The 57,671-nt window shown below is 66.2% G+C and carries 41 protein-coding genes and 1 tRNA gene (2 of these 42 running past the window's edge); 29 read left to right on the plus strand and 13 right to left on the minus strand.

The annotated features are described in order from the left end of the window. Both AC1Q7F_RS17305 and AC1Q7F_RS17310 read left to right on the plus strand, forming a co-directional pair. Window positions 1-1,139: the 3' portion of a pentapeptide repeat-containing protein gene (locus AC1Q7F_RS17305; protein ID WP_492509072.1), read on the plus strand. 346 nt of this gene lie to the left of the window's left edge; 1,139 of the gene's 1,485 nt are visible here — the last part of the coding sequence; its start codon lies beyond the left edge, outside the window; the stop codon is at window positions 1,137-1,139. A gap of 10 nt (window positions 1,140-1,149) precedes the next feature. Continuing rightward, a complete protein-coding gene (locus AC1Q7F_RS17310) occupies window positions 1,150-1,890 on the plus strand; it encodes a DUF599 domain-containing protein (protein ID WP_492509074.1) in 741 nt (246 codons plus the stop codon). A gap of 4 nt (window positions 1,891-1,894) precedes the next feature. Here the strand turns inward: AC1Q7F_RS17310 and AC1Q7F_RS17315 are convergent, their stop codons facing one another. After that, window positions 1,895-3,145: an Hsp70 family protein gene (locus tag AC1Q7F_RS17315; protein WP_492509076.1), complete on the minus strand. Its 1,251-nt coding sequence runs from the start codon at window positions 3,143-3,145 to the stop codon at window positions 1,895-1,897. 430 nt (window positions 3,146-3,575) lie between these two features. Between AC1Q7F_RS17315 and AC1Q7F_RS17320 the strand changes: the two genes are divergently transcribed. The 3 genes from AC1Q7F_RS17320 (at window position 3,576) to AC1Q7F_RS17330 (ending at window position 4,758) form a co-directional block, all read left to right on the plus strand. After that, on the plus strand, window positions 3,576-3,950 hold the full coding sequence (locus AC1Q7F_RS17320; protein ID WP_492509078.1) for a helix-turn-helix domain-containing protein: 375 nt from the start codon (window positions 3,576-3,578) through the stop codon (window positions 3,948-3,950). A gap of 101 nt (window positions 3,951-4,051) precedes the next feature. Further along, complete coding sequence (locus AC1Q7F_RS17325; protein ID WP_492509080.1) at window positions 4,052-4,510, plus strand: Fur family transcriptional regulator; 459 nt, start codon at window positions 4,052-4,054, stop codon at window positions 4,508-4,510. A gap of 5 nt (window positions 4,511-4,515) precedes the next feature. Continuing rightward, window positions 4,516-4,758, plus strand: a complete 243-nt coding sequence (locus tag AC1Q7F_RS17330) for a hypothetical protein (protein ID WP_492509082.1) — start codon at window positions 4,516-4,518, stop codon at window positions 4,756-4,758. 61 nt (window positions 4,759-4,819) lie between these two features. On the opposite strand, the gene purB is transcribed toward AC1Q7F_RS17330, so the two are convergent. Further along, complete coding sequence (purB, locus tag AC1Q7F_RS17335) at window positions 4,820-6,115, minus strand: adenylosuccinate lyase (RefSeq protein WP_492509084.1); 1,296 nt, start codon at window positions 6,113-6,115, stop codon at window positions 4,820-4,822. A gap of 439 nt (window positions 6,116-6,554) precedes the next feature. On the opposite strand from purB, the gene AC1Q7F_RS17340 reads away from it, so the two are divergent. The 4 genes from AC1Q7F_RS17340 to AC1Q7F_RS17355 all read left to right on the plus strand — a co-directional run bounded on the left by AC1Q7F_RS17340 (window position 6,555) and on the right by AC1Q7F_RS17355 (window position 9,442). Further along, entirely contained in the window at window positions 6,555-7,835 is a 1,281-nt protein-coding gene (locus AC1Q7F_RS17340) for a porin (protein ID WP_492509086.1), read from the plus strand. A gap of 313 nt (window positions 7,836-8,148) precedes the next feature. Next, the gene (locus AC1Q7F_RS17345; RefSeq protein ID WP_492509088.1) at window positions 8,149-8,415 is read left to right on the plus strand and encodes a hypothetical protein; all 267 of its coding nucleotides are present in this window, start codon (window positions 8,149-8,151) and stop codon (window positions 8,413-8,415) included. A 5-nt stretch (window positions 8,416-8,420) separates the two neighbouring features. Then, complete coding sequence (locus AC1Q7F_RS17350) at window positions 8,421-8,654, plus strand: hypothetical protein (RefSeq protein ID WP_492509090.1); 234 nt, start codon at window positions 8,421-8,423, stop codon at window positions 8,652-8,654. Then, complete coding sequence (locus tag AC1Q7F_RS17355) at window positions 8,651-9,442, plus strand: glycerophosphodiester phosphodiesterase family protein (RefSeq protein WP_492509092.1); 792 nt, start codon at window positions 8,651-8,653, stop codon at window positions 9,440-9,442. The genes AC1Q7F_RS17350 and AC1Q7F_RS17355 overlap by 4 nt, the downstream gene beginning before the upstream one ends. Before the next feature lie 151 nt (window positions 9,443-9,593). Here the strand turns inward: AC1Q7F_RS17355 and AC1Q7F_RS17360 are convergent, their stop codons facing one another. Beyond that, the gene (locus AC1Q7F_RS17360; protein WP_492509094.1) at window positions 9,594-9,845 is read right to left on the minus strand and encodes a hypothetical protein; all 252 of its coding nucleotides are present in this window, start codon (window positions 9,843-9,845) and stop codon (window positions 9,594-9,596) included. A gap of 176 nt (window positions 9,846-10,021) precedes the next feature. Between AC1Q7F_RS17360 and AC1Q7F_RS17365 the strand changes: the two genes are divergently transcribed. After that, window positions 10,022-11,239 (plus strand): argininosuccinate synthase, encoded by a 1,218-nt coding sequence (locus tag AC1Q7F_RS17365; protein ID WP_492509096.1) that lies wholly within the window; start codon window positions 10,022-10,024, stop codon window positions 11,237-11,239. A 68-nt stretch (window positions 11,240-11,307) separates the two neighbouring features. Here the strand turns inward: AC1Q7F_RS17365 and AC1Q7F_RS17370 are convergent, their stop codons facing one another. Continuing rightward, a complete protein-coding gene (locus tag AC1Q7F_RS17370) occupies window positions 11,308-12,105 on the minus strand; it encodes an arylamine N-acetyltransferase family protein (protein ID WP_492509098.1) in 798 nt (265 codons plus the stop codon). Between the two features lie 106 nt (window positions 12,106-12,211). After that, window positions 12,212-12,439: a hypothetical protein gene (locus tag AC1Q7F_RS17375; RefSeq protein WP_492509100.1), complete on the minus strand. Its 228-nt coding sequence runs from the start codon at window positions 12,437-12,439 to the stop codon at window positions 12,212-12,214. A 537-nt stretch (window positions 12,440-12,976) separates the two neighbouring features. Here AC1Q7F_RS17375 and dnaK point away from each other — a divergent pair. The 4 genes from dnaK to trpS all read left to right on the plus strand — a co-directional run bounded on the left by dnaK (window position 12,977) and on the right by trpS (window position 19,003). Continuing rightward, on the plus strand, window positions 12,977-14,902 hold the full coding sequence (gene dnaK / locus AC1Q7F_RS17380) for a molecular chaperone DnaK (protein ID WP_492509102.1): 1,926 nt from the start codon (window positions 12,977-12,979) through the stop codon (window positions 14,900-14,902). A gap of 236 nt (window positions 14,903-15,138) precedes the next feature. After that, entirely contained in the window at window positions 15,139-16,281 is a 1,143-nt protein-coding gene (dnaJ, locus tag AC1Q7F_RS17385; protein ID WP_492509104.1) for a molecular chaperone DnaJ, read from the plus strand. A gap of 79 nt (window positions 16,282-16,360) precedes the next feature. Further along, entirely contained in the window at window positions 16,361-17,926 is a 1,566-nt protein-coding gene (gene murJ, locus AC1Q7F_RS17390; RefSeq protein WP_492509106.1) for a murein biosynthesis integral membrane protein MurJ, read from the plus strand. Window positions 17,927-18,001: 75 nt separating this feature from the next. After that, the gene (gene trpS / locus AC1Q7F_RS17395; RefSeq protein ID WP_492509108.1) at window positions 18,002-19,003 is read left to right on the plus strand and encodes a tryptophan--tRNA ligase; all 1,002 of its coding nucleotides are present in this window, start codon (window positions 18,002-18,004) and stop codon (window positions 19,001-19,003) included. Between the two features lie 70 nt (window positions 19,004-19,073). On the opposite strand, the gene AC1Q7F_RS17400 is transcribed toward trpS, so the two are convergent. The 4 genes from AC1Q7F_RS17400 to AC1Q7F_RS17415 form a co-directional block, all read right to left on the minus strand. After that, window positions 19,074-19,514 (minus strand): DUF29 domain-containing protein, encoded by a 441-nt coding sequence (locus AC1Q7F_RS17400; protein ID WP_492509110.1) that lies wholly within the window; start codon window positions 19,512-19,514, stop codon window positions 19,074-19,076. 111 nt (window positions 19,515-19,625) lie between these two features. After that, window positions 19,626-22,484, minus strand: coding sequence for a [protein-PII] uridylyltransferase (locus AC1Q7F_RS17405; RefSeq protein WP_492509111.1), 2,859 nt, complete (start codon window positions 22,482-22,484; stop codon window positions 19,626-19,628). A 113-nt stretch (window positions 22,485-22,597) separates the two neighbouring features. After that, window positions 22,598-23,140: a hypothetical protein gene (locus tag AC1Q7F_RS17410; protein WP_492509113.1), complete on the minus strand. Its 543-nt coding sequence runs from the start codon at window positions 23,138-23,140 to the stop codon at window positions 22,598-22,600. 174 nt (window positions 23,141-23,314) lie between these two features. After that, on the minus strand, window positions 23,315-23,602 hold the full coding sequence (locus AC1Q7F_RS17415) for a BolA family protein (protein WP_492509115.1): 288 nt from the start codon (window positions 23,600-23,602) through the stop codon (window positions 23,315-23,317). Window positions 23,603-23,664: 62 nt separating this feature from the next. On the opposite strand from AC1Q7F_RS17415, the gene AC1Q7F_RS17420 reads away from it, so the two are divergent. From AC1Q7F_RS17420 to AC1Q7F_RS17485, 14 genes are all read left to right on the plus strand, one after another. Then, the gene (locus AC1Q7F_RS17420) at window positions 23,665-24,594 is read left to right on the plus strand and encodes a DMT family transporter (RefSeq protein WP_492509117.1); all 930 of its coding nucleotides are present in this window, start codon (window positions 23,665-23,667) and stop codon (window positions 24,592-24,594) included. Between the two features lie 108 nt (window positions 24,595-24,702). Continuing rightward, a complete protein-coding gene (locus tag AC1Q7F_RS17425; protein WP_492509119.1) occupies window positions 24,703-25,986 on the plus strand; it encodes a sugar MFS transporter in 1,284 nt (427 codons plus the stop codon). 56 nt (window positions 25,987-26,042) lie between these two features. Continuing rightward, window positions 26,043-26,699 carry a J domain-containing protein gene (locus AC1Q7F_RS17430; RefSeq protein WP_492509121.1) on the plus strand — a complete coding sequence of 219 codons (657 nt, stop codon included), beginning with the start codon at window positions 26,043-26,045 and terminating at the stop codon, window positions 26,697-26,699. A 54-nt stretch (window positions 26,700-26,753) separates the two neighbouring features. Then, window positions 26,754-27,743 carry a cobaltochelatase subunit CobS gene (gene cobS, locus AC1Q7F_RS17435; protein ID WP_492509123.1) on the plus strand — a complete coding sequence of 330 codons (990 nt, stop codon included), beginning with the start codon at window positions 26,754-26,756 and terminating at the stop codon, window positions 27,741-27,743. A gap of 112 nt (window positions 27,744-27,855) precedes the next feature. Beyond that, window positions 27,856-28,152, plus strand: a complete 297-nt coding sequence (locus AC1Q7F_RS17440; protein WP_492509125.1) for a hypothetical protein — start codon at window positions 27,856-27,858, stop codon at window positions 28,150-28,152. Between the two features lie 154 nt (window positions 28,153-28,306). Further along, a complete protein-coding gene (locus AC1Q7F_RS17445) occupies window positions 28,307-28,591 on the plus strand; it encodes a hypothetical protein (protein WP_492509127.1) in 285 nt (94 codons plus the stop codon). Between the two features lie 131 nt (window positions 28,592-28,722). After that, entirely contained in the window at window positions 28,723-30,615 is a 1,893-nt protein-coding gene (gene cobT / locus AC1Q7F_RS17450) for a cobaltochelatase subunit CobT (protein ID WP_492509129.1), read from the plus strand. Window positions 30,616-31,104: 489 nt separating this feature from the next. Next, complete coding sequence (locus AC1Q7F_RS17455) at window positions 31,105-45,315, plus strand: amino acid adenylation domain-containing protein (protein ID WP_492509131.1); 14,211 nt, start codon at window positions 31,105-31,107, stop codon at window positions 45,313-45,315. Between the two features lie 31 nt (window positions 45,316-45,346). Continuing rightward, window positions 45,347-46,351 (plus strand): TauD/TfdA family dioxygenase, encoded by a 1,005-nt coding sequence (locus tag AC1Q7F_RS17460; protein ID WP_492509133.1) that lies wholly within the window; start codon window positions 45,347-45,349, stop codon window positions 46,349-46,351. Window positions 46,352-46,397: 46 nt separating this feature from the next. After that, complete coding sequence (locus tag AC1Q7F_RS17465) at window positions 46,398-48,020, plus strand: cyclic peptide export ABC transporter (RefSeq protein WP_492509135.1); 1,623 nt, start codon at window positions 46,398-46,400, stop codon at window positions 48,018-48,020. Further along, complete coding sequence (locus AC1Q7F_RS17470) at window positions 48,017-49,720, plus strand: cyclic peptide export ABC transporter (protein ID WP_492509137.1); 1,704 nt, start codon at window positions 48,017-48,019, stop codon at window positions 49,718-49,720. The genes AC1Q7F_RS17465 and AC1Q7F_RS17470 overlap by 4 nt, the downstream gene beginning before the upstream one ends. A gap of 212 nt (window positions 49,721-49,932) precedes the next feature. Continuing rightward, window positions 49,933-50,529: a YcjF family protein gene (locus AC1Q7F_RS17475; RefSeq protein WP_492509139.1), complete on the plus strand. Its 597-nt coding sequence runs from the start codon at window positions 49,933-49,935 to the stop codon at window positions 50,527-50,529. 98 nt (window positions 50,530-50,627) lie between these two features. Then, the gene (locus tag AC1Q7F_RS17480; protein ID WP_492509141.1) at window positions 50,628-50,813 is read left to right on the plus strand and encodes a hypothetical protein; all 186 of its coding nucleotides are present in this window, start codon (window positions 50,628-50,630) and stop codon (window positions 50,811-50,813) included. A gap of 6 nt (window positions 50,814-50,819) precedes the next feature. Further along, a complete protein-coding gene (locus tag AC1Q7F_RS17485; protein ID WP_492509143.1) occupies window positions 50,820-51,917 on the plus strand; it encodes a prohibitin family protein in 1,098 nt (365 codons plus the stop codon). A 54-nt stretch (window positions 51,918-51,971) separates the two neighbouring features. Here the strand turns inward: AC1Q7F_RS17485 and AC1Q7F_RS17490 are convergent. The 4 genes from AC1Q7F_RS17490 to nth form a co-directional block, all read right to left on the minus strand. Beyond that, window positions 51,972-52,048, minus strand: a tRNA-Arg gene (locus AC1Q7F_RS17490). Between the two features lie 86 nt (window positions 52,049-52,134). Then, entirely contained in the window at window positions 52,135-55,080 is a 2,946-nt protein-coding gene (locus AC1Q7F_RS17495) for a methyl-accepting chemotaxis protein (RefSeq protein ID WP_492509145.1), read from the minus strand. Window positions 55,081-55,337: 257 nt separating this feature from the next. Then, on the minus strand, window positions 55,338-56,504 hold the full coding sequence (hemW, locus tag AC1Q7F_RS17500; protein ID WP_492509147.1) for a radical SAM family heme chaperone HemW: 1,167 nt from the start codon (window positions 56,502-56,504) through the stop codon (window positions 55,338-55,340). Window positions 56,505-56,517: 13 nt separating this feature from the next. After that, window positions 56,518-57,153: an endonuclease III gene (gene nth / locus AC1Q7F_RS17505; RefSeq protein ID WP_492509149.1), complete on the minus strand. Its 636-nt coding sequence runs from the start codon at window positions 57,151-57,153 to the stop codon at window positions 56,518-56,520. A gap of 108 nt (window positions 57,154-57,261) precedes the next feature. On the opposite strand from nth, the gene AC1Q7F_RS17510 reads away from it, so the two are divergent. Then, window positions 57,262-57,671 carry the 5' portion of a DUF2244 domain-containing protein gene (locus AC1Q7F_RS17510; protein ID WP_492509151.1) on the plus strand. It continues 85 nt past the right edge of the window, so the window shows 410 of its 495 coding nt (coding positions 1-410); it begins with the start codon at window positions 57,262-57,264; its stop codon lies off the right edge, out of view.

A 57,671-nucleotide genomic window follows, 5' to 3' on the forward strand; every position in this document is an offset into this window, starting at 1 on the left:
GGTCTGGCACTCTGTCTGACAGCAGCGGCACCAAGAAGCGCGACGGGGCCGCCGTGCTGACGGAGGCGCGGCTGGAACGCGCCATCCTGTGTTCGGCCAAGCTGACCGGCTGCGACCTGACGGGTGCCGATCTGATGGATGCGGATCTGGCCGGTGCGGATTTGTCGAAATGCGTGATGCTGGGTGTGGACCTGACCGGTGCCAACCTGTCGGGCGCGCAACTGGCCGGCACCATGGTGGATAGCGATACCCTGTCGCGGGGCCGGCATGTGCCCGACGGCATCGCCACCATGATCGCCGAACCGCCGCGCCGCCGTGTTCCCGTCGGGGAGCTGACGAAGCTGGTCGATGTGCATGAACAATGGGTCGAAACAGGTGGGGCCAAGGGCACGCGCCTGGACCTGGATATGGCGGAGCTGGACCCGATGGTCCTGCATGGCCGCAATCTGGCCGGGGCCCGGTTGCGCCGTTGCCGGCTGATTTCCGCCGATTGGGCCGACAACCGGCTGGAAATGGCAGACCTCTCCTATAGCGACCTGTCGCAATCGGTGCTGGACGGATCCGTCCTGGCCGGTGCCACGCTGCGCCGGGCCAACCTGTCGGGTGCGCATCTTGCGGGTGTCGATCTGACGGCCCAGACCCTGTCGGGTGGACGGACTTGGCCCGCCAACCTGGATGGGGCCAATCTGCGTGGCGCCGACCTGACCAATGCCAGCCTGTCGGGCGCCATCCTGCGCAAGGCCGACCTGGCCGGGGCCATCGTCACCGGTGTCAACATGCGCGGCGCCGACCTGGCCGGCGCCACCCGCGCCACCGATGGCGATGCGCGCCAGCGCCGCCGGCTGCGCCGTTTCGTGCACCCGGCCCTGGCTGTGGGCAGTCGCAAAGGTACGGCCCGTACCCGCAACTGGTCCTTCGGCGGCATGGCGCTGGACGCCGACCCGGCGCACTATAATGAAGGCGAACTGGTCACGCTGCTGGTGGCAGCACCGGGGGCCGGAGAGCCGGTTCCGGTCCAGGCCCGGGTCATGGGCCTGGACGGCGGTACCCGTTCCGTGTCACTGAAATTCGAGCCGCTGACGCCCGAGTTGAAGACCTATCTCAACGGGCTGGTGGCGCCCCGCTACCGTCTGGGATGAGGCTGTTCCCGTGCTGCAATTGTTGACCACGCTCACCTGGCTGGACGGGGCGGCGCTTGTCTGGTTCTTCGGGCTCTGGTGGGGCTATGGCTGGTTGACCGACCGCCGGCAGGGAGCACCGCATAGCCTGAACCAGCATATGCTGCGCATCCGCATCCGCTGGATGACCAACATGCTGTACCGGGACAACCGGGTCATGGACAGCATGCTGACGGGTCACCTGATCAACAGCGTGTCGTTCTTCGCCTCCACCACGGTGCTGGTGCTGGCGGGTCTGCTGGGCGTGCTGGCCTCTTCCGACGGCGCGTACAAGGTGGTGATGGAACTGGGCTTCACCCAGGCCACCGACCGGGTACTGTTCGAAGCCAAGCTGCTGCTGCTGCTGGGTATCTTCGTCTACAGCTTCTTCTGCTTCACCTGGTCGGTGCGGCAGTTCAACTACACGATCGCGCTGATCGGCGGCGCCCCCTTGGACCCGGGGGATGAGGCGCTGACCACGGCCAAAGCGGCAGCCAAGATGATGACGCTGGCCATCACCAGCTTCAACCGCGGCCTGCGCGGCTATTACTACGCCTTCGCCAGCCTGGGCTGGATGGTGCATCCTTACGTCTTCATCGTCCTGGTGGCGCTGGTGACCTATATCCTCTGGCGCCGGCAGTTCCGTTCCGCCGCCTTCGACGCTGTGGCCAAATACACGGCCCACGGTATGGGCGACCGGCCGCACAGCACCAAGGGGCAGGGCGGGATGTGAGAGGTCAGGCGTACCGCCGCCCCGCTTCGATGGTGAGACCCAGCCCGACGGCGCCGAACTTGTCGCCTTCCACGATGCGGGCGTCGGGCAAGGCCCCGGTGATGGCGCCGCGCACGGCGGGCAGCAGGGTGGAACCGCCGGTCAGGAAGATGGCGTCCACCTGATCGGGCCGCAGCCCGGCCTGGCGCAGGCAGTCCGTGGTCATGGCACCCAGCCGTTCCACCGGATCGGACACGGCCGCCGCCAGCCGGCCGCGGGTGGCCGGCGCATCCAGACCCTTCTCCACGATGGACAGGTCGATATCGATGCTGGCGGCACCTGACAGCTCGATCTTCGCCGCTTCCACCTTCATGGCCAGGGCATGGCCCAGATGATGCTCCAGCACCGTCAGCAGGCGGCGGATCAACTGCGGATGCCTGGCCTCCTTCTCCAGTCGTTCCACATCCGCCAGCACGGCGGGGCTGTACAGGAAGTTGATCTTGGCCCAGGTGGCCAGATCCACATAGAGATGGTTAGGCGTCAGCAGCCCCTGGCGCAGCAGCGGCGAGCGATAGCCCAGATGCGGCATCACCGCCTCCAGGCTCAGCAACCGGTCGAAATCCGTGCCGCCGATGCGCAACCCGTCATTGGCCAGGATATCGTCGGCCCGCTCCGCCCGCTGTGCCCGGTCGGGCCCGATGCGCACGATGGAAAAGTCCGACGTGCCGCCGCCGATATCGGCGATCAGGGCGATCTGCTCGTCATTGATCTGCGCCTCATAGGCCAGTGCCGCCGCGATCGGCTCATACTGGAAGCTCACGTCCTTGAAGCCGCTGGCCCGGGCGATGTCGGCCAGCGCATCCTCCGCCCGCCGGTCGGCCGCCTCATCGCCATCGACGAAATGTACGGGCCGGCCATGGACGACATGGGTCAGCTCGCGGCCGGTGCGGCGCTCGCCCTCCTCCTTGATATGGCGGATGACCAGGCCGATCACTTCCCGGAAGCCGACCCGACGACGGCCCAGCAGCGTCTCCTCATCGATCAGGCTGGTGCCCAGCACCGACTTGATCGACCGCATCAGCCGCCCGTCGCCTCCGGCGACATAGGCACCGATGGCGGCGCGGCCGAAGGCGGGGCGGTGGGTCTCGAAATCGAAGAAGATGGCGCTGGGCAGCGTGTCATGCGTGCCCTCCAGCGCCAGCATGCGCGCGCCCACACCCTCCGCCACGCCCAGCGTGGAGTTTGAGGTGCCGAAATCCAGACCGCATGCCACCATGATCGCCAACCCTTCAACCCGGCCAAAAGGGGCGAGGTTGTAAGGGGCGGCGGCGGCGACGTCAAGCGCCTATCGACTCGGGCACGTGTTTGGCTTATACAAGGAAGCAGGCGGGCCGGGCGTTACTCCCGACCCGCCCACTCCTAGGTCCGACCGATCATGACGGTGACGTGGATGACACGCCGCCACCAGAGCGGAAACCGGAACACCAGGAGAAGGGACATATTGCGCATGTCCATCCCTCCTATGACGGGTCGCGTGATTGCGGCCCGTCATTTCATTTCGGGGGATCGTCAGTCACGGATCAAGCAGAAAAGTGTATGTGGAAACGTGGTTCCACGCGTGATGCGTGTGAGATTGGAAACTTTGCGGGCAAAGACCGTCGCCGCTATTCTGCTGCTCCCTGTCCCTTGATCGGCCCTGAGAGAGAATGACCCCGTTTGGTGAGCGAGTCCGCCAGCTCCGCATGGCCAAAGGTGCTAGTCTGAAGCAGATGGCGGACGAGCTGGAGATTTCATCTGCCTTCCTCTCCGCCCTGGAACATGGGCACAAGGGCACGCCATCGCCCATGCTGCTGCGCCAGATCTGCACCTATTTCGGCCTGATCTGGGACGCTGCGGAGGAAATGGAGCGGCTTGCCGCACTGAGCGATCCGCGCGTCACGGTGGATACGGCCGGCCTGTCGCCCGACCATACGCTGCTGGCCAATCTGCTGGCCCGTGATGTGGCCCGGCTCACTCCCCCGCAACTGTCGGCGCTTCTCGCCCTGCTGGGTGTCGATCGCTTGGCCATGACCGGGTCATAAGGCGAAATTATCGAGTAATCATGCCCAAACCCCTCGCCCTGGCGCGCGGGATGGTCCATATGTGGGCGGAGATTTGCCGAACCGGATCGGAGACGACAGACATGCCATCCCGCCTCGAACAGCTTTGTGTCCAGAAGGGCCTGAAGATGACCGAACAGCGCCGCGTGATCAGCCGCGTGCTCTCGGACAGTCAAGACCATCCGGATGTGGAGCAGGTTTATCGGCGGGCCGTCGAGATCGATCCCCATATCTCTATCGCCACCGTCTATCGCACCATGCGCCTTTTCGAGGAGGCGAATGTCATCGAACGCCTGGATTTCGGCGACGGCCGGGCCCGGTATGAGGAAGCGCGCGAGGAACATCACCACCATCTGATCGATGTGCAGACGGGGGACGTGGTGGAGTTCTCCAGCGAGGAGCTGGAGAAGATCAAGGAGAAGATCGCCGACGAGCTGGGCTACCGCCTGATCGGCCATCGGCTCGAACTCTATGGCGTGCGCAAGGATCGTCCCGTGGTGGAACGCTCCTATACGCCGGGCAGCCACAGTTCCAAGGTCTGACGCGCATGGGCCGCGATCTCGACAAGTATCTGGGGCGTCCCTGTGCCGATCACCCGGCGGCAGGGACGGGCGATTGCTGCCGTTCCGCGGTCACCCGCGCCTATCGCGAGATGCAGTCGCGCGGTATTCCAGAGCCGCATTGCCTGGAAGCCGCTCTGGCCGTCTATCAATGGCATCACCCGGAGATGGGAACACCGTTGGCGGCCGACATTGTCGGTTCCTGGGTGTCGACCGCGCTTCGGCACTGAATAGACAAAACGAAAAGGCCCGGACGGTCATGCCGTCCGGGCCTCTTCGTTTCTCAATCGGTTACTCGCCGAATACCCGCTTGAAGATCGTGTCAGCATGCTTGGTGTGGTAGCCCAGATCGAAGGCGTCGTCGATCTGCGCCTCGCCTAGATGCTTCATCACCTCGGCATCCGCCTTCAGCAGGGTGCGGAAATCCTTGCCTTCCAACCAGACCGGCATGGCATTGCGCTGGACCGCGCGATAGGAGTCCTCGCGGCTCATCCCCGCCTGGGTCAGGGCCAGCAGCATGCGTTGGGAATTGTGCAGACCGCCCAGCATGTCCAGGTTCTTCTGCAGGTTTTCCGGATAGACCACCAGCTTGTCGATCATGCCGGTGGCCCGCGCCAGGGCAAAGTCCAGCGTGACGGTGGCGTCGGGGCCGATCATGCGCTCAACGGAAGAATGCGAGATGTCGCGCTCATGCCACAGCGTCACATTCTCCAGCGCCGGGGTGACATAGCCGCGCACGATGCGGGACAGGCCCGACAGGTTTTCCGACAGCACCGGGTTGCGCTTGTGCGGCATGGCGCTGCTGCCCTTTTGGCCGGGCGAGAAATATTCCTCCGCCTCGCGCACTTCAGAGCGCTGCAGGTGGCGGACTTCCGTGGCCAGATTGTCGAGGCTGGCGGCGATGACGCCCAGCGTGGCGAAGAACATGGCGTGGCGGTCGCGCGGGATCACCTGGGTGGAATGCGGCTCCACCGACAGGCCCAGCTTTTCGGCCACATATTCCTCAACGAACGGGTCGATATTGGCGAAGGTGCCGACGGCCCCGGAAATGGCGCAGGTCGCGATCTCGGCGCGGGCGGCCTCCAGGCGCTTCCTGTTGCGGGCGAAAGCCGCGTAATGGCCAGCCAGCTTCACGCCGAAGGTTGTCGGCTCGGCATGGATGCCGTGGCTGCGGCCGATGGTGGGGGTGTATTTATGTTCCAGCGACCGGCGCTTCAACGCATCCAGCAGCTTGTCCAGGTCGGCCAGCAGCAGGTCGGCGGCCTGGGTCAACTGCACGGCTAGGCAGGTGTCCAGCACGTCGGAGCTGGTCATGCCCTGGTGGACGAAGCGTGCCTCCGGCCCGACATGCTCGGCCAGATTGGTCAGGAAGGCGATGACGTCATGCTTGGTCTCGCGCTCGATCTCGTCGATGCGGTCGATTTCCCAGGCGCCGCGTTCCCATACCGCCTTGGCGGCTTCGGCCGGGATCACGCCCAGCTTGGCCTGCGCGTCGCAGGCATGGGCTTCGATCTCGAACCAGATGCGGAACCGGTTCTCCGGGTCCCAGATGCGGGTCATTTCGGGGCGGGAGTAGCGGGGGATCATCGTCGTCGGCCCTGGCGCTGGATGGTGGCGGGAAAGGCGGGGCGGACCATAAGGGCAAGGATGCGGCCTGACCAGTGCCGACCCTTACACGGGTGCCATGCCCAGCATCTGCATCGCGTGCGTTTCAGGGTGCCTGTGGCCGTCATGACACTGGGTGACACGGATATCACCCCCTCGCCAAAGGTCGGGGTTACAGTTTCGTGACATTCACCATCAATCTGCGTCTGTTCTGATGTGCCGGCCAGTATTGGATGCGCCGATCCTATCATCGGCCCAATCATTCACGCTGCATATCATCGATGACACTGTTGCGGATTCAGCACGGGTGGTGAAGTTCCCGATGCCTTCCCTCGCCATGGCTGTGGTCCGTCACATGGTTGACATCCTAATGTAACAAACGAGTGCCCCGTCACGGGGCCGCCCATGGGAGGATTTGCCGATGAAAGTTTCGCCCCGGATCAGTGCTGCCCTGCTGGCGGGTGCCGCCCTGCTGACCATCCAGGCCACTCCGGCCATGGCCCAGCAGGCCCCGGCCAGCGAGGTCGAGGCCCTGCGCGCCCAGGTTCAGGCCCTGATGGCCCGGATCGAAAAGCTGGAAAAGGCACCGGCCGCCGCCCCGGCCCCCGTTGCCGGTGCCGCCGCCGGTGCACCCAACAAGGCGAATACGCCGCTGGTCGCTGCTGACGTCTTCAAGGCTCCGCAGGTGGTGCAGTCCGGCAATGGCAAGGTCAAGCTGACCCTGTCCGGCCAGATCGGTCGCGCTGTTGAATTCGCCGATGACGGCTATGACAGCGACACGATGTTCGTCGACAATGCCCAGGCTTCCACACGCATCCGCGTGGCCGGTCAGGCCAAGCTGGACGATAACTGGACGGCCGGTTCGGACGTCGAGTTCGAAACCAGCTCCGGGTCTTCGCGGGCCACGGGCTTCGGCACCGATGCCGGCGCCTTCTCGGTCAATGAGCGCAAGGCGGAGTTCTGGGTCCAGCATAAGGATTTCGGCCGTATCTGGGTGGGTCAGGGCGACACGGCCACCAATGTGACGTCCGAGGTCGACCTGTCCGGCACCGCGACCCTGGTCAGCCATACCGATGTCGGCTCGGTGTTCGGCGGCGTTCTGTTCCGTAACAAGGCCAATCGTGCGGCGGGCCCCAATATCAATGCCGTTTTCAACAATTTCGACGGTCTGAGCCGTGACGACCGCGTCCGCTACGACACGCCGAGCTTCGGCGGCTTCATGCTGTCCACCAGCTTCATCGAAGGCGGTGCCACCGACTTCGCCGCGCGCTATACGGGCAAGCTGGGTGATACCGAGGTGTCGGGCGCCCTCGGCTATGTCGATAATGACAGCCGCACCGGCTTCGATACCCAGACCAACGGCTCCATCTCCGTGAAGTTCGCCAGCGGCTTCAATGTCACCGCCGCCGCCGGTACCCGCGATATCGGTCCGCGCGACAGCGATTTCTGGTACGGCAAGCTGGGCTATCTCGCCAACGTGACCGGGCTGGGCAACAGCTCGTTCGTGATCGATTATCTGGTTCAGAAGGACCTGGCCATTGCCGGCGGCGACGCCAAGGCCTGGTCGGTGGGCTATGTGCAAACGATCGATGCCTTCTCCACCGACTTCTATATCAGCTATCGCAACCACAGCTACGACACGAACACGATCAGCTACAAGGATATCAACGGCCTGATCTCGGGCGCGCGCTTCCGCTTCTGATTCTGATCAATACAAGCCCTCAGTCGCCGGGCGCCCGCATCCGCGGGCTTGGCTGGGGCGCACGAGCGCCGGGCCGGCCGTCGCCGGCCTCCAAGAGCATGCGCGCAAAACGCATGCCCTTGGCACAAGTCTTTATCAATACCCCTCGCCGCGTCCGGTCGGTCGCGGCCCTGGCCCGGTTTCCGTCTAAGACGAGCGGAAACCGGGCTTTTTGTTTCCGGCATTCCATATTGCCGGGCCGGCATTTCATGCTATGTCCCCCCATATCGGTTTCGGATCACGGATCGCGCGAATGGAAGCGGCGGAGACGGGGATGGGCGGCTGGCAGCTTGCCCTTCTGGTACATGTGTTCTTGACCCTGGCTGCCCTGTGGCCGGCGCGGCGACTGCTGCAAAGGGCGGGTCTGCCCGTTGCATTGACGGGCTGGCTGGCATTGCCCTTGTTCGGCTGGGCCATTTTCACCAGCTTCCTGGCATTCAGGACCTGGCCCAACCTGCCGCCACGCCCGGAAAAGCTGCATCCGCGTGAAAGACTGATGCGGCAGCGCGCGAAAGATGAAGCCGCGAAAGGGGAGGGCTGATACCCATGCCGCGCTATGGCGATTTCGTTGAGCTGCTGCTCTTTCTGCCCGGATGGGCGTCAATGCTGGTATTGGTGTTGACCGTCACCTGGACGGTCTGCATGGCCGGCATCGCAGTGGGAAAGACTGGCCGCAATCCGCTCTGGGCATTGGCTGCCTTCGTTTTCCCACCGCTTTTGACAGTGGGACTCTGGATCGTCGCCCTGTCACGGTGGCCCCGGCTCGACCAGAAGCCATGAGAGTACGGACCGGGGAGCGACATCCCTATCTGGACCATCCCCGACCCATTGCGTTCGCCCATCGCGGCGGCGGGCTGGAGGCGCCGGAGAACAGCATGTCTTCCTTCGCTCATGCGATCGGTCTGGGCTATCGTTACATTGAAACCGATGTGCAGGTGACGGCGGACGGGCAGCTCATCGTTTTCCACGATCCCATGCTGGATGCCTTGACCGATGGGCAGGGCCGGGTGGAGGAGTTGCCCTGGCCGGACGTGGCCCAGGCCCGGGTGGGCGGGCGCGAGCCGATCCCCCAGCTGGACGAGGTGCTGGAGACCTGGCCCGACCTGCGGCTCAACATCGATCCCAAGTCGGACAAGGCGGCGGAAGCTTTGGTCACGACGCTGCGCCGGCACGGGGCGTTGGACCGTGTCTGCGTCGGTTCCTTTTCCGGCAAGCGGCTGACCATGTTGCGCCAGGCGCTGGGTCCGGCCCTCTGTTCATCGGCAGGCCCTTGGGATGTGGCGCTCATCTGGGCCGCGGGTCACGGCGTGCCGCTGCCGGCCCCGCGCGGACCACATTGCCTGCAGGTTCCCGTTTCCCATCGCGGTTTGACCGTGGTGACGCCGGGCATGTTGCGCACTGCCCATGCGCGGGGTCTGCCGGTCCATGTCTGGACGGTGGATGAGGCGGCGGAGATGGAGCGGCTGCTCGATCTGGGCGTGGACGGTATCATCACCGACCGGCCGACCCTGCTGCGCGATGTGATGATGCGCCGGGGGCTATGGTCGACATGGAACGATGATCAGTGAAACCCTGGGTGCCTGCATGAAGTTCATATCTGTGAACAGGGCCAGTTCAGCGCTGAGAATGCGATCCCATGCAGCATCCGCCGATTTATCGGCTCCAGAGGAGCTGAGACAAGTTCATAAGAACGCGTTGAGGCGGCTTCCATCAAGAGGTTCAATCCTGCTCCGGCGGCAGGTGCCGGCTGGTCTCCTCATGCACCGCCTGATCGTGACCGCTGCGGTTGGAGAAAAACACCAGTGCCATCAGCCCGCCGCCCACGACGAGCGAGCCCAGCACGCCCAGCCCCAGCGCGATGAAACCATGCGGACTGATCTCCTGTTCCGGCCCGCCGCCCCCGACCGCGTTCCAGGCCATGACGCCACCGACGCCGGCCGCAAGCAGCAGGCCGATCAGGCAGGTGATCATCAATATCCCACCGCGGCTTAACATTTCCGTTCCCTGTCGATATTCCGACCATATGGGGTTTGCCGCCGCCGCCGCCCAGCCCCCATGCGGATGCGGGTTGCCGGGTCTGGACAGGGCGGGCCGCCCCCGATAACTTCCGTGCCCGGTTCAACCTGTTACCGCAACGGATATTTCCCATGAAGAGCGGCGTGAAGAAAGTCGTGCTGGCCTATTCAGGCGGCCTCGACACCTCGGTGATCCTGAAATGGCTGCAGGAGACCTATGAATGCGAGGTCGTGACCTTCACCGCCGATCTCGGCCAGGGCGAGGAGCTGGAGCCCGCCCGCAAGAAGGCCGAGCTGCTGGGCGTGAAGCCGGAAAACATCTTCATCGACGATCTGCGTGAAGAGTTCGTGCGCGACTTCGTGTTCCCGATGTTCCGCGCCAACACCCTGTATGAGGGCACGTACCTGCTGGGCACGTCGATCGCCCGGCCGCTGATCGCCAAGCGCCAGATCGAGATCGCTAAGCAGGTTGGTGCCGACGCCGTGTCCCATGGCGCCACCGGCAAGGGCAATGATCAGGTCCGGTTCGAACTGGGCTATTACGCCCTGAAGCCCGACGTCACTGTCATCGCGCCCTGGCGTGAATGGGACCTGAACAGCCGCACCCAGCTGCTGGAATTCGCCGAGAAGCACCAGATCCCCATCGCCAAGGACAAGCGCGGCGAGGCGCCCTACAGCACCGACGCCAACCTCCTGCACATCTCCTACGAGGGCAAGGCCCTGGAGGATCCGTGGGTGGAGGCGGACGAGGACATGTATACCCGCACCGTCGCCCCGGAAAAGGCGCCGGACGAGGCCGAATATGTCGAGATCGAATATGAGAAGGGCGACCCGGTCGCCGTGAACGGCGTCAAGCTGACGCCGGCCGCCTTGCTGACCGAGCTGAACCGCCTGGCCGGCAAGCATGGCATCGGCCGCCTGGACTTGGTGGAAAACCGTTTCGTCGGCATGAAGAGCCGCGGTGTGTATGAGACGCCGGGCGGCACGCTGCTGTCCGTTGCCCATCGCGGCATCGAGAGCATCACCCTGGACCGCGAGGCACTGCACCTCAAGGACGAACTGATGCCGCGCTATGCCAAGCTGATCTATAACGGCTTCTGGTTCTCCGCCGAGCGCGAGGCCCTGCAGGCCCTGATCGACAAGACGCAGGAGCGCGTCAACGGCGTGGTCCGGCTGAAGCTGTTCAAGGGTTCCGCCCGCGTCGTCGGCCGCAAGAGCCCCAACAGCCTGTACCGCCTGGATTATGTGACGTTCGAGGCCGACAGCGTCTATAACCAGAAGGACGCCGAAGGCTTCATCAAGCTGAACGCGCTGCGCCTGCGCCTGAACAGCATCGCCAAGGGCCTGTAAACAGCCCCTCAGCGTCGGTGATGGACCGCCCGCGTTCCTCGGACAAGGGGGCGCGGGCGGTTTTGTTTTCAGGGCTCAAGCGGTTTCAGCACCGCACCCGCCGGCAAGTCGATCCCGAACCGTTCCAGCAGCATCCGCCGGAACGTTGCCTCATCACCGATCCGCAGCTCTTCCACCAACTCCCCGTTCAGACGGTGGCGATAGAGGTCGTTCAGCAGTGTGTGCCGTTCCGTCAGCGTGCTGCGCGCCGCCACGCGGTTCTGCACGAAACGCGAGGCGGGGTGGGTGGAGGTGAAATGGTTGCCGAAGACCAGGTCCCATTCCACCACCTCCTCATCTCCGAACCAGTAGAGCCCGAACCAGCCACCGTCGCGCCAGACCGCCAGCTCCCAGCCGGGCGACCAGTCGGAACGGTTCAAACGCCAGCGGTTGCCGGCGTTCTCGTACGTGCCGGCCAGCAGCGGCAATGGTTCGACCAGACAGGAACCGCCGAAGCCGACATCGGCCATGTAGGTCTGCCCATCAATGGGGATCAGCAGCATCAGATGGCTGCGCCCGCCCGGATCGCCGCCCATGCGCACACGCGCCACGCGGCGGTGGACATCGAAGCCGATGGAATTCAGCGCTGCCCGCAGCAGGCTATTCTGTTCAAAGCAATAGCCGCCGCGCCGCGACCCCACCAGTTTGGCAGCCAGATGTTCCATCTCCAGCCTGACCGGCAGGCCCATCTGGATGTCCATGTTCTCGAAGGGGATGGCGCCGACATGGGCGATATGGATGGCGCGCAGCGTGGCCAGATCGGGGGCCACCGGGCCCTCATGGCCGATACGGGCCAGATAGGCAGCAAGATCAAATTGGGCGGACATGGCGGCGGGCCCTGGGCTGGACGAGATGCTTCATCCCTTAACCAAGCCCGGCCGGACCCGCCAGCCGCAAAGCGTCACCATGACATGAGACAATAGACTGGAAAGGTCAGCAGGACCCCACGACCTTGCGCAGGGCCAGATCGCCCGTGCCGATACCGGTCGCGCCCAGGTCGGTCCTGGCCAATTCCCGCGCCCGCAGGGCGTCGCGCTTCCGGCTCGCCCGGGCGGCGTCATCGGCAGCCAGCACGGCCAAGGCCAGGAATTCGGCCAGGTCGCCCATCTGGCTGCGCCGTGCATCCTTCACCAGGCTTTCCAGGCAGCGCTTGATGGCCATCGCCACCTCCGGCGCCGGATCTTCACCAACCATATCGAGATTGCTTATCGTACAGTCCATCGGTCCCACCCCCGTGCGACGGCTGCCGGCTTGTTGAAAAGCCGTTCCCTGCCTTGTGAGGACGATGCTAGCGGCTTTTTGGGGGGAAATATAGACATAAACATATTAATTTTTATTGTTAATAAGTATAAATTGGAAACTCCTCCTTATGGTCAAGAGAACCTGATTGTAGTTGCGCCATCACAACCTAAGAGACGTACCGTTTACTTAAACGTCATATAAACATGTTTACCCCTGGCGAAATTTCGGCAGGGTCTGCACGCCGAGTGATCTTGCCGGTTCGCATTGCCGCGCATGGGCAATGCAGCCTTGCCGATTTTGCCGAAGCGATGACCGCGGCTGGACAGTTGCGCAGTCAATCTAGCCTGCCTATATCTGCTGTGCGCCAGGGTGGTGAGCCGCCCGGGGGATCAACAATGGGGACCTATATCGCGGTGCTTAGGGCCGCGGACGGTCTGCCGAACAAGAGAGGTCGTCATGAGCAAGGTTATCGGTATCGATCTGGGCACCACCAACTCGTGCGTGGCCGTCATGGAAGGCACGCAGGCCAAGGTCATTGAGAATGCCGAAGGTGCCCGCACTACGCCGTCCATGGTCGCCTTCGCCCAGTCGGGTGAACGGCTGACGGGACAGCCCGCAAAGCGCCAGGCCGTCACGAACCCGGACAACACGCTGTTCGCCATCAAGCGCCTGATCGGCCGCCGTTTCGATGATCCGGTGACCAAGAAGGATGCCGCCCTTGTCCCCTACAAGATCGTGTCGGGCGGCAATGGCGATGCCTGGGTCGAGGCCCATGGCGAGAAATACAGCCCCAGTCAGGTCAGCGCCTTCATCCTGCAGAAGATGAAGGAAACGGCGGAGGCGTATCTGGGTGAGAAGGTCACCCAGGCCGTTATCACCGTTCCTGCCTATTTCAATGACAGCCAGCGTCAGGCCACCAAGGATGCCGGCAAGATCGCCGGCCTGGAAGTGCTGCGCATCATCAACGAGCCGACGGCCGCCGCCCTGGCCTATGGCATGGAGAAGAAGGGAACCGGCACGATCGCCGTGTACGATCTGGGCGGCGGTACCTTCGACGTGTCGATCCTGGAAATCGGCGACGGCGTGTTCGAGGTGAAGTCCACGAACGGCGACACCTTCCTGGGTGGTGAGGATTTCGACGGCAAGATCATCGATTACCTGGCCGAGGAATTCCAGAAGGAGCAGGGCATCGACCTGCGCAAGGACCGTCTGGCCCTGCAGCGCCTGAAGGAAGCCGCCGAGAAGGCCAAGATCGAGCTGTCCAGCTCCGTTCAGACGGAAGTCAACCTGCCGTTCATCACGGCCGATGCGTCCGGCCCCAAGCATCTGAACATCAAGCTGACCCGCGCCAAGCTGGAAGCCCTGGTGGAGGATCTGGTCCGCCGTACCGTCGGTCCCTGCCAGTCCGCCCTGAAGGATGCCGGCCTGAAGGCCAGCGAGGTTGACGAGGTGATCCTGGTCGGCGGCATGACCCGCATGCCCAAGATCATCGAGACCGTGAAGCAGATCTTCGGCAAGGAGCCGAACCGCGGCGTGAACCCCGACGAGGTGGTGGCCATCGGTGCGGCCATCCAGGGCGGCGTCCTGAAGGGCGACGTCAAGGATGTGCTGCTGCTGGACGTCACGCCGCTGTCGCTGGGTATCGAGACGCTGGGCGGTGTCTTCACCCGTCTGATCGACCGCAATACGACGATCCCCACCAAGAAGTCCCAGGTCTTCTCCACGGCAGAGGATAACCAGTCCGCCGTGACCATCCGCGTGTTCCAGGGTGAGCGCGAAATGGCCCAGGACAACAAGATGCTGGGTCAGTTTGACCTGATGGGCATTCCGTCCGCCCCTAGAGGCGTGCCGCAGATCGAGGTGACCTTCGACATCGACGCCAACGGCATCGTCAATGTCGGCGCCAAGGACAAGGCCACCGGCAAGGAGCAGGTGATCCGCATCCAGGCGTCGGGCGGCCTGTCGGACAGCGACATCCAGAAGATGGTCAAGGACGCCGAGGAACATGCGGCCGACGACAAGAAGCGCAAGGAACTGGTGGAGGCCAAGAACCACGCTGACGGCCTGATCCATTCCACCGAGCGCACAGTGAAGGAGAACGAGGACAAGATCGCGCCCGCCGACAAGGCCGCCGTGGAAAGCGCCATCGCCGACCTGAAGGCTGCCATGGGTGGCGAGGATCCGGCCGCGATCAAGGCCAAGACCGACGCCCTGGCCCAGGCCAGCATGAAGATCGGTGAGGCCCTGTACAAGGCCGGCCAGGAAGCGGGTGGCACCGACGGTGCCCAGGCCGCCGCCGCTGGCGGCGACGATGATGCGCCGGGTGGTGAGAAAGTCGTGGACGCCGACTTCGAGGAAGTCGACGACCGCAAGAAGAACTGACCCCGTTTGGGCTGGTACTCGTCGGGGTTCGCGATCGCTCACCCCGACCTACGGGTGGTGACCCTTTCGTAGGTCGTGGGTGACATCGCGAACCCCGACAGGCCCGGCCCCGGGAAATCCGGTGCCGGGCCTGTTGCGTGATGGGTACGGCCATGGAATTGTGACGATTGGCTTCAGGTCCGGGGGTCGCGCCGACATTGGGCGACCGGACTGGATGCGAAGGGACAGAGGCCGCGATGTCGAAGCGTGACTATTACGAAGTTCTTGGCGCCCAGAAGACCGCCAGCGCCGACGACCTGAAGAAGGCCTATCGCAAGCTGGCCATGCAATACCACCCGGACCGCAACCAGGGTGACAAGACGGCCGAGCAGAAATTCAAGGAAATCAACGAAGCCTATGACTGCCTGAAGGACGAGCAGAAACGCGCCGCCTATGACCGGTTCGGCCACGCCGCCTTCGAGGGCGGCGGCGGGCGTCCGGGTGCGGGTGCCGCCGGCGGCTTCGATTTCGGCGGCGGCTTCGCCGACATCTTTGACGAGATGTTCGGGGAGTTCATGGGCCGTGGCGGTCGCGGTGGACAGACCAACAACCGCGGCGCCGACCTGCGCTACAACCTGGAAATCAGCCTGGAGGACGCCTTCAAGGGCGCCGCCACCCAGGTGCGCGTGCCGACCAGCGTGATGTGCGACCCCTGCGGCGGGTCGGGGGCGGAGACGGGCAGCAGCCCCACCACCTGCACCACCTGCAACGGTGCCGGCAAGGTGCGGGCCCAGCAGGGCTTCTTCACCATCGAACGCACCTGCCCCACCTGCAACGGCGCCGGCCGCGTCATCAAGGACCCGTGCCGCCATTGTGGTGGACAGGGAAGGGTGCGCAAGGAGAAGACGTTGCAGGTCTCCATCCCGCCCGGTGTGGAGGATGGCACCCGCATCCGTCTGGCCGGGGAGGGGGAAGCGGGTTTGCGCGGCGGGACGCCGGGCGATCTCTATATCTTTCTGTCCATCGGCGCCCACCGCTTCTTCCAGCGCGACGGGGCCAACCTGCATTGCCGCGTGCCCATCCCCATGACGACGGCGGCCTTGGGCGGGTCCATCGAGGTACCGTCCATCGATGGCAGCCGCGCCAAGGTGAACGTGCCCGCCGGCACCCAGACGGGCCACCAGTTCCGCCTGAAGGGCAAGGGCATGAGCGTGCTGCGCAGCCCGGCGCGGGGCGACCTCTATATCAACGTCATGGTCGAAACACCGGTCAACCTGACCAAGAAGCAGCAGGAGCTGCTGAAGGAGTTCGAGAAGGAAGCGGCCGAAAACGGCCACAATCCCGAGTCGGAAGGCTTCTTCGCCAAGGTGAAGGAATTCTTCGCGGACTTGAAGGATTGATTGCCTTCTTCCGTCCTACATCCTTTCCCGTCATCCCGGTTTTCGCCGGGATGACGGAAGAGCGGGTTTCGGATTTCTCATGAGCTTCGCCCGCGCCATCGCCACCGTCGGCGGCATCACCATGATCAGCCGCGTGTTGGGCTTTGTGCGCGATATGCTGCAGGCCCGGTTCCTGGGCGCCGGCATGGAGGCGGATGCCTTCTTCGTGGCCTTCCGCTTGCCCAACCTGTTCCGCTCCCTGTTTGCCGAGGGCGCCTTCACGGCGGCCTTCCTGCCTTTGTTCAGCGGCACGCTGCAGAAGGACGGCAAGGACGGCGCCATCGGGCTGGCGGAAGAGGCCTTGTCCTTCATGGTCGCCATCTTGATGGTTTTCTCAATCATCATGGCGGTTTGCATGCCCTGGGTGGTGGCCGTGCTGGCCACGGGCTTTCATGATGATCCGGCGCAATTCAAGCTCGCTATCGCTCTTTCCCATATCACCTTCCCCTATCTGGCGCTGATTTCCATCACCGCTTTGTTTGGCTCTATCCTCAATGCGGTGGGCCGGTTCGGGCCGTTCGCGGCCGCACCGGTGCTGCTGAACATCGTGCAGATCACCGGGCTGCTGCTGTCGGGACCGCTGGGCGTGGGGCCGCATTGGATGCTGGCCTATGGCGTGCCGGTGGCAGGTCTGGCGCAGATGCTGTGGATGATCGTCGCGGCCAAGCGGGCGGGCATGGGCTTGTCCCTGCGCCGCCCGCGCCTGACGCCGCGCGTGAAAAAGCTATTCGCGCTGCTGGCACCCGGCATCCTGGGGGCCGGCGTCTATCAGTTCAACCTGCTGGTGGGCACCAACCTGGCCTCCTGGCTGCCCACGGGATCGGTCTCCTGGTTGCAATATGCCGACCGGTTGAACCAGTTGCCCATGTCGGTCATTGGCGTCGCGGTGGGCACGGCCTTGCTGCCGCTGCTGTCGCGGCAGATGGCGGCGGGCGACCTGGACGGGGTGAAGGCCAGCATCTCACGCGGTCTGGAGTTTGCGGCCTTGTTCGGTCTGCCGGCCACGGTGGCGCTGATGACCATTCCGGGCCCGCTGGTGCATGTGCTGTTCAAGGGCGGTGCCTTCACGGCCGCCGATGCGACCGCGACGGCGGCGGCGCTGCAGGCCTTCGCCATCGGCATCCCGGCCTTCATCGTGGCGAAGATCCTGTCCTCGGCCTATTTCGCCAGGCAGGACACGAAGGGGCCGGTGCGCATCGCCGTCGTGGTGCTGATCGGCAATGTCCTGGTGTCGCTGGCCCTGATCGGACCGCTGGGCCATGTCGGGCTGGCCCTGGCGCCCGGTTTGACGGCCTGGCTCAATGTCGTTCTGCTGGCCATCGGTCTGCGCCGCCGGGGGCTGCTGTCGTTTGATGCGCGGTTGAAGGGCCGGCTCTGGCGCATGGGGCTGGCGGCGATCGGCCTGGGTGGGGCGGGCATCGGCCTCACGGAACTGCTGGCCCGTTGGCTGTTCGTGGGCACCATCCTGCAGCGCAGCGGTGCCCTGGCCCTGGTCATTCTGGGCGCGTCGGTCACCTATTTCGCGCTCTGCTTCCTGCTGGGAGCAACGCGGATTGCGGAGATCAAAGGGCTGCTGCGCCGGGGCAAAACCACGCCGCCGGCTTGACCTTGGATCGGCCGGCGCGCGATACAGGCAGCCCGGCATTTCGCCTTCCACAAGCGACCGATCGAGACCCATAGTATGAGCCTTATCTTTTCCGGCATGCAGCCGACCCGCCAGCTCCACCTCGGCAACTATCTCGGCGCGCTGAAGAACTGGGTGAAGCTGCAGAACGAGATGGACGCGATCTTCTGCGTCGTCGATCTGCACGCCATGACCATCGAGCATGATCCGGAGACCCTGCGCTCCAACATCCGCGAAGTGGCCGCCGCCTATATCGCCGCCGGCATCGACCCGGAAAAGCACATCCTGTTCAACCAGTCGGCCGTTTCCGGCCATGCCGAGCTGAACTGGATTCTGGCCTGCCACACGCCGCTGGGCTGGCTGAACCGCATGACACAGTTCAAGGAAAAGGCGGGCAAACAGAAGGACAATGCCGTCCTGGGGCTTTACGCCTATCCCGTGCTGATGGCCGCCGACATCCTGCTCTACAAGGCCACGCATGTGCCGGTGGGCGAGGATCAGAAGCAGCATTTGGAATTGGCCCGCGACATTGCCGGCGCCTTCAACCGCTATTACAAGTCGGAAGATTTCTTCCCCCTGCCGGAACCGCAGATCCTGGGCGAGGCGACGCGCGTCATGAGCCTGCGCGACGGTACCAAGAAAATGTCGAAGTCGGACGAGAGCGAGTATAGCCGCATCAACCTGACCGATGATGCCGATACCATCGCCCTGAAGATCCGCAAGGCCAAGACCGATCCGCTGGACCTTCCCTATAATGTGGAAGAGCTGGAGGCGCGGCCGGAGGCCAGCAACCTGGTCACCATCTATGCGTCGCTGTCCGACACCAACCGCGCCGGGGTGCTGGCGCAGTTCGGAGGGCAGCAGTTCAGCGCCTTCAAGTCTGCCTTGGCCGACCTGTCGGTGGCCAAGCTGGCCCCCATCGCCGGCGAGATGAATCGCCTGCTGTCCGACAAGGCGGAACTGGACCGGCTGCTGAAGAGGGGTGCCGACCGCGCTAACGAGAAAGCGGCGCTGACGGTGAATGAGGTCAAGGATCTGGTGGGTCTGGTGCGGTTCTGAGGCGGCGTACCAGAGCCTTACCATTCCGGCGATGCACGGTTGAACGGAAAGGTTTCAACCGGGCATCGCTTCAATCCTGGTCCGGCCAGAAAGCCGCGTCGATGATCTGGTCAAAGGACCAGGGGCATTCATCCGGAAAAGTCGCTTCCGGAAGGCCGGTTTCGTCGGCGGCCTGGATCAAGGCGGTGGTATAGGCGTCCGCGACGGCTTCAGGGGTCTTGGATTTCAGACTTGGATTGTCCTTGAGGTGGCGGGACAGGTCCAGACGGTGAACGCGAATGGTGGTGCGCCAGGAATTGCCGCGCCGCACGGGCTGGAACTGCCATTTCAGCAGATGCAGGAGAAGGACCGTCAGGCGACTGACCAATTCGCGCTTTTCGGTCTTGCCCATGCTCTCGATTTCCTCGGCAATGTTCTCGATGTCAGCGGCGGATAGCTTGCCGGCACGCAGCAACGCCGCCTGTTCGTTGGCCCAGGCGTAGAAATCGGTTTCGTAGAGATTTCCGCTCATGGCGTATCAACCTCCATCAGTGAAACTGAGGCGATCATAGCATGGCGGCCGAAGAATCCCCAAATATGGCAATAATCAGCCAGGAAAGGGCCTGAATGACCGACATCGGGGTCACGCCGCCTTCTTCTTCGGCTTGGCCACCTTGGCCGGTTCCGGCTCGCCTTCCGGTTCCCCCAGGGCGGTCAGCAAGGCCGCGCGGATTTCGGCCAGCTTGCGTTCATGCGTGACCTTCAGGCCGAACACGTCCTTCACATAGAACACGTCGATGGCGACATTGCCGTAGGTGGAGATCTTGGCCGATGCGATCTGCAGGTTGGCCTGGGTCAGGGTGCGGGTCAGCAGGTAAAGCAAGCCCGGCCGGTCGCGGCCATTGACCTCGATCACGGTGTGATTGCCGGTCACGGTATTGTCCACCAGTACGCGCGGCGCCACCTTGAAGGCACGGGACCGCGCCGTCTGCGGCGGGCGGCGGCGGGCCAGTTCGTCGGCCAGGCGCAATTCACCGGCCAGCACCTTGTCCACCATCACCGACAGCCGCGCCAGTTTGTCCCCGCTGTCGAAGGACCCGCCGCCGGCCGCCTGCACCGTGAACACGTCCAGCGCCATGCCATTGGTCATAGTGAAGATGCGGGCATCCATGATGTCCGCCCCCGCCAGGGCCAGGGCGCCGGCCAGACGGGAGAACAGGCCCGGATGGTCGGCGGTATAGACCGTCACCTCGGTGATGGTCCGGCCGCGGTCGACGCGGGTATCCAGCGTCAGGGGCGCATGCGTGCGTTCGGCTTCCCGGATCAGGCGGGCATGATGGGCCAGCGTCTGGGTATTCAGCGACAGCCAGTAGCCGGGATAGGCCCGCGCCAGATGCGCATCCACATCGGCGGCCGGCCAGTCGGCCAGTTGCGCGCGCAGGGCGGTTTGTGCCGCCGCCACCCTGCTGTCGCGGCCTTCGGTGCCGACCACGCCGGACATCCGCTCCTCGCTGCGGCGATAGAGCTGGCGCAGCAGCGTGGCCTTCCAGCCGTTCCAGCGACCCGGACCCACGGCGCGGATATCCGCCACCGTCAGGCAGAGCAGCAGCTTCAGCCTCTCGGGCGACTGCACCAGATCGACAAACTTGCTGATCGTGTTCTCGTCATCCAGGTCGCGCTTGAAGGCAGTGTCGGACATGGCCAGATGCCAGCGCACCAGCCAGACGACGGTTTCCGTCTCCTCCTCGCTCATGCCCAGGCGGGGGCACAGCTTCTCCGCCACCTTGGCGCCCAGGATGGAATGGTCGCCGCCGCGGCCCTTGGCGATGTCATGCACCAGCATGGCGACGTAAAGCGCGCGGCGGGAATTGACGGTGTGGATGATTTCGGATGCCAGCGGCACCTCATCGGTCAGGGCACCCTTCTCCACCTGATGCAGGATGCCGACGGCGAACAGCGTATGCTCGTCCACCGTGAAATAATGGTACATGTCGAACTGCATCATGCCGACGATGCGGCCGAAATCCGGCACGAACCGGCCCAGCACACCCGCCTCGTTCATGCGGCGCAGCGCCAGTTCCGGATCCTTGCGGCTGGACAGGATGTCCAGGAACAGGCGGTTGGCATCCGCATCCTCGCGCAGCTTGGGCCCGATGCTGGACAAGGCGCGGGTGATGGCGCGCAGCGCGTTGGGATGGATGTCCAGGTCGTTTTCCTGCGCCACATGGAACAGGCGGATCATGTCGATGGGCTGATCCTTGAAATGCCGTTCCGACTTCACGTTCAGACGGCCGGCATCCAGGGTGAAGCCGTTGAAATCGGCCCCGCGCGCGAAGCGGCGACGCAGGAAGGCGAAGCGCGGCGCCCGCTTGCTTTCCTGCTCCAATGCCGCACAGAAGATGCGGGTCAGGTCGCCCACATCCTTGGCGATCATGAAGTAATGCTTCATGAAACGTTCGACGGCGTTCTTGCCGGCATGCTCGGTATAGCCAAGCCGGCGTGCCATCTCCATCTGCACATCGAAGGTCAGGCGGTCTTCCTGGCGGCCGGTCAGGTAATGCAGCTGGCAGCGGGCCGCCCACAGGAAACTCTCGGCCTTGGCGAAGCGCTGCGCTTCCTCCGGCGTCAGCACGCCCTTGGCCACCAGCCCCTCCACCTCGTCCACCTGATAGGCGTACTTGGCGATCCAGAACAGGGTCTGCAGGTCACGAAGCCCGCCCTTGCCCTCCTTGATGTTGGGTTCCAGCATGTATCGGCTGTCGCCGATCTTGCGGTGGCGCTCGTTGCGCTCCCCCATCTTGGCTTCGATGAAGGCGGTGACGCTGCCGCCCGCCGCCGCCACATCCTTGGTGAAGCGCCGGCGCAGCTCGTCGAACAGCACCTTCTCGCCCCACAGGAAGCGGGCCTCCAGCAGGCTGGTGCGGATGGTCATGTCCTCAAGGCTCAGGCGGATGCATTCATCCACCGAGCGCACGGCATGCCCGACCTTCCAGCCCAGGTCCCAAAGCAGGTAGAGCATGTACTCCACCACCTGCTCCACCCTGGGCGTGCGCTTGTAAGGCAGCAGGAACAGCAGGTCGACGTCGGACGATGGCGCCATCTCGGCGCGGCCATAACCGCCGATGGCGGCCACGGCCAGCCGTTCGCCCTTGGTCAGTTCCGCCGTGGGATAGACATGGTCCAGGGTGAAATCGGCCAGGGACTGGACGATGCTGTCGGTCAGGCGTGCGGTCTGGTGCACGCAATCATCGCCGCGATGCGAGGCCTCGAACCGCACGCGGATGGCGGCGCGCCCTTCGGCCAGCACCTGCTTCAGCAGGGCCAGCAGGGGCCCGCGCAGCTTTTCGATGCTGCCATCATGGGCTTCCACCAGGGCGTTCAGCCGCTTGGTGATGGTGGTGCGGCCGGGAATGGGGGGCTGGCGCCCTCCCTCCGGTCGGCGCGATGCGCCTTCGGCTGGGGTGCTGGTGCGGGGGGTGATGGTAGGAATGGTATCTGGCATCGCGCGGGTTCCGGGACTGTCCCTGCGCGACAGTATGGCACGAAACATCCCTCCAGGCTTGGGCCTTCCGTATATGAACAGCCCCATTCACACCCTCCCTGGGTTGAATTTCGTCAAGGCTGCCGTGCAACACGCCGCACGGCAGCCTTCATCAGGCGCTTGGCATTCTCGTTCGTGGCCCGGTGATAGGGGGCAAGGCCGCGCCCGCCCAGGCGCGTCGCTTCCAGTGCCATGCGGCCGCAGGCGATCTCCGCCGCGTTCAGGCTGGTCTCCACATAGTCGCTGGCGGCACCGCCATAGCGGATGGGGTCGGGTGGTGCCGCCATCTCCAGGGTCGCACGCGCGGTGGCGGTGATCTGCTGCGCCAGCCATTCGAACCAGACATCCGACAGGGCCCACAGGCCCGATGCCAGCGCGCGCTGAGTCTCCAGGGCGGCGTCGAGCTTTTCCCAGATCATGCGGGTGAATTCAGGGTCGTGCAGCTGGGCCGGATCGGCGCCGGCGGCTCCCAGACGCATGGTGCGCAGCCAGATGGTTTGCTGCGCCGCCCACAAGGTCTCGGCCAGGACCAGGGCGGTGGTCGAAATTTCCGCGCCCACTTCCGCACCGCGTGCGGCCAGGGGTGTTGCCGAGGATTTCTGGGCCTGCCGCTTCATCATCCGTCCCCCATGCTGCGCGGGAGGGTGGTTCCCGCCAGAACAGGGTACAGAGTGTCATGCTGCGCCGCAACATACCCTGCGACGGACGGTCGCTGGTCTGCCATGGGAACAAGGGTGCGGCAAATCCATCACGGGGGACGAAGGGACGTCGAGATACGCCAACACGCCCCCCTACATCGCCTCACCGGCCTCCTCCGGCGTCAGGGCCTGGACCGACAGCGCATGCACACGCTCCTCCAACTCCGCCGACACGGCGGCGTAAACCAGGCGCTGACGTGCGACGCGGCCCATTCCCTGGAACGTCTGCGACACGATGATGACATCGAAATGCGTCTCACCGCCCGGCTGGTCGGCCCCCGCATGGCCGGCATGCCGTTGCGAGACATCCTTGATGGTCAGGGCCCGCGGGTTTAGAGCCTCTGTCAGCTTGTCCCGCATGCGGGTCGCATAGATCGCCATGATGATGTTTCCGGGCCTTGTCCAGCCTTGGGTTAAGCATGGCTAACAGGTAGTGGATCATCATGCCGGATACCAGCCCGCCGATGCCGGCGGCGAAGAAGACCAGCCATATCGTGACGGCACCCATGGCGCTGACCCTGCTGGTGCTGGTCATTCTGCTGTGGGGCGTGAACTGGCCGGTGATGAAGCAGGTGGTGGGCCATATGCCGCCCATCAGCTTCGTCGCCTCGCGCCTGATCCTGGGCGCGGTCTCTCTTTTGATCTTCACGGCTGCCACGCGGCAACTGCGCCTGCCGTCGCGTGCCGATCTGCCGGTGATCCTGTCGGTGGGCTGCCTCCAGATGGGCGCCTTCATGCTGATGATCACCATCGCGGTCCAGCATGTGCCGGCCGGCCGTGCCGGCATCCTGGCCTATACGACCCCGCTCTGGGTCGTGCCCCTGGCCCTGTTGTTCCTGCGGGAAAAGGTGGGCTGGGCCAAGGCCGGGGGGCTGCTGGTCGGGCTGGCCGGGGTGGGGGTTTTGTTCAACCCTGCCGCCTTCGACTGGACGCAAGCCCCCGTAATGCTGGGCAATGGCTTGCTGATGCTGGCGGCGCTGATCTGGGCCTGCAACATCGTGCATGTGCGCCGGCATCGCTGGGTCGGCACGCCGTTGCAGCTGGCGCCGTGGCAGATGCTGCTGGCCGCCCTGATCGTCACCATGGCGGCACTGGTGACCGAGGATCAGAGCCAGATCGACTGGTCGGGGCAGCTGGTCGTACTGCTGATCTATAACGGCCCCATCGCCACGGCCTTCGGCTTTTGGGCCATGGTTACCGTCAACCGCGCCCTGCCGGCCATCACCACCTCGCTGGCCATGCTAGGCGTGCCGGTGGTGGGGCTGGTGTCATCCGCCCTCTGGCTGCATGAGCCGCTGACCGTCACCAACCTGGCCGGCCTGGGCCTGATCGGTGGCGGGCTGGTGCTGGTGGTCTTGTCGGAACGGCGTTAGGGCGGGCTTATCCTCTTGCCGGGGGACGCTTATTATCATACAAATCCTTCCCATAAATATGACTAATGCGCCGGGGCTTCATCGGCGCGTCGGGGAAGGATCAACACCGTGTCAGCACCCGTCGGCGCGTCCGCCGCCACTCAGAACGCCCAGTCCGGGGGCGGTTCCTACCGGCCCGCCCTTACGCTGCTGGCCAGCCTCTTCTTCATGTGGGGCTTCATCACGGTCATCAACAACACGCTGTTGCCGCATCTGCGCAGTGTGTTCGACCTGGATTATACGCAGACGACGCTGATCGAGTCGGTCTGGTTCATCGCCTATTTCTTCGCCTCCATCCCGTCGGCCAAGCTGATCGAGCGGGTGGGGTATCAAAAGGCGCTGGTGATCGGTCTGGTGATCATGGCGGTGGGGGCGCTGGGCATGATCCCGGCCGCACGCATGCCATCCTATGGCGTCACGCTGGTGGCCCTGTTCGTGATCGCGTCGGGCATCACCTTGCTGCAGGTGGCGGCCAATCCTTACGTCGCCGTCATCGGCCCGTCCGACAGTGCATCATCGCGCCTGAACCTGGTGCAGGCCTTCAATTCGGTGGGCACGACCCTGGCGCCGCTGTTCGGCGGCTACCTGATCCTGGGCCGCACCATGTCGGGCACGGCGGAGGCTGGGACGGTCCTGACCCAGGCCGAACGCCTGGCCGATGCGCAGTCGGTGCAGCTGCCTTATCTGATCGTGGCGGGCGTGCTGCTGCTGCTGGCCATCGTTATCGCTCGGTTCCCGCTGCCCGCCATGGGGCAGCACACGGCCCGCGCCGATCGCGAGGCGCGGGCCGGCTTGTCGCTGTGGAAGCATCGCAACCTGGTGTTCGGCATCCCGGCCATCTTCATCTACCTGATCGCCGAGATCGGGGTGGCCAACCTGTTTATCAATTTCGTCTCCCAGCCGGAGATCGGCAACACCACGCACCAGGAGGCGTCGAACTATCTGTTCCTGCTGTGGGGCGGGATGATGGTCGGCCGCTTCGCCGGCAGCTTCCTGATGCGTTCCATCCCGGCCGAAACGGTGCTGGCCTGGTTCTCCGTCGGCGCCTTCGTTGTCATGCTGGTGACGGTCTTCGCCAGTGGTCCGACGGCCATGTGGGCGCTGATCCTGGTGGGCCTGTTCCATTCCATCATGTTCCCGACCATCTTCACCCTGGGCATCCGCGGCCTGGGACCGCTGACGGAGGAAGGGTCGGGCCTGCTGATCATGGCCATTGCCGGCGGTGCCTTGGTGGTTGTCCATGGCTGGCTGGCCGACATCTACGGCCTGCAGCTTTCCTTCCTGCTGACCGCCGCGTGCGAGCTGTATGTACTGTTCTATGCCCTCTGGGGCGCCAAAACGCCGGATAAGTAACCGGGAACCTTTGCGTCAAGACCGGTCCGTCTGCGTGGCAGACAGACCGGCTGTCGATGCCTGATGGCATCGGCGTCCTTGTCAGCTTCGCCCTTGCCTCCCATACTCCGCTGGTTATGCAGAAGAACCGGCCCAACCTCTCCTTCGATTTCCGGGAAAGCCCGCGCGCCCAGATGCGCGCGTGCGACCATCCCGGTTGTCGCGAGGCCGGGGAGCATCGGGCGCCCAAAGGCCGCGACCGGCTGAACGACTATTACTGGTTCTGCCTGGACCATGTCCGGGACTACAACAAATCCTGGGACTATTATGCCGGCATGAGCCAGGCGGAGATCGAGCGGCAGGTCCGCCAGGACACGACCTGGCAGCGCCCCTCCTGGCCCATGGGCGACTGGCGCACGCATGAGCGGCGCACCCGCGACAAGGTGTTCAATGGCGGCTTCGCCTTCGGGGCCGACTGGACGGGGGAGCAGGGTGAAGCCCGCCGCAGCGCCGCCGGTCCCCGGCCCCGCACGCCGGAGGAAGACGCCCTGGTCGTGCTGGAACTGCCACCCGACGCCGACTTCCCCGCCATCAAGGCCCGCTATCGCCAGCTGGCCAAGCTTCACCACCCCGACGCCAATGGCGGGGCGAAGGAGGCGGAGGAGAGGCTGAAATCCATCAATCAGGCCTATACCACGCTGAAAGCCGCGTTCGGCGGCCAGCCGATGGATTAGGCCGCCCGGACACCGGCATCAGAGATCAGAAGCAGCGCAAGAATGGCTCCCGACATGGCATCCAACAGCACGGTCACCCACGAATTGCCCGATATCACGGTTTCCGTGCGCGAGGTTTTCGGCATCGACAGCGACATGCGCGTCCCGGCCTTCTCCGTGGCCAACGAGCATGTGCCCGAGCGTGACAAGGCCTATCGCTTCGACCGCGAGACGACGATGGCCATCCTGGCCGGCTTCGCCTACAACCGCCGCGTCATGATCCAGGGCTATCATGGCACCGGCAAATCCACCCATATCGAACAGGTGGCCGCCCGGCTGAACTGGCCCTGCGTGCGCGTCAACCTGGACAGCCATATCAGCCGTATCGACCTGATCGGCAAGGACGCCATTGTGCTGCGTGATGGCAAGCAGGTGACGGAATATCGCGAGGGCATCCTGCCTTGGGCGCTCCAGCATCCCTGCGCCGTGGTGTTCGACGAATATGATGCCGGCCGCCCCGACGTGATGTTCGTGATCCAGCGCGTGCTGGAGGTGGAAGGCAAGCTGACCCTGCTGGACCAGAACAAGGTCATCCGCCCGCACCCGGCCTTTCGCCTGTTCGCCACGGCCAATACGGTGGGCCTGGGCGACACGACCGGCCTTTATCACGGCACGCAGCAGATCAACCAGGGCCAGATGGACCGTTGGAACATCGTGGCCACCCTGAATTATCTGCCGCATGCCGACGAGGTGCGCATCGTCCTGGCCAAGGTGCCGGATTACGACACGGACGAGAAGCGCGGCACCGTGGCGGCCATGGTCCGTCTGGCGGACATGACCCGCAGCGGCTTCATCGCCGGTGACATTTCCACGGTGATGAGCCCGCGCACCGTCATCACCTGGGCGCAGAATGCCGCCATTTTCGGCGGCGATGTCGGTTTCGCCTTCCGTGTTTCCTTCCTCAACAAGTGTGACGAGGTCGAGCGCGCCACCGTGGCGGAATATTACCAGCGCTGTTTCGGCCAGGAACTGCCGACCGGCGCCTTCAAGGGCTCGCTGGTATGATCAGCTGATCGGATGGGGAGAAACACCCAATCATTGAAACCCACTGCAATCTCCAATAACGTAGCGGTAACTACCTTTACGCGAATTGGAATCTAGGGATATGAAAAGTTGGGTGTCGACCATAATCGCCCTTTGGCTGATTCAGCAACCCGTGATGGTGGTTGCGGCGGATGACCCGATGGCGGTCACGCCGTCAGCTGCGTCGACGACGCCGGCCAATAACGACGAGCGGGAGGTCTGCCGGCCGGACGAGAAGGCCAGTGGCACCCGACTGTCGAAGACCAAGACCTGCCGCACCAAGTCCGAATGGACCCAGCTGCAGCAACAGCGCCGCAAATCCAACGGACGCACGGAAACAGAGCGTCTGCAGCGGGAAGCGCAGGATATGCGCAGCGCCGCTTCCCAATGAACCATCGGCGGGCAGGTTCGCTCGCTCTCCATTGTGACCTGTTGCCAATTATGCGATTGGCGACAGCGCCGTTGCAGGCTGGCAATTGCCGCATCGCACCGTTTCCATTAGGCTCCGGCCTGGGGCAGCTATTTGAAATATGGAGAGTGCGACGATGAACAAGTTTGGCTTGGCGTTGGTGGCGATGGCGCTGTCGGCCCAACCCTTTGCGGTCGCCTGGGCCCAGACCGGCTCGGCCGGTGCTGAGGTGGCGGCGAAGACGGATGATGACGACAAGCAGATATGCAAGTCGGACAAACCGACAGGCACCCGCGTCTCCGCCAAGAAGGTCTGCAAGACCAAGGCGGAATGGGACGAGTATAACCGCGAGCAGCGGGCGGACGCTCAACGCATCCAGGGTAATGCCCTGGACCAGAAGATCCAGACCGGCGGCAATTGACGGCCGGCGTTGGACGCAGGTTTGGGTCCATGGCGGATTTCGGGAAAACGGATGGGCGGGACGATGCCCATCCGTTATTCTTTTGGGCCCAGCCGCCTGCCGGCAACAATCGCCAGCCCCCGTGATGGATCATGACCCAGGAATCCCCCCTTGAGACCTTCAAGCGCGCCACCACCGCCACCGTGCGGGCCCTGGCGGACCGCAAGGATCTGGTGGTGGGTTTCTCCTCCGAACCGGCGGGTGTGGCCGGCACCCGCGTGCGGGTGCCGCTGCCGCCGCGCGATCTGAACCCACGTGAAGTGGCGCATGTTCGGGGTTCGGCCGATGCCGCGGCCTTGCGCCTGCGCCACCATGACGCCGGGATTCACGCCAATCGCATGCCGGTCAGCGAACAGGCCCGCCTGTCGTATGAGGCGTTGGAACAGGCGCGGGTGGAGGCGATCGGGGCCGTGCAGATGCGGGGCGTGGCCGGCAATCTTGCTGCCGCGTTGGATGAGAAGTACCGCAAGCTGGGCTTCGACCGGCTGAACGACCCCGAACAGGTGCCGGTGCCTGACGTGCTGCGTCTGCTGGCGCGCGAAGCCATGACGGGGGCGCCGCCGCCGGAAAGTGCGCGGGCCGCCATCGATCTGTGGCGCCAGAAGGTGGCCGACAAGCTGGGCGGGGGCCTGGACAAACTGGGCGCGGTCATGGAGGACCAGGATTCCTACGCCCGTGCCGTCCGCCGCCTGCTGTCCGACATGGATATGGATGTCGGCGCGGAGCCCGAGAGTGACGAGGGCGAACAGGATGACGCGCCGGAGAGTCCCGACGCCGGCGACAGCGACAAGGAGATGGACAGCCAGGGTGGTGAGCAGCAATCCGGCGAGGACCAGTCGCAGGAGATGCAGGACCAGCAGCAGCAACAGCGCCGGTCGGAAGATGCCGCCGAGGGCGAGGATGGCGAGCAGGCCGAAGGTGAGCTGAGCGAGGGCGAGGGGTCGGAGGAGCCGGGCAATCCCGGCAATCCGCCGCGTGCCGAACGCGGCCGCAACGAACCCGACGCCGGCGCTTACAAGGCCTATACCAATGCCTTCGACGAGGTGGTGGATGCCGCCGACCTGTGCGATGCGGACGAGCTGACGCGCTTGCGCCTGATGCTGGACCAGCAATTGCAGCATCTGCAGGGCGTGATCTCCAAGCTGGCCAACCGGCTGCAGCGTCGCCTGCTGGCCAAACAGACGCGGTCCTGGGAATTCGACCTGGAGGAAGGGATGCTGGACGCGGCCCGCCTGGCCCGGGTCGTCATCAACCCGACCGTGCCCCTGTCGTTCAAGCGGGAGAATGAGACGGATTTCCGCGACACGGTGGTGACACTGCTGATCGACAATTCCGGATCGATGCGCGGCCGCCCCATCTCCATCGCCGCGATGAGCGCCGATATCCTGTCGCGCACCCTGGAACGCTGTGGCGTGAAGGTGGAGATCTTGGGCTTCACGACGCGCGCCTGGAAGGGCGGGCAGTCGCGCGAACGCTGGATCGCAGCCGGCAAGCCGCCCATGCCCGGCCGCCTGAACGATCTGCGCCACATCATCTACAAGGGCGCCGATGCCCCCTGGCGCCGGGTCCGCCGCAATCTGGGCCTGATGCTGCGCGAAGGCATCCTGAAGGAGAATATCGACGGCGAGGCGCTGATGTGGGCGCACCAGCGGCTGCTGTCCCGGCCCGAACAGCGCCGCATCCTGATGGTGATCAGCGATGGGGCGCCCGTGGATGACAGCACGCTCTCGGTCAATAACGGCTCATATCTGGAAAAGCACCTGCGCGCCGTGATCGACTGGATCGAGACCAAGAGCCCGGTTGAACTGGTGGCGATCGGCATCGGCCATGATGTCACCCGCTATTACCGCCGCGCCGTCACCATCATCGATGCCGAACAGCTGGGCGGCACGGTGATGGAGAAGCTGGCGGAGCTGTTTGATGAGGATGGCCGCCGCGGCTGGGGGACCGGTGCACCGCGGCGCGCGGCGGGCGGACGGCGATAAAGGCAGGGATTTACAAAGCCAGCGCAGTAATTCCCTGCCATCATATCGCCCATTCACATTCGGTTTATTTCACTTTCTTTTCCACGCTGCCAATTCTGAATGTCGGATCGGCTCCGGCATTCATTGACCATTGCGCCACGCCGCCTGTCGGTGATCTGGCTTGGGCATACCGGCGCCGCCGGTCCGCCAAACCGACATCCAAAGGCGTACACATGTGACAAGGTCACCGGGTGACGCCGAAACTGGCCGTGTTTTCAATAGCTCTACGCTGAGCCCATCAACCGCAGCACATCCGCCGGCAGCGCACACACACCTTTAGTACGTGCGCAGGGTGTATTTTATTCTCGTTAATGCATTTATCGGTAATATTTTTATCATTGACTTCCCGCATTGGACGAGTATGTTGCCACCGCTTTTGGTTAGGTAAGGTATAAGCCGGCAGGGTTAAGCCGGACATGACGGTGGCAGCCAAGCCAGTAGGGGAACGCGATGCCGGACAGCCTGAACGCCGTGTCCATGGATCCGCGCCTGCCGGATTTCTGCCATGGCGCGCGCCTGTCGCTGCCCCCGCTTTGTCTGCATCAATCCTTCGAAGCCAGAGCCGACGATCTGCCCGACAGCCCCGCCCTGATCGGCGAGGACGACATTGTCAGTGTCGCGGCACTGGATGTCGCCGCCAATCGGCTGGCCCATGCGTTGCTGCGGCTGGATCTGGCGGTGGAGGAACCGGTTGGCGTGCTGGTGGACCGGTCGGCGGGATTGCCGGCGGCCTATCTGGGCATCCTGAAGGCGGGCGGCGCCTATGTGCCCCTGCTCGTCGATTTGCCAGCCCAGCGTCTGGCCAATATGGCGGCACAGTCGGGCATGCGGCTGCTGATCGCGCTGGACGGGCACCGGCCGCCGGCGGAATTGCTGGCGGCCCTGGCGGAGAAGGGTGCAGGCCGCCCCGTTCGGGTGCTGGAACCGGCAGATGTCGAGAATGGCGATGAAACCCGGCCCGATCTGCCCTGCCATCCAGGACAGTTGGCCGCCATCCTGTTCACGTCGGGCTCCACAGGCCAGCCCAAGGGTGTTCTGATCCAGCATGATGCCTGCCAGAACATGGCCTTGGGCCATGCGTTGGCCCAGGGTATCGGGGCGGCGGACCGGCTGCTTCTGTCCTCCTCCCCCGGTTTCATCCTGGGGTTTCGTGAACTGTGCCTGCCGCTGGCGCTGGGCTGCGCCTGGGTGCCGACGACGCGCGCGCTGCTGGATCGGCCGGCCGACCTGCTGGACAGCATGGCCCGGCGGCGGGTCAGCGTGGCGCTGTTCACGCCCTCATACCTGCGGCTGCTGGGCGGCGCGGTGCCGGACGGTTTGCGTCTGGTGATGACGGCGGGCGAGCGGCCCAACGTGGCCGATGCCCGCCACTATGCGCGGCATGTGACCTATTGGAACATGCATGGCGCGACGGAACTGTGCGGCACCTTCGGCATGCATCGGGTCGATCCCGATGGTGACGGTGCGCTGCCCAGCGGCCGGCCCTTCCCCAACGCCACCATCCTGCTGCTGGACGCGGATGGCGATCTGGTGCCGCCGGGGGCGGAGGGGGAGATTTACGTGATCAGCCCCGCTGCCTCGCGCGGGTACTTGAACCAACCGGCCCTGACGGCGGAAACCTTTGTCCAGACCCGCTTCGGCCGCGCCTACCGCACCCGTGATCTGGGGCGCTGGACGGCGGAAGGGGAGTTGCTGGCCCTGGGCCGTCTGGGCGACGTTGTGAAGGTGTCCGGTCAGGCCGTGGCGCTGGGCGAGGTGGAACAGGCGCTGCTGGCCCAGGGCGGGGTGCGCGGCGCCGTGGTGGTGCAACATCGCGGCCGCCTGGTGGGTTTCGTGGAACCGAAGCCGGGCACCGACCTGACGGGAAAGGATTGGCCCGGCTTTTTGTCGGCGTCGCTGCCCGCCTATATGGTGCCGGCCCTGGTGCTGGTGCTGCCCGCATTGCCCATTGCCAGTGCCGGCAAGGTGGACCGCCCGGCCTTGCTGGCCCTGGCGGAAGCTGACTGGACCGCCCGTCGTGGGGCGGGCAGGCCGCCGCAGGGGGCGGTGGAAACCACCATCGCTGCCGTCTGGGCCGGTGCGCTGGGCCTGGATGCGGGCGATATCGGCCGGGAGGATGATTTCTTCCGCCTGGGGGGCAGCAGCCTGCTGGCCATTCAGGTAGGGCAAAAGCTGCAGGCGGCCGGGCTGCCCGCCACCGTGCGCGACATCTTGGGAAGCCTGACCATCGCCGCGCTGGCCCTGCTGCTGGAAGACAGGGCAGGGGATACCGCGGACCCGGCCGATGGCGACGCCACGCCGCCGGCCACCGCCGGCCAGACAGATTTCTGGGTCGCGGCCAGCCTGGGCCTGCCGCCCGCCGGATCGCATATCGGACGGGTGCTGCGTCTGTCGGGCATCGTTCCCGACGCGGTGCGGTGGCAGACGGCCTGGACGACGCTGCTGCGCCATCACCCGGCCCTGCGCACGGGTCTGTTCACCGATGATGCGGGCTTGGTGCGGTTGCGCACGCTGGCGACCGATGATCCGGCGCTGGATGTCGTGCTGGAAACCAGCCGCTTCACGACGGAGGCAGAGGCCGGCCGCTTCATGGCGGACCGGACGGCGCAGCCCTTCGACCTGACCCGACCGCCCTTGTCGCGCGCCGGTCTGATCCGTGTGGCGGATGGAGATCTGCTGTTCTGGTTCGTGCTGCATCACGCCCTGGCCGACGGCATGTCGGCCAACCGCATCCAGCAGGATCTGCTCTCGCTGCTGACCGGTCAGACCCTGCCGCCGGCCCTGGACGCCCCCCGACTGGCCAGCCGGATGGAGCGGCGTCATCTGGCCTCCCCCCTGGCGGGGCGTGATCGCGACTATTGGCTGGGCCGCCTGGCGGCACTCGGCCCGGATGCGTTTGAGGGGCCACCCACCGACCGGCGCGATGACGGCGACGCCCGTCCCGCCATCCCCTTCCAGCATGTGCTGGATGCATCGGTGGCGGAACGGCTGACCCGGCTGGCCAATTGGCATGGGGCGGGGCTGCATGCGCTGCTGCTGGCCCTGCTGGCCAGCGAGATAAGGCGGCGCACGGGCCGGCGCCATCTGCTGCTGGGCAGCGGCATCGCCACCCGCCCCGCCGGGACCGAGGATCAGGTTGGGCATTTCGTCAACCTGCTGCCCCTGGCCCTGACCGCGTCCGAAGGCCAGACCCTGGCGCAGGCGCTGGGGCAAGCGCAGGGTGCGCTGACCGGGGCCGTGGCCCATGGGCTCTACCCCGCCGGGCTGATCCAGCACGATCTGCGCCAGCACCAGCCGGATCTGCGGCCCTCCGGGCGGATGGGGTTGGTCGACATCGCATTGACGGCCAATCCACCGCGTTTAACCCGTGACCCGGTCACGGGCCACAGCCTGTCGCCGGTTACCCTGCCCGGTGACGGCGCCCTGCCCGCGGCAGGCCTGGCCCTGTCCTTCCATCATGAGCCGGCCGACGATGGCGGCGTCATTCTCGGCTTGGTGTGGGACGCCGCCCTGTTCCATCCCACGACGGCGCAGAGTTGGCTGGCAGCACTGGCCAGCTGGGCGGAATGGCTGTCCCAGGATGCGGCCCGCCTGGATGCGCCCCTGCCCGACCTGAGCGATGGGGAGCGTGACTGTCTGGCCGTGGTGGAACGCGGGTCCGACCAGCCTCGCCGGCCGCTGCCGGCCCACCGGCTGGTGGAGGCCATTGCCGATGCCGCACCCGACAGCCCGGCGGTCATCACCCGCACCGGCAGCGTCAGCTATGGTGACCTGGATGCCCGCGCCAACCGTATCGCCGCCGCTCTGCTGGCGGTGGGGATCGCCCCGGAACAGCCGGTGGGAGTGCTGGCCGATAATGGTCCCTGGCTGCCGGCGGCGGCGCTGGGCATCTGGAAGGCGGGCGGCGTGCATCTGCCTCTGGCCATCGAGATGCCGGCGGAGCGTGTGTCCTATATCCTGAACGATGCCGGCGCGCGGCACTTGCTGCTGCTGCCAGGTACGGAGGTACCGGATGGGCTGCCGGACGGGGTTGTCCTGATCCGCCCGGACACGCTGTCGGGAACCGCCGCGCGTCCTGCCATCACCGTGCCGGTTGGAGCCACGGCCTATATCATCTATACGTCCGGCACGACGGGCGCGCCTAAGGGTACACGGGTGCGGCATGACGGCATGGTCAATGCCGTGCTGTCGACGCTGGAAGCGGCGGGCCAGCGGCCGGAAGATCGCGTGGCCCTAGTCGCCACCCCCGCCTTCGATGCCTCGCTGTGGGAAATGGGGCTGGCGCTGCTGCACGGGCTGCCGCTGGTGCCGGTGACCAGGGCGGAGCGCGAGGACCCCTGGGCGGTGAAGGATCTTTACCGCGACCTGGGCGTCACCATCGCTTTCCACGCCCCCTCCTATCTGCGGGTCAGTCAGGACAAGCCCTTCCCGCCCTGCCTGCGCGTGCTGTTGACCGGGGGTGAGGCACCCAGCCACGAGGATGTGTCCCGCCATCCCGGCATCGATTTCTGGAACTGCTACGGCCCTACGGAAACCAGCATCATCGTTTCCCTGGGCCGGATCGGTCCCGATCACCCGCGCGACCGCGCCCTGCATGTGGGCCGCCCCCTGCCGGGCGACATCATCTCCATCCGCCGCGCCGACGGAACGCGCGTGCCGCCTGGGGTGACGGGTGAGGTGTGGCTGGGCGGTATCGGGGTCGGTGGCGGCTATCTGAACAATCCGCAGCAGCAGGCCAAGGCCTTCATCGACACGGACGAGGGCCGCTTCTACCGTTCCGGCGATCTGGGCCGCTGGTCGGCCGAGGGCAATCTTGAACTGGCCGGCCGCATCGACCATCAGATAAAACTGCATGGCCAGCGGGTGGAACCGGCAGAGATCGAACAACAGCTTCAGGCCCATCCATCCGTGCGTCAGGCCGCCGTGATCGTGGACAAGGGGGCGGGCGACACCAAGCTGCTGCGCGGCTTCGTGCATCTGAGGGACGGTGCGGCACCCCTGACTAACGAGGAATGGCGCGGCTTCCTGGCCGGCCGCCTGCCGCCGCACATGGTGCCGGCCACCATCATCGCCGTGCCTGGCATTCCGGTGACGCCCAATGGCAAGGTCGATAGCCGACGCCTGCTGGCAGTATTGCGCGACCACGCCCAGGAACAGGGGGTGCCGCAGATGCGCACCAGACCGCAGGGTGCCCTGGAACAGCGCATCGCCGATGGCTGGGCATCCCTGCTGGGCGGCCGGGGCGATGGTCCGCCCGTGGCGCGCGAGGATGATTTCTTTGCCCTGGGCGGGACCAGCCTGCTGGCGGTCACCATGGCGCATCGGCTGGCGCCGCTGCTGGGGCGGCCGGTCTCTCCCCGCGACCTGTTCGCCGCCCCCACCCTTGGGGCCTTCGCCGCCCGTTTGGCAGCGGCATCCCCCGACCGGGCGCCGTCCTCCCCGCTGGAGGATGACCTGGCGACGGAGGGAGAGCGGGAATTCTGGACGGCGCAGCAGGTGGGGCTGGACACGTCCGGCCATATCGTTCCCACCATCCGTCGCGTGGTCGGCCCGATGCCGGACCGGTCACGCTGGGAGGCGGCTTGGCGCGTGCTGACGGCGCGCCAGTCGGCCCTGCGCCTGTGTTTCGCGCCGGATGGCGCGGGAAAGCTGCGCCGCCGCGCTGGGCCGGCCATCGGCGGGCTGGAATGGGATGCCGCACCGGATCAGGCGGCGGCGCTGGCCCATATCCGTGCCCGGCAGATGGCGCCCTTCGATATGGCGGCCCCGCCCCTGTGGCGGGCCGGGCTGATGCTGGTGGCGGCGGATGGAGGCTGGCTGTTCTGGCTGTCGCTGCATCATTCCATCGGCGACGGGCGATCGCTGGGCATTCTCATGGCCGAACTGGCGGCGCTGCTGCAAGGACTGGACCTGCCCCCGCTGACGGCCGATCCGGCCGGGTCGGCGCGGCGTGAACAGGCCTATCTGGCGGGGCCCGACCTGGCGGCGGACGCCGCCTGGTGGGCCGATGCGCTGGACGGCTTGCCCGCGGCAGCCTTCGACCCGTTGCCGCTGGATTTCCCCCGCCAGATGGGGGCGGTGGTTGCGACCCATCGGTTCCAGGCACTGCTGTCGCCGTATCAGGCGGAATGCCTGCGTGCCTTGGCCCGCCGCCATGCGGTCAGCCCCTATGCGCTGCTGCTGTCGCTGCTGGCGGTGGAGGCGGTGCGGCGCACGGGCCGCCACCATCTGGTGCTGGGCACCACCGTCTCCACGCCCGAGGATGCGGGAGAGGCGGGGTTGATCGGCTATGGCGTCAATATGCTGCCTTTGCCGCTGCGCCTGGACCCGGACGCTCCCTTATCCGACCTTTTCCTGGCGGCGCAGCGCGCCCTGGCCGGCGGGTTGCAGCATGCGCGATATCCGTTCGCCCGGCTCTATGGCGATTTCTGGCGTCGCCGGCCGGAACTGCGCGATCCGCTGCGCTTTCCGATGTTCGACATCGCCATGACGGAGAATCCACAATCCCCGCCCTGGGGCGGCGCGTTGCGTCTGGAGCGTCTGGCGGCCGATGGCGACGGCTATGAGCTGACCCACAGCGCCCATGGCCAGGACCTGCTGCTGATCCATGAGGCGCTGGCCGATGGCGCCATCGCGCTGGAATGGCATGCCAACGCCGCCCTGTTCAGCCGCGAGAGCGCCGGCGCTTGGCTGGACGGGCTGCTGGAGCGGGCGGCATTGCTGGCCGACCGGCCGGACCTGTCGGCGCTGCCGCTGTCCGGCCTGCTGGCCGATGCGCCGCTGCCGCCGGTGATGGCCCGGCCCACGCCCCTGGACCGCAGCCCGGCCCGGCCGGGCCTGGAACAGGATATTGCCGGCCTGTGGGCGGAACTGCTGGGCATCGCCCTGCCGGCGCGGCGGGAGAATTTCTTCGCCCTGGGTGGCAACAGCCTGCTGGCCATCGCCATGGCCCACCGTCTGGCGGCCCGGCTGGGCCGGCCGGTGTCGGCGCGCGACCTGTTCGCGGCTCCGGTCCTGGCCGATTTCGCGGCCCGGTTGGGTGTCAGCGTCGGCACGGAGGTCAAACCCGGCTTTGATGGGCGGCGCGCGCTGGAAGGCGAGCGGGAGTTCTGGACGGCGCAGAAGGCCGGGCTGGACACAAGCGGCTTCACCATGCCGCTGATCCGCCGCGTATCGGGCCCCGTGCCCGATATCGCCGCCTGGCGGGCGGCCTGGGGAACGCTGGTGACCCGCCATCCGGTACTGCGCTGCCGCCTGCGCGAGGGGGAGGATGGCATCCTCTATCGCGATATCCTGGAAGAAGAGGACGACGGCCGGCGGTTCGAACTGGCGGAGGCCGCCGATCTGGCCCTGGCCCTGGCCCATATCCGCGCCAGGCAGGCACAGCCGCTGGATCTGGCGCAGGGCCCTATCTGGCGGGTGGGGCTGGTGCGGGTGGCGGATGGTGATGAATGGCTGTTCTGGCTGGCCCAGCACCATGCCACGGGCGACGGCCGGTCGTTCGGCGTGCTGCTGGGCGAGTTGCTGTCCCTGCTGGATGGCAAGACCCTGCCCCCGCCCGCCGCCACGCCGGAAACCATTTCGGCGCGTGAACAGGCCTATTTGGCCGGTGGTGAGGCGGCGGCGGATGCGCGCTGGTGGCATGATCGGCTGACAGCTTTGCCCCCCGCAGCGTTCGAGGATTGGGCGCTGGACCTGCCGCGCGGCACGAGTGCCGTGGGCAGCCACCGCCATTTGGCCCGGCTGGACGCGGCCCAGACGCAACCCCTGCTGGCCCTGGCGCGCCAGCACGACGCCAGCCTGCACGCCTTGCTGCTGGCCATGCTGGCGCATCTGGTGCATCGGCGCACGGGGCGGGCCGATTTCCTGATCGGCACCACGGCCACGGTGCCGGAAACGGCGGCGGAGGCGGCCGTGCCCCATTATGGCGTCAACATGCTGCCCTTGGCATTCCAGGGCGTTGACGGCCGGGATTTCGCCCCGCTGCTGCGCCGCACGGCCGATGGATTGTCGGCGGCACTGGCCCATGGGCGCTATCCGTTCGCCCGGCTCTATCATGATTTCTGGGCCGCCCATCCCGGCGCGCGCCAGCCCGGCCGCTATCCGCTGTTCGACATCGCCATCACTGAGAACCCGGTGCCGCCCCGTCCTGCTGCGGGCGGGCTGATCCTGGGCCGGCTGTTGTCCCTGCCCGAGGACGGTATCGCCTATGAGGCCATGCCCAACCCGCCGGGCCAGGACATGGTGCTGACCCATGAACGGTTGGCCGATGGCGGGCTGCTGCTGGATTGGCAGATGAATGCCGCGCTGTATCATGCCGACATTTCCCGTTTCTGGCTGGAAGGGCTGGTGGAAACGGCGCGTTGGCTGGCGACCCAGGGTGCCGGCGCCGATCTGCCGGCCCTGCTGCCGGCGGAGCGCACCCTGCTGGCCGGTTGGGAGACGGGCCCGGCGCGGCCCCGTCCGGCCCAGAGTTTCACCCGCTGGTTCGAGGCTGTGGTGGATCGGCCGGGACAGGCCGGGCGCCCGGCGCTGCTGACCGGCGACGGCGATGTCAGCTATGGCGAGCTGGACCGGCGGGCCAATATCCTGGCCCACCGCCTGATCGCGGCCGGGGTGGGGCCGGGACAGGTAGTGGCGGTGCTGACCCGCCGGTCGGTGAACCTGGCCGCCGCCATGCTGGGCGTGTGGAAGGCGGGGGCCGTCTATCTGCCGCTGACCGCCGATCTGCCGGCCGACCGGCTGTGCTTCATGGCGGCGGATGCCGGGGCTGTGGCGCTGCTGGCGCTGGATGGGATCGAACCGCCGGCCGGGATCGGGCTGCCTTGCATCGATATGGCACAAACGGACCCGTCCATGCCTGAAATCCGGCCGGATATCGTGACCGGACCGGACGATCTTGCCTATATTCTCTATACTTCCGGTTCCACCGGGCAGCCGAAGGGTGTGCTGGTGGCCCATCGCGGCTATCTGAATCTGGCGCTGGGGGCGGTGGAGACCTATGGGCTGACATCGGATGACCGCTGCCTGGGCTTTGCGGCCCCGTCCTTCGATGTGTCACTGTCCGATATCGCCATCCCGCTGGCCGCTGGCGCGGCCCTGTGTCCCCTGCCGGCCGATCTGCTGGACCAGCCGGCGCGCGTCGCCGCCCTGATCCGCGACCGGGCCATCACGCTGGCCGATCTGACGCCCACATATCTGCGCCTGCTGGACAGCGACAGCCTGTCGGGTCTGCGTATCCTGGTGACCGGCGGGGAGGCGCCATTGCCGGCCGACGTGGCGCGGCTGGCCGGCGATAAAGCCTATTTCAACGCCTATGGCCCCACCGAAGCCTCCATCACCACCAGCATGGGCCGCCTCTCGGCTGATCGGCCTGAACGGTTGGATTGCGGCCGGCCCCTACCCAATATGGGGATGGAAATCCGTGAGCCGGTCACGGGCATTGCCCTGCCGCCGGGGGCGGTGGGGGAGGTCTGGCTGTCCGGTGCCGGTCTGGCGCGCGGTTATCTCAACCGGCCCGACCTGACCAAGGCCGCCTTCGTCACGCTGCCGGAGGGCCGTCGCTACCGCACGGGCGATCTGGGCCGCTGGCGCGGCGATGGCGGGCTGGAGGTGCTGGGCCGCATCGACCAGCAGGTGAAACTGAATGGCATCCGGATTGAGCTGGGCGAGATTGAGGCTGCCATCGGCCGCCATCCCGCCGTGACCCAGGCCGTGGCCCTGGTGGAAGGCAAGGCTGGGGAGCGGCAGGCGCTGTGGGCCTTCATCCGCACGCACGCGGGCATCGACCTGCCCGATGCGGCCAGCTGGCGCCATTTCCTGGCGGATATCCTGCCGCCCTACATGATCCCGGCCGCCATCCATGCGGTCGATGCCATCCCCGTCATGCCGTCGGGCAAGATCGACCGCACCGCGCTGCTGTCCAGGCTGGGCGATACCGCCCGCCCCGCCGGCACCCCGCCCCTGCCGGGACTGGAGCAGCAGATCGCCGGCCTGTGGGCCGACCTGCTGCGCGCGGGAACCGTGCATCGCGAAGATGATTTCTTCAGCCTGGGCGGCCACAGCCTGCTGGCCATCGCGCTGTGCAACCGGCTGGAAGGAAAGCTATCGGTGCCGGTACCGGCGCGCCTGCTGTTTGCCGACCCGACCCTCGCCGGTTTCGCCGCCCGCGTGGCGGACCATCTGGCCACGCCCATCCCGGTGCTGCAGGCCGTGTCCAGTGACATCGCGACGGAGGGGGAGCGGGAATTCTGGACGGCCCAGCAGGCCGGACTGGAAACCCGCGGCTTCACCATCAGCCTGACCCTGGGCGTTGACGGCCCTGTCCCCGGCGACGATGCCTGGCACATGGCCTGGGCAGCCCTGGTGGAACGGCATGCGGCGTTGCGCACCCGGTACAGTCTGGAGGATGAGGGTGACATCCTGCGCCGCGTGGTGTCGGCTGACAGTCCAGGCCGCTTCGGCATCGACCATGCTGCCGATGCGTCGTCCGCCCTGGCCGCCATTCGGGAGCGGCAGGGGCAATTGTTCGACATGGCGACCGGCCCCCTGTGGCGGGCCGGGCTGGTGTGGGTGGAAAATGGCCGACCGATCTTCTGGCTGGCCCTGCACCATGCGGTGGGTGACGGCACGTCGCTGGGCGTGCTGGTGCGCGACCTTTCCGCCCTGCTGAAGGGTTATGACCTTCCATCAACCGTGACCGGTTTCGCAGACAGCGCGGGACGGGAGCGGGCGCACCTGCTGGGTCCCGCCGGCAGGCAGGATGGCGACTGGTGGCGCGACACGCTGGGCGGACTGGTCCGGCGGGAGGAAGAGGCCTTTGCCGACTGGCCGACCGACCGGCCGCGCCCCATGGTGCGTGCCGCCGGGGCCGGCCGGGGCAGCCATCTGCTGCGCCTGTGCCTGGAACCGGCCCAGGCGGCAGGCCTTCGCCTTCTGGCCCGGACGCACGGTGCCAGCCTGCACGCCCTGCTGCTGACCCTGATGGGGCTGGAGGTGCGGCGGCGCACGGGGCGCACCGACTTCCTGCTGGGCACCGCCGCCAGCACCCGGGCCAGTGCGGCCGAAGCCGATGTGGTCGGCTATTATGTGACGCTGCTGCCCTTGCCCTTCCATCTGTCTGGGGTGACGGATGCGGGGGCGGCGATTGCCGCCACCCGCGCCGCCCTGGCCAAGGCCCTTGCGCACAGCGCCTATCCGTTTGCCCGCATCGCGCGGGACTTCCGGCGGGACCATCCGTCGCTGGCCGATCCTGCCCGCTATCCGCTGTTCGACATCGCGGTGACGGAGAACCCGGCGATGCAGGAAGGGCAGGGGGCTGAAAGCGACCTCCGCTTCGTTCCTGCCGATGCGATGGCGCTGCCGGGACCGGGGACCATCGCCTATGATCTGCGCCACAATGCCCCGGCCCAGGACATGGTGCTGGTGCATGAGGGGCTGGATGATGGCGGCCTGTCGCTCTCCTGGTTCGTCAATGCCGACCTTTATGACCGGGGCACGGCCCTATCCTGGCTGAAGGGGCTGGTGGGCCAGGCGCTCTGCCTGCTGGAAAACCCTGCCGCCCCGCCGCCCCGGCTGCTGCCGGCGGAACGGGACCTGCTGGCGCTGTGGGAGCGGGGGCCGGTGCTGCTGCCGCCCGCCAGTACCGTCGCGGACTTGTTCAGCACCATTGCGGCGCGCCAGCCGGCCCGGCCGGCGCTGGTCACCGACAGCACCATCCTGTCCTATGCGGCACTGGAGAGGCAGGCCAATGCGCTGGCCCATGGGCTGTGCGCCCGTGGCGTGCGGCCCGGTCAGCCGGTGGGTGTCTATACCGACCGCTCCGCCATGCTGCCCATGGTGGCGCTGGCCGTGTGGAAGGCCGGGGGGTGTTACCTGCCGCTGACCCATGGGTTGCCCGGCGACCGGCTGCGTTTCGTGGTGGGCGACGCGGGGCTGGACATCCTGCTGGTGCTGGACGGGCTAACCCCGCCGGCGGTGCTGTTGGACGGTGGCTGCACCCTGCTGCGGCCCGAAGACATGACGGATGGCGACACCTGCCCGCCGGCGCTGGACGTCCCGGCACAGAGCCCCGCCTATATCCTTTACACCTCCGGTTCTACCGGTACGCCCAAGGGCGTGGTCCTGTCCCATGGCGGGCTGGTCAATCTGGCGCTGGGTCTGGCGCATCTGACGGGTGCCGGGCCGGATGATCGGGCGCTGCTGATCGCCTCGCCTTCCTTCGATCTGTGGATTTCTGACCTGCTGATGGCCTGGGCCGGTGGCGGCGCCATCGTGCCGGTGACCAAGGCGGAGATGGATGACCTGTCCGGCATGAAGGACAAGCTGCACCGTCTGGGCGTCACCATGGCGTCCATGGCGCCCTCCTACCTGCGCCTGTTCGAACAGGCGGAATTCCCGGCCCTGCGCTTCCTGATGACGGTGGGCGAGGCGCCGGTGCCGGCCGATGCCCGTTTCTATGCGGCGCGCCTTGCCTATTTCAACGGCTATGGCCCGACAGAGACGACGGCGGCGGCCACCATCGGCCGGGTCGATCCCGGCGATGATCCGTTGCCGGCCGGCCGGCCGCTGCCCAACAGCGTCATCCTGATCCTGGATGGACAGGGCGAACGGGTTCCGCCCGGTTCGGTGGGGGAGGTGTGGATCGGCGGGGCCGGCGTCGGCATCGGCTATCTGAACCGCCCCGACCTGACGCAACAGGCGTTCCACGACACGCCCCATGGCAGGATGTACCGCACGGGCGACCTGGGCCGCTGGCGCGCCGACGGGCAACTGGTGGTGCTGGGCCGGGCCGACGGTCAGGTGAAGCTGCGCGGTCAGCGCGTGGAACTGGGTGAGATCGAGCAGGCCCTGTCCCGCCATCCGTCGGTGCGCCAGGCTGCCGTCCTGCTGCGCAAGGCCGCCGATGGATCGCAGGGCCTGTGGGGCTTCGTGGTGCCGGGGGCGGGGGAAATGCCCGACCTGGTCGGCTGGCCGACGTTCCTGGGCGCCAGCCTGCCGGACTACATGATCCCGGCCGGGGTGCTGGCGCTGCCGGCCCTGCCCGTCAACCTGGCGGGCAAGATCGACCGCAAGGCGCTGCTGGCCCTGCTGGAAGAGCATCTGTCCAGTACCGGTGCCCCAGGCAACGCCGCGCGCAATCCACCGCAAGGGCCGGTGGAACAGGCGGTGGCGCAGGTGTGGGCGGACATCCTGGGCCGGCCCGACCTGTCGCGCGACGCCAGGTTCTTCGACCTGGGCGGCGACAGCCTGCGGGCCATCGCCACCATTACCCGTCTACGCCGGCATTACAGCGTGCGTATCAACGATCTGTATGAAAATCCGGTGCTGGCCGATTTCGCCCGTACCTGCCGGCCGCGCGCCGACCATCTGCGCGACCAGATCCAGGCGGCGGGGCGCCATTGGCAAGAATATCGCGACGGGCTGCCCGCCTATGAGGCGGCGCGTGACGGGGCCCTGGTCCGGACCCTGGCCGCCTATGCGGCGTGCAACCAGGGCTTTGCCGGACTGGACCTGACCCGGCGGGCCGAATACGGCCATGTGCTGCTGACCGGCGGCACCGGCTATCTGGGCACCTATCTGCTGCGCGGGCTGCTGTCCCGGTCGGGGCGGGAAGTGACGGCCCTGGTGCGTGCCGCCGATGACGCCGCCGCCCGCCATCGGCTGGAAGGGGCGTTGGGCCATTATTTCGGCGCGGACAAGGCCGCCGCCCTGTTGGCCGATCCCCGTCTGCAGGTGCGCGCCGGCGACCTGCGCCGTCCCGATCTGGGGCTGGGGGAGGGCGGCTTTGCCGGGCTGGCGGAACGGGTGGATGCCATCCTGCATTCCGCCGCCAATGTCAGCCATGTCGGCCACTATCGCGACTTCCTGGCCGACAATGTGCAGGCGACGGGCCATCTGGCTGATCTGGCCGAACGGCGCGGCCGGGCCCATGGCGGGGCGACGGCCGACCTGCATCTGGTTTCCACCATTTCAGTTTGCGGCCGGCCGCCGGAAGACGGGTTCCACCTGTTCAGCGAGTATGATCCCGTGCCCGCCGAGCTGGACGAGAATTATTATGTCCGCAGCAAGCAGGAAGCGGAACGGCTGGTCATGCGCGCCCGTGACCGGTTGACCAACGCATCCATTCATCGCGTCGGCAATGTCGTCTTCGCCGCTGATGGGGGACCCTTGCAGCGTAATATCGCGCAGAACGCCTTTTTCCGCCTGATGGGGGCGTTGGCCCGGCTGGGGGCCGTGCCGGACGATTCGCATCTCTGGCTCTGTCATGTCGATGTGGCGGCCCAGGCCGTGCTGGCGCTGGCCGAGGCACCGGCCCTGGCCAACCTGACCCACCATGTCGAGCATGCAAGACGCGACACGCTGGCCGGCTTCATCACCGGTGCCGATGCCGGCGGGCGGGTGGCGGCGGTCGATTTCGCCACCTTCCTGGACAGGGTCGCCGATGCGGTGGATCTGCCGGAGATGGAGAAGGCGCTGGCTGTCATCCTGGACGGGTTCGGCCTGCACCGCGGCATCTCCCCGCAGGCCAATGGCCGCCGGCTGGAGGTCACGTCGGCCCGTACCCAGCAATTCCTGGCGCGGCTGGGGGTCGGCTGGCCCGACCTGCCGCGCGACGGCCAGTCCGCCATGGTGGCGGCGGCCCTGACCCTTTTCACGTGAAGCCATGATCCGGATGTCGAAGGTGAACGCCATGTCGATGCCAACCAGACTGTTGACCCACCTGCGCGATCTTGGTCCCCGTACCGGGGAGTTCGCCGTTGCCCCCATCGAGCGCACCCAGGTAGACGCCGCTTTGGCGGTGCTGGCCGACCATTACGGCGGGCAGGTGGACCCCGCGACACTGGTGCCGCCGGAACGGGAAAGTACCTTGCGTGCCGATCTGGCGACCCGTGCCCCCTACCTGTCCGATCTGGCGGCCGAGCTGCGCGACCGGCTGGAGGGCGATTACAGCGCCGTGGTGGTTCCCCGGCTGGGCCTGGACGGGCTGCCGGTGCCCACGCGGTCGGCGCTGATGTTCGCGCTATCGGCCAGCCTGGGCCTGCCCACGGCCACCGACAAGGTGGATCGACGCGTCGTCTGGGATGTGAAGGTGCGGGAGGAGAAAGTGAAGAACAACAGCGTTTCCACCTTCTCCGAACATCCGTTCGAGGCGGACCTGCATACCGACACGCAGTATTTCGCCCGGCCCGAACGCTACATGATGCTGTATTTCATTGTGCCGGCTGCGTGCGGCGGTGGCATTTCCACCTCACGCGACCTGGGCTGCCTGCGCGACGCGCTGTCGGCCAGCGATGACGGGCGCTGGGCCATGGAATATCTGACGGGACGCGACCTTCCTTTCCGCATCCCGGCCGTGTTCACGGAGACGGGCACGGCCGACAAGGTGGAGGTCACCTTCGCCCCCATTTTCGGTGCACGGCCGGCCGTGCGCTTCCGCACCGACACGCTGCGCAAGGGGCTGGAACTTTATCCCGAATACGACACTGCGGAGTTGCGCCGGGCCCTGTCCATCCTGAATGCGGAGGTAGGCAGGCAGGAGAAGCTGGTCAGCGTCCATATGCCGGCCGACGGGCTGCAGGTGCTGAACAACCACGAGGCCTTGCATGGCCGCAGCCCCTTCGCCGACTATAAGCGCCATGTGCTGCGCATCCGGGTGGCGGAAACCGCGCTGCCCGGCCTGGACAAGGCGGCCTGATCCGATGAACCTTCTGCGCCTTCTGGGACGATTGGGGCCGCGGCCGATGCGCCGGCTGCTGCTGGCGGCCGCCGGGTCGGCGCTGAGCAGTACCATCGTGCTGGCCATCGTCAACGCGGCCGCCCAGAACATCGCGGCCCAGAAGGCGGATTTCGTCGATCTGCCCCTGGGTCTGGCGTTCGTCGCGGCACTGGGCGGGTTCTGGTTGTGCCAGGTCCGGTTGGTGCGCCGCATGGCCACCGACCTGGAGGAGGTGGTGGACGGTCTGCGCCTGCGCCTGCTGGACCGGGTGCGCCATGCCGACCTGTTGAAGCTGGAGAAATTCGGCCAGACGCCGCTGTTCGAGAGCATCAGCCAGGCCAGCCAGACCATTTCCCAGAACTCGCAGTTCCTGGCCCTGACCCTGCAATCGATGCTGCTGACGCTGGCCATCCTGGTCTATGTGGCGCTGATCAATGGTCTGGCCTTCATGCTGATCGGCGGGCTGCTGGCGCTGGGCACCTGGGCCTATATCCGCCTGGGGCGGGAGCTGCAGGCGCAGCAGAAGCGGTTGATGGCGGAGGAGGCGGAACTGTTCGAGGGGGTGTCGGACCTGTTCGACGGCTTCAAGGAACAGCGCCTGAACGCCGCGCGCAGCGATGGCCTGAACGAGGCTTTCGCCGACGCGTCGGCCCGTACCGTTGCCGCACGCAATGTCGTGCACATGCATAGCTGGCAGCAATTCATCTTCGGGGAGATGGCCTTCAACCTGATGCTGGGCCTGGTGATCTTCGTGGCGCCGGTCTATGCCAAGGGCTTCAGCACCCAGATGGCGCAGGTGGCGGCGGCCGTGCTGTTCATGTCGGCGCCGGTCTTCGGCCTGATGCAGTCGCTGGCCATCATGAGTGCGGCCGAGGCCGCCGCCGGCCGCATGCTGGAACTGGAACCGCAACTGGCGGTACTGGCGGAGACGGGCAGCGATGGGTCGGGACAGCCCCTGCCCGCCGATTTCCGTGAACTGACCATGGAGGGGGTGTCCTTCACCTTTCCTGCCCGTGACGGGGAGGCGGGTTTCGCCGTGGGTCCCTTCGACCTGACCCTGCGGCGGGGCGAGGTGGTGTTCATCACCGGTGGCAACGGGTCCGGCAAATCCACCTTCGTAAAGCTGCTGACGGGACTTTACCGGCCCTCATCCGGCCGGCTGTCACTGGATGGGGTGGCTGTGGGGACCGACCGGCTGGCGGCATGGCGGGAGAACATGGCGACGGTGTTCGCCGATTTCCATCTGTTCGCCCGGCTCTATGGCACGCCGCATCCCGATGCGGACGAGGCCGACCGGCTGATGTCCTGGCTGGAGATGGAGAAGGTGACAGAACTGCGGGTTGACCGGTTCGGGCGGCGCGACCTGTCGGCCGGGCAGCGCAAGCGCCTGGGACTGGTGGCGGCCCTGCTGGAGGGCAAGCCGATCCTGATCCTGGATGAATGGGCCGCCGACCAGGACCCGCATTTCCGGCATAAATTCTATCGCGAGATCGTCCCGGCCCTGAAGGAACGCGGCCTGACCATCATCGCCGTCACCCATGATGACCATTATTTCGACGTGGCCGACCGCCGCCTGCATATGGAGGAAGGGCGCCTGTCCGAACTGCCGGTACCGCCGCCATTCGCCGGGCAGGGGGTGGCCGCATGATCCGCTCCCCCCTCAATTCCAATCTGGCGCGCGTCATCCTGCGGGAAATCCCGGAGAATTTGCGGCTGGTCACCTGGATGAACGTGCTGTCGGCCGTCACCACCGCCACTCTGTTGTGGCTGGTGCAGGCGGCGACGGTGGCGACGCAGGCCGAGGGGCAACCCGGCCTGCGGCTGGTGCTGATGTATGTCGTCACCATCACCCTGTTCGGGATCAGCCACAATGTCACCCTGATCACCGCCTCCCACGATGCGGAACGGCTGATCCACGGGTTCCGGCTGCGCCTGTTCGATGCCGTGCGCCGGTCGGATCTGGTGACGGTGGAGAAGATCGGCCGCGCGGCGCTGAATGGCGTGCTGGTGCAGGATACACAGGCGCTGGGCAGCATCCTGCCGCTGCTGGTGATCGGGGTGCAGCAGGCGGTGATGCTGCTGTTCCTGGCCTTCTACCTCACCTGGCTGTCGCCGGTGGCCAGCATCATGGCCTTCGGATTCGCCGGTCTGGCCGTGGCCGTGCGCTATGCCCGCATGCACGGGTTCCGCAAGCAATTGCAGGAGAATGCCGCGGCGGAGGCGGCCGTGTTCGATGGCTTGACCGACCTGCTGCGCGGCTTCAAGGAAGTACGGATGAGCCGGGGCCGCGCCGACGCGCTGGTGGAGGCCATCGGCCGTGCGTCCGCCCGGGCCTGTCGCGTCAACATCGCCACCAAGACCCAGTGGGGACGCAATTTCTCCCTGATCGAGGTGATGTTCTATACGCTGATCGGGCTGATGGTCTTCGCCGTGCCCCTGCTGACCACGGATTTCCACAATGTGGTGGTGCCGGCAACGACGGCCGCCCTGTTCATCGTGGGCCCGGTCAGCACCGTGTCCTTCGTCACGCCCATGCTGACCCAGGCGGAAATGGCGCTGGCCAATATCGAGGGCATGGAAGGGCGCCTGCGCGAGGCGGCGTCGCGTTCCGGCCAGACGGCGGTGAATGCCGATGCGGACGGGACGGGCTTCGCCGATCCCGGTCGCATCGCCCTGTCGGGGGCCGGCTTTGCCTATCGCGATGACAGCGGCAACCCGCTGTTCAGTGTCGGGCCGCTGGACGCGGAGTTCCGGGCGGGTGAGATCAGTTTCATCACCGGCGGCAACGGGTCGGGCAAATCCACCATGCTGCGTCTGCTGACCGGGCTGATGCCGCTGGACCAGGGGGCGCTGCTGGTCGATGGCCGGCCGGTGCCGGCCGGCCGGATGCAGGAATGGCGCGACAATATCTCGGCCATCTTTTCCGACTATCACCTGTCCCGCCGGCTTTACGGCGTGGGGGACGTGACGGACGAACAGGTGGCGCCGCTGCTGGAACGGCTGGAGATGCGGGACAAGGTGTCCATCATCAATGGCTGCTTCAGCACGACCAGCCTGTCCACCGGCCAGCGCAAGCGCCTGGCCCTGGTGGTGGCGTGGCTGGAGGATAAGAAGGTCATCGTGCTGGATGAATGGGCCGCCGACCAGGACCCGCATTTCCGCAAGATTTTCTATGAGGAACTGCTGCCGGAGCTGCGGGCGCGGGGCAAGATCGTCATCTGCGTCACCCATGACGACCGCTGGTTCCACCTGGCCGACCGCGCCTACCACATGAATGAGGGCAGGCTGGAACGGGCGGGTCATCGCCCGCTGTCCGCGCATCCGCCGGATAAGGGCGAGGCGGCGTGATCAGAACGTCAAGTTGTTAATTTTATTGTTAATTGGACTGTCGAGAAAGGTTTTGACTATGACCAGACCATTGGTTAGCCCATTGTTCGGTATCGCTGGCCGGAAAAGGCTGCCTTCCAGCGCGGACCGTCGATCAGGGGCCGAGAACAGGGCCGGTATCCATGCCGGGTACGGGCCTGCTGCCACCCACGTTCTTACTGGAGCGCACTGACATGGTAACCAAGAAGGACCAGACCGATCCGGCCGTCGACCCCGTGGTCGCGACCGATCCCGCCACCGCCCAGGCCTTTGCCGAGGCCAATGCGGCTGCGGCCGCCGACAATTCCGACCTGGACGCGGCGCGTGCCGCCCATGCCGCCACCATCATCCGCAACCATGTCCTGGCCGGGGCCGCCACCGTCGTGGTGCCCATCGCCCTGCTGGACAGTGCCGCCCTGGCCGGCGTGCAGCTGAACCTGGTGCGCGAGCTGGCCAAGGTCTATGGCCAGGATTTCCGCGCCGATCTGGTGCGCCCGGCCATCGCCACCCTGTTCGCCACCATCGCGCCCAAGGCCGTGGCCAGCACGGGGCTCAGCGCCCTGGTGGCCAGCATCCCGGTGATCGGCACCGCCTATCGCTGGGTGGCCCTGCCGGGCTTCAACGCCGCCTTCACCTATGCGGTGGGCAAGGTGTTCCAGCAGCATTTCGCGTCGGGCGGCACCTTCCTGACCTTCGATACGGAGAAGGTGAAGGAATATTTCGTGAGCCAGTACAACAAGGTGCGCGGCAAGAAGGCGGATGAACCCGCCGCCCCCGCCGCTGCGGCCTGATTGCGCAACCGGCATCGGGACAGGGGGTCCGGCATTGCCGGCTTCCCTGTCCTGCGGCACAGTATCGTCTTCGCGTTGGCGATGAAGGTCAAAACCCCATGTTGCTGATCGTCCTTATCATCTATGGGCTGGCCTGCGCGGTGTGCGGCTTCATGGGCCGCAAGTCCGCCTTCGGCTTCATCGGGCATTTCCTGCTGGCGATCTTCATCACGCCCCTCATCTCCTTCGTCATCCAGGCCATCACCCGGCCGGGAACGCATTACAAGATCCAAGGGCGGGACTGACCCGCGATGACCGACGCCACGCTGGCGCCCGCCAACACCCAACGTCTTCCCCTCCGGCGGCGCCTGCATGCCTGGGCGAAGGAACGCGCCGTCTCGCTCTATGCCCTGGTGCTGACCTTCCTGCTGGCGCTGCTGGCGGTTGCCCCGCAGATGGTGGTGGAGGTGCCGGCGGGGTCGGTCGGCGTGCTGTGGCTGCGGTTCCTGGGCGGCACCATGACCGAGCATGTGTTGGCGGAAGGGGCCCACCTGATCCCGCCCTGGGACAAGGTGACCCTCTATGATGTCCGCCTGCGCAGTTTCGTGCGCGAGTATGAGGCGGTGGCCGCCAATGGTCTGGCCATCAAGGTGGAGGTGGCGCTGCGGTACCGCGTCCACCCCACGGCCGCCGGCCTGTTGCACAAGCTGGCGGGCCCAGACTATGTGGAAACCCTGGTCCAGCCGGAAATCGCCAGCCTGCTGTACAAGTTCGTCTCCCGCCATTCGCCGGAGAATTTCTATTCGGTGAACCGGGAGGAGATACAGGATTTCCTCAAACAGCAGGCCAAGATCGACTTCCCCGTCGGCAATGACCGTGACAGCGACGGCAATCCGCTGCGCATGCCTTTGATCCATGTCGATGACGTGCTGGTCTCCGGTGTCACCCTGCCGCTGACGGTCCGTCAGGCCATCGAGCGCAAGGCGGAGCAGGAGCAGGTGATGCAGGAATATGAATTCCGCATCGCGCGGGAGGAGAAGGAAAAGGAACGCAAGCGCATCGAGGCGGAGGGTATCCGCCAGTTCCAGGACATCGTGGCCCGTACCATCACCCCGGAATATCTGCGCCTGCGCGGGATCGAGGCGACGCAGAGCTTCGCCACCTCCACCAATGCCAAGACCATCATCATCGGTGGGCGCGACGGGCTGCCCGTGATCTTGAACACCGGCGACGATGCCACGCCCGGCGTGCCGCCGGCGGCGGCCGCTCCCACGCCGGGCCCGCGTGCGGGTGCTGCGCCCGCCGCTGCGACACCGGCCCCCGTCAATGTGCCAACATCCACGCCGCGCCCGGCGGCGATTGATGCTGCACAAGTCAACCGGCCGGCACCAACAGCGCCAACACCCTGAAGAGGGCGACAGCCATCCGGGGCCGATTATTCATAGCAGATCGGGGGATGAGCGTGGCGCGCCCGGCAGGACTCGAACCTGCTGCCTCCAGTTTAGGAAACCGGCGCTCTATCCTGATGAGCTACGGACGCCAACCACGCCCCCCATATAGCGGCATTCGCCGAAGGACGAAAGCCCCCACGCGCGGGCCGAATGCGCATGGGGGCGGTGCCGATCATCAGCCGCGATAGGCCAGGCGCAGATTGCCCCAGCGACGGTTGTTGACAGTGATCGGCACGTCCACCTCCTTCAGGCGCACCACCTGTCCGCCGCCCATGTCGCGCATATAGGCCTGGATCAGGAAGGGACGGCTGTTGCGGCTGGCGGCCAGGCCGGCGCTGTCCTCGTAAAGCCGGCGGTTGCGGCAATGGGCCAGGTTCCAGTCGCGCTGGCCGGGGCGCGGCGCTTCCGACACGCGAGCATTGTGGGTGGGCAGATAGCCGACGCCATTGACGGCGGCGCAGAACTGGATGCGCGGGTCCCGGGCCAGGACCGGTTCCTGGATGGCGGGGAACAGGGCATCGGTCAGGGCGGTGAAGGGGGCGATGTATTGTTCCGGGTCGGAGCCCTGGATGCGCTCCAGTTCGGTGGAGAACAGGTCCGCCGCGTCGATCCGGCCCGCCCGCAGGGCATCGGCCAGGGCCGATCCCAGTTTAGCCGCCGTATCCTGGGCCAAGGTGACGAATGTCGATTCGGCGTTGATCAACCGTTGGACATATTGTTCCAGCGCCTGCTGTTTCTCACTCTCGGGCTCGAACATCACGTGCAGGCCCAGCTCGCTCTTGCCGACCATCTGGCCGGCGATGGTCCCCACCTCCGGCAGGATGATGGTCAGGGCTTGCCCTTCCTGGCTGGAAAGCCCTTCCGTGCGGGCCAGCAGGGCGCCGTCCACCGACAGGTCCAGCAGCCTTGTGTCGTGCCGTGCGCCGCCCGACTGGACCGTGACCTGCAGGTCGGTCGGAATGCGGTCATTACCACGACGGTCGCCGGCCACCGACTGGCGCAGCGTGGTCAGCAGGCGGTTGCGCAGGGCGCCGACGGCGCGCTGGGTCTCCTCCACCCTGGCCTGCATGTCGGTGGCGACCGCGTTCGCCGCGTCGATATCGCCGCTGACGCGGGCGACGCTGTCGGAGACCTGGCTGGCGCCGCCGGCCGATTCCTCGGCATTGCGCCCGATCTCGGCACTGGCGGCGGATTGTTCCTCCACGGCCGCGGCCGTGGCCGTGGCGGTGTGGTTGATCTCCTCCACCACATCGATGACGGCACGGATGCCCTCGACGCTGCCTGCCACGGCCTGACGCACGGCGTCGATGCGGCGCGCGATATCCTCCGTGGCGCTGCGTGTCTGGGTGGACAGGCTTTTCACCTCCGACGCGACGACGGCGAAGCCCTTGCCGGCCTCTCCCGCCCGCGCCGCCTCGATCGTGGCGTTCAGCGCCAGCAGGTTGGTCTGGGCCGCGATCTCCGCGATCAGCCCGACCACGGCCTGGATTTCGCCCGTTGCGTCCGCCATGCGCACCACCGCCGCCTGGGCGTCACGGGCGCTGGCCACGGCGCGAGCCACGACCTGGCCGGACAGGGCGGCCTGGCGGGCGATCTCCGTGCCGGTGGCGCCCAGTTCCTCCGTGGCGGCGGCCACGTTCTGGGCATTGGCGGAGGTCTGTTCGGCTACCGTCGCCAGCACCACCGCCTGTTCGCGCACCGACACCATCGACCCGGACAGCGTGCCCATGCCATTGACGACGCGCTGGCAGCTCTGTTCCACCCCCTGCCAGGTGGCGATCAGGTCGGTCTCGATAGCCTGACAGGTCGCCAGCAGGCGCATGCGCGTCTCGGTCTTAGACCGGGCATCGCGGATGCGCTGTTCCTCCTTGCCAAAGGCCAGTTTTGCGCGCGTGGCCCGCAGTTCGGTAAAGGCGTCGCGGAATTCCGGGGCGGCGGGCAGGTCGATGCGGTAATCCAGATGCGCACCGGCGATGGCGGCGAAGGCGCTGGCCATGCTGTCCAGCGGCCGGCGGACGGTGCGCAGCAGCCAAAGGGCGGCGGCGATGGTCAGGGCGACGCCCAGCACCCCGGCGCCCAGCATCACCAGGAACAGAAAATCACGCTCCGCCGTGCCGGCAGCCATGAATTCAGGGCCATGGGCCAGCTGACGTTCGGTCAGCTGGCTGATCACGTCGCCGACCGGGTCGATGGTCTGGTACAGCCTTTCCTTGACCAGCAGATCCAGGGCAGCCCGATCCTGGGCCCGCAAGGCCCGCAGCAGGTCATCCACCGTCCGGTCGGCGGCGTTGATCAGGGGGGTGACCTTGGCGACATTCTCCCGTTCCTCGGCGTCCAGCCCTGCGGCGGTGAAGGCGGACCACTCGCGCCCGATATCGGCCTTGGCCTTCTCGATCGATCCGATGCCCTGCTCCCAGGTGAAATTGCCGTTGCGCACCTTGTGCGAGGCATCGACGATGAACACGGCATAGGCGTCCGACACGGTCTTCAACCGCCGCATATGCATCACGGCCTCTTCATTCAGGGCGACGATGCGCTGTTCCTCATGTCGGATGCCCGTCATGCCGATAGTGCCGATCAGCGCCTGCAGCACCAGCATCAGCGCGAAGGCCAGGGCCAGGCGGCCGCGGACCGAACTGAACCAGCGACGGGCGGTGGCGCGCCAGCCGATCTGTTCCACATCGCCCTGCCGGATCGCCAGATGCTGGGCGCGGCCGGTGCGGATATCGGTATAGAGCGCGGCGGCGGCGGCGATGTCGGCGCGGGCCGGCTTTGTGCGGATGGAAATATAGCCGACGATCTCGCCATCCTCCAGCAGGGGCGTGACGTTGGCGCGGACCCAGTAATGGTCGCCATTCTTGCTGCGGTTCTTGACCAGCCCTTCCCAGGGTTGCCCCTGTTTCACCGTGGCCCAGAGATCGGCGAAGGCCTCCTTCGGCATGTCCGGGTGGCGGACCAGATTGTGCGATGCGCCCAGCAACTCCTGCTCGCTATAGCCGCTGATGGCGACGAAGGCGTCGTTGACGAAGGTGATGCGCCCGCCTGTATCCGTCTTGGACACCAGCAAGTCGCCGTCATTCATCAGGATTTCGCGATTTGTCACCGGCCCGTTATCACGCATCTTTGGTCTGTCCATGCTGTACCGACCCCTGCGCGGCGCACAATGATTTGTTCACCGAAGCATTTGCCGATGGATTTAATTTCCGTGATGGATACAGGAAACTGCCCGATGGACGATCTGACTGTTTCCAGTACTTCCATATGATTTGACCAATATTTAACAGCGAAGATGGAAACATATATACCCAACTTCCTATCCAGCCGGATAGGAAGTTAGTTCAGAAAATCATTTCATCAAGTGCACGTATGATCTGGTGATCAACCCAGCAGGCTGGCCAGCACGGCGTTCAGCCGCTCGCGCCCGTCCATCGTGGCGGCCAGCACGTCGCCGCGCCGTTCCAGCATGCCGTGGCGCATCAGGCTGTCCAGGCGGGCCGGATCGATCCAGGCGTCCAGGGGCTTTCCCGTCTCCGCCTCGATACGCGCCAGCGGCACGCCCTCCGACAGGCGCAGGCCCATCATCAGCATCTCGGTCAGCCGGTCCGGTTCCGCTACGCCTTCCAACGGCTTGGCACCGGTGCCGGCGGACAGGGTGCGCTCCAGCCAGATTTCCGGGGCGCGATGGGTGCGGGTGGCCATCTTTCCCTGGCCGGGCAGGGTCAGGCGGCCATGGGCGCCCGGCCCGATGCCGACATAGTCGCCATAGCGCCAATAGGTCAAATTGTGCCGGCTTTCCTCACCGGGCCGCGCATGGTTGGACACCTCGTATGCCGGCAGGCCGGCAGCGTTCAGCACCTCCTGCGTGGCGGCATAAAGGTCGCCCTGCAGCTCCTCCGCCGGCAGGACCAGTTCGCCGCGCGCATGCAAGGTGTGGAACTGCGTGCCTTCCTCGATGGTCAGCTGATAGAGCGACAGGTGGCCCACGGCATGGTCCAGGGCACGGCTCAGTTCCTCCCGCCATGCCGCCACGGTCTGGCCGGGACGGGCATAGATCAGGTCGAAGCTGTAGCGGGGGAAGATGTCGCGGGCCAGGCCAATGGCGGTCAGTGCCTCAACGGCCGAATGCCGGCGGCCCAGTGCCTTCAGATCGGCTTCGTTCAGGGCCTGGATACCCAGGCTGACGCGGTTGACGCCGGCGGCGCGGAAGGCGCGGAACTTGTCCGCCTCCACGCTGGTGGGATTGGCCTCCAGCGTCACCTCCGTCCCGGCCGGCAGGCCCCAGCGCGCATCGGCGCGGCGAAGGATGGCTTCCACCGTGGAGGGCGGCATCAGCGACGGGGTGCCGCCACCGAAAAATACCGAGGTCAGCTGGCGGCCCGGCGTCAGGTCGGCGAAATGATCCAGCTCGCGCAACATCGCCTCGGCCCAGCGCGGCTGGTCGACCTTTTCCCGGACATGGGAATTGAAGTCGCAGTACGGGCATTTGGACGCGCAGAACGGCCAATGCACATACAGCGCGAAACCCGGATCGGGCGGGGTACTCATCAACTTGTGGTTCCTATTCCAGCACCTTCGCCTCAAACCCGCAAAGATCACGGACGATACAGACAGGGCAATCCGGCTTGCGCGCCTTGCAGACATAACGCCCGTGCAGGATCAGCCAATGATGGGCGTTCAGCTGCCATTTCTTCGGCACGCGCTTCAGCAAGCCCTGTTCGACCTCCACCACATCCTTGCCGGGCGCCAGGCCGGTGCGATTCGACACGCGGAAGATATGGGTATCCACGGCGATGGTCGGCTGCCCGAAGGCGGTGTTCAGCACGACATTCGCCGTCTTGCGCCCCACGCCGGGCAGTTCCTCCAGGTCTTCCCGCCGCTGCGGCACCTCTCCGCCATGCTTGGCCAGCAGGATTTCCGACAGCCGGATGGTGTTGGCGGCCTTGTTCTTATAAAGGCCGATGGTCTTGATATGGTCACGCACCACCGCCTCGCCCAGGGCCACCATGGCGGCCGGGTTGTCGGCCTTGGCGAACAGGGCCTTCGTCGCCTTGTTCACGCCGACATCGGTGGCCTGGGCCGACAGCACCACGGCCACCAGCAGGGTGTAGGGGTTGGAATATTCCAGCTCCGTCTTCGGCTCCGGATTGGCCTGCGACAGGCGGTGGAAGAACTCGTCGATGGCGGCGCGCTTCACGGGTGGGGCAATCCGACAGGGGAGGATGCCCCTACCATAGGGGCCGGGACAGCCTGTCGCAATCGCCCTGCCTTGCCGGGCTCTCCCGCCCGTCCTATCGTCCTGGTCATGAATGATGCGGCCGCCCCATCACCGGACGGCACGGTCCTGTTCCGGGCCGTGATCCATCCCCATCGCAGCCTGAGCCCGGCCGGGTTCCGGCGGCTGATCTGGTGTGTGGGGGCGTTGAGCCTGGCCACGGGCCTTGGCTTCTATCTGTCGGGGGCCTGGCCGGTCATCGGCTTCATGGGTGTGGACGTGGCACTGCTCTATTGGGCGTTCAAGGCTAGCTATCGCAGCGGCCATGCGCGCGAGACGGTGGAACTGACCGACCGGGCGCTGACGGTGGAGCGGGTGGACCCCGCCAACCGTCGCCAGCGCTGGACCTTGCCGCCCGGCTGGCTGCGGGTGCATCTGGATGAGCCGCTGCGGCCCGGCAGCCAGATCACGTTGACCAGCCATGGCAGGCAGCTGGTGGT

This window comes from Niveispirillum sp. GW835-FHT14G11 (genome assembly GCF_058793615.1).

Coding starts and splice junctions, on each gene's coding strand:
- AC1Q7F_RS17315 (WP_492509076.1), bottom strand. CDS start 3,145: ATGGTGGCATGCGGTCTGGATTTCGGCACCTCAAACTCCACGCTGGGC.
- AC1Q7F_RS17320 (WP_492509078.1), top strand. CDS start 3,576: ATGACCCCGTTTGGTGAGCGAGTCCGCCAGCTCCGCATGGCCAAAGGT.
- AC1Q7F_RS17325 (WP_492509080.1), top strand. CDS start 4,052: ATGCCATCCCGCCTCGAACAGCTTTGTGTCCAGAAGGGCCTGAAGATG.
- AC1Q7F_RS17330 (WP_492509082.1), top strand. CDS start 4,516: ATGGGCCGCGATCTCGACAAGTATCTGGGGCGTCCCTGTGCCGATCAC.
- purB (WP_492509084.1), bottom strand. CDS start 6,115: ATGATCCCCCGCTACTCCCGCCCCGAAATGACCCGCATCTGGGACCCG.
- AC1Q7F_RS17340 (WP_492509086.1), top strand. CDS start 6,555: ATGAAAGTTTCGCCCCGGATCAGTGCTGCCCTGCTGGCGGGTGCCGCC.
- AC1Q7F_RS17345 (WP_492509088.1), top strand. CDS start 8,149: ATGGGCGGCTGGCAGCTTGCCCTTCTGGTACATGTGTTCTTGACCCTG.
- AC1Q7F_RS17350 (WP_492509090.1), top strand. CDS start 8,421: ATGCCGCGCTATGGCGATTTCGTTGAGCTGCTGCTCTTTCTGCCCGGA.
- AC1Q7F_RS17355 (WP_492509092.1), top strand. CDS start 8,651: ATGAGAGTACGGACCGGGGAGCGACATCCCTATCTGGACCATCCCCGA.
- AC1Q7F_RS17360 (WP_492509094.1), bottom strand. CDS start 9,845: ATGATCACCTGCCTGATCGGCCTGCTGCTTGCGGCCGGCGTCGGTGGC.
- AC1Q7F_RS17365 (WP_492509096.1), top strand. CDS start 10,022: ATGAAGAGCGGCGTGAAGAAAGTCGTGCTGGCCTATTCAGGCGGCCTC.
- AC1Q7F_RS17370 (WP_492509098.1), bottom strand. CDS start 12,105: ATGTCCGCCCAATTTGATCTTGCTGCCTATCTGGCCCGTATCGGCCAT.
- AC1Q7F_RS17375 (WP_492509100.1), bottom strand. CDS start 12,439: ATGGCCATCAAGCGCTGCCTGGAAAGCCTGGTGAAGGATGCACGGCGC.
- dnaK (WP_492509102.1), top strand. CDS start 12,977: ATGAGCAAGGTTATCGGTATCGATCTGGGCACCACCAACTCGTGCGTG.
- dnaJ (WP_492509104.1), top strand. CDS start 15,139: ATGTCGAAGCGTGACTATTACGAAGTTCTTGGCGCCCAGAAGACCGCC.
- murJ (WP_492509106.1), top strand. CDS start 16,361: ATGAGCTTCGCCCGCGCCATCGCCACCGTCGGCGGCATCACCATGATC.
- trpS (WP_492509108.1), top strand. CDS start 18,002: ATGAGCCTTATCTTTTCCGGCATGCAGCCGACCCGCCAGCTCCACCTC.
- AC1Q7F_RS17400 (WP_492509110.1), bottom strand. CDS start 19,514: ATGAGCGGAAATCTCTACGAAACCGATTTCTACGCCTGGGCCAACGAA.
- AC1Q7F_RS17405 (WP_492509111.1), bottom strand. CDS start 22,484: ATGCCAGATACCATTCCTACCATCACCCCCCGCACCAGCACCCCAGCC.
- AC1Q7F_RS17410 (WP_492509113.1), bottom strand. CDS start 23,140: ATGAAGCGGCAGGCCCAGAAATCCTCGGCAACACCCCTGGCCGCACGC.
- AC1Q7F_RS17415 (WP_492509115.1), bottom strand. CDS start 23,602: ATGGCGATCTATGCGACCCGCATGCGGGACAAGCTGACAGAGGCTCTA.
- AC1Q7F_RS17420 (WP_492509117.1), top strand. CDS start 23,665: ATGCCGGATACCAGCCCGCCGATGCCGGCGGCGAAGAAGACCAGCCAT.
- AC1Q7F_RS17430 (WP_492509121.1), top strand. CDS start 26,043: ATGCCTGATGGCATCGGCGTCCTTGTCAGCTTCGCCCTTGCCTCCCAT.
- cobS (WP_492509123.1), top strand. CDS start 26,754: ATGGCATCCAACAGCACGGTCACCCACGAATTGCCCGATATCACGGTT.
- AC1Q7F_RS17445 (WP_492509127.1), top strand. CDS start 28,307: ATGAACAAGTTTGGCTTGGCGTTGGTGGCGATGGCGCTGTCGGCCCAA.
- cobT (WP_492509129.1), top strand. CDS start 28,723: ATGACCCAGGAATCCCCCCTTGAGACCTTCAAGCGCGCCACCACCGCC.
- AC1Q7F_RS17455 (WP_492509131.1), top strand. CDS start 31,105: ATGCCGGACAGCCTGAACGCCGTGTCCATGGATCCGCGCCTGCCGGAT.
- AC1Q7F_RS17460 (WP_492509133.1), top strand. CDS start 45,347: ATGTCGATGCCAACCAGACTGTTGACCCACCTGCGCGATCTTGGTCCC.
- AC1Q7F_RS17465 (WP_492509135.1), top strand. CDS start 46,398: ATGCGCCGGCTGCTGCTGGCGGCCGCCGGGTCGGCGCTGAGCAGTACC.
- AC1Q7F_RS17470 (WP_492509137.1), top strand. CDS start 48,017: ATGATCCGCTCCCCCCTCAATTCCAATCTGGCGCGCGTCATCCTGCGG.
- AC1Q7F_RS17475 (WP_492509139.1), top strand. CDS start 49,933: ATGGTAACCAAGAAGGACCAGACCGATCCGGCCGTCGACCCCGTGGTC.
- AC1Q7F_RS17480 (WP_492509141.1), top strand. CDS start 50,628: ATGTTGCTGATCGTCCTTATCATCTATGGGCTGGCCTGCGCGGTGTGC.
- AC1Q7F_RS17485 (WP_492509143.1), top strand. CDS start 50,820: ATGACCGACGCCACGCTGGCGCCCGCCAACACCCAACGTCTTCCCCTC.
- AC1Q7F_RS17495 (WP_492509145.1), bottom strand. CDS start 55,080: ATGCGTGATAACGGGCCGGTGACAAATCGCGAAATCCTGATGAATGAC.
- hemW (WP_492509147.1), bottom strand. CDS start 56,504: ATGAGTACCCCGCCCGATCCGGGTTTCGCGCTGTATGTGCATTGGCCG.